The organism is Bartonella sp. B1099, assembly GCF_944801835.1.
Lineage (GTDB): Bacteria > Pseudomonadota > Alphaproteobacteria > Rhizobiales > Rhizobiaceae > Bartonella.
Genome location: NZ_CALYLN010000002.1, coordinates 461,373 through 506,536 on the forward strand (window position 1 = coordinate 461,373; position 45,164 = coordinate 506,536).

At 36.4% G+C, this 45,164-nt stretch carries 37 protein-coding genes, 1 tRNA gene and 3 pseudogenes (1 of these 41 only partly in view); 14 read left to right on the top strand and 27 right to left on the bottom strand.

Annotated elements, in window-relative coordinates:
- The 4 genes in view from NNJ73_RS08440 to NNJ73_RS08455 are tightly spaced (at most 41 nt apart) and all read right to left on the bottom strand, a layout consistent with a single transcriptional unit that may run on beyond the window.
- Positions 1-370: the 5' portion of a biotin transporter BioY gene (locus tag NNJ73_RS08440; RefSeq protein WP_254493658.1), read on the bottom strand. Its footprint begins 185 nt before the window's first position; the window shows 370 of its 555 coding nt (coding positions 1-370); the start codon lies at positions 368-370; the stop codon falls past the left edge of the window.
- Positions 371-386: 16 nt separating this feature from the next.
- A complete protein-coding gene (locus NNJ73_RS08445; protein ID WP_254493659.1) occupies positions 387-1,025 on the bottom strand; it encodes an energy-coupling factor transporter transmembrane protein EcfT in 639 nt (212 codons plus the stop codon).
- Positions 1,022-1,702, bottom strand: a complete 681-nt coding sequence (locus NNJ73_RS08450; protein ID WP_254493660.1) for an energy-coupling factor ABC transporter ATP-binding protein — start codon at positions 1,700-1,702, stop codon at positions 1,022-1,024. Before NNJ73_RS08450 ends, NNJ73_RS08445 begins: the two co-directional genes overlap by 4 nt.
- Before the next feature lie 41 nt (positions 1,703-1,743).
- Positions 1,744-3,171 carry an amino acid permease gene (locus NNJ73_RS08455; RefSeq protein ID WP_254493701.1) on the bottom strand — a complete coding sequence of 476 codons (1,428 nt, stop codon included), beginning with the start codon at positions 3,169-3,171 and terminating at the stop codon, positions 1,744-1,746.
- Positions 3,172-3,352: 181 nt separating this feature from the next.
- Between NNJ73_RS08455 and NNJ73_RS08460 the strand changes: the two genes are divergently transcribed.
- Positions 3,353-3,691, top strand: coding sequence for a hypothetical protein (locus NNJ73_RS08460; protein ID WP_254493661.1), 339 nt, complete (start codon positions 3,353-3,355; stop codon positions 3,689-3,691).
- A gap of 1,078 nt (positions 3,692-4,769) precedes the next feature.
- On the opposite strand, the gene NNJ73_RS08465 is transcribed toward NNJ73_RS08460, so the two are convergent.
- Complete coding sequence (locus NNJ73_RS08465) at positions 4,770-4,904, bottom strand: SlyX protein (RefSeq protein WP_254493662.1); 135 nt, start codon at positions 4,902-4,904, stop codon at positions 4,770-4,772.
- A 452-nt stretch (positions 4,905-5,356) separates the two neighbouring features.
- On the opposite strand from NNJ73_RS08465, the gene NNJ73_RS08470 reads away from it, so the two are divergent.
- A tRNA-Thr gene (locus NNJ73_RS08470) sits at positions 5,357-5,432 on the top strand.
- 99 nt (positions 5,433-5,531) lie between these two features.
- On the opposite strand, the pseudogene NNJ73_RS08475 reads toward NNJ73_RS08470, so the two are convergent.
- Positions 5,532-5,730 (bottom strand): annotated as a pseudogene (locus tag NNJ73_RS08475) (DNA-binding protein).
- A 1,044-nt stretch (positions 5,731-6,774) separates the two neighbouring features.
- Between NNJ73_RS08475 and NNJ73_RS08480 the strand changes: the two are divergent.
- Complete coding sequence (locus NNJ73_RS08480) at positions 6,775-7,437, top strand: lysozyme (protein WP_254493663.1); 663 nt, start codon at positions 6,775-6,777, stop codon at positions 7,435-7,437.
- Positions 7,434-7,661 (top strand): hypothetical protein, encoded by a 228-nt coding sequence (locus NNJ73_RS08485; protein WP_120100521.1) that lies wholly within the window; start codon positions 7,434-7,436, stop codon positions 7,659-7,661. The genes NNJ73_RS08480 and NNJ73_RS08485 overlap by 4 nt, the downstream gene beginning before the upstream one ends.
- Positions 7,662-8,288: 627 nt before the next feature.
- Here NNJ73_RS08485 and NNJ73_RS08495 read toward each other — a convergent pair.
- Positions 8,289-8,508: pseudogene (locus tag NNJ73_RS08495) on the bottom strand (integrase); the annotation flags it as partial.
- A gap of 553 nt (positions 8,509-9,061) precedes the next feature.
- On the opposite strand from NNJ73_RS08495, the gene NNJ73_RS08500 reads away from it, so the two are divergent.
- Positions 9,062-9,244, top strand: coding sequence for a transketolase C-terminal domain-containing protein (locus tag NNJ73_RS08500; protein WP_254493702.1), 183 nt, complete (start codon positions 9,062-9,064; stop codon positions 9,242-9,244).
- An 830-nt stretch (positions 9,245-10,074) separates the two neighbouring features.
- On the opposite strand, the gene lldD is transcribed toward NNJ73_RS08500, so the two are convergent.
- Positions 10,075-11,226: an FMN-dependent L-lactate dehydrogenase LldD gene (gene lldD, locus NNJ73_RS08505; RefSeq protein WP_254493665.1), complete on the bottom strand. Its 1,152-nt coding sequence runs from the start codon at positions 11,224-11,226 to the stop codon at positions 10,075-10,077.
- A gap of 888 nt (positions 11,227-12,114) precedes the next feature.
- Positions 12,115-13,203, bottom strand: coding sequence for a 2'-deoxycytidine 5'-triphosphate deaminase (locus NNJ73_RS08510; RefSeq protein ID WP_254493666.1), 1,089 nt, complete (start codon positions 13,201-13,203; stop codon positions 12,115-12,117).
- 271 nt (positions 13,204-13,474) lie between these two features.
- Between NNJ73_RS08510 and mutL the strand changes: the two genes are divergently transcribed.
- Positions 13,475-15,325: a DNA mismatch repair endonuclease MutL gene (gene mutL / locus NNJ73_RS08515; RefSeq protein ID WP_254493667.1), complete on the top strand. Its 1,851-nt coding sequence runs from the start codon at positions 13,475-13,477 to the stop codon at positions 15,323-15,325.
- 107 nt (positions 15,326-15,432) lie between these two features.
- Positions 15,433-15,669, top strand: coding sequence for a DUF2093 domain-containing protein (locus NNJ73_RS08520; RefSeq protein WP_254493668.1), 237 nt, complete (start codon positions 15,433-15,435; stop codon positions 15,667-15,669).
- 11 nt (positions 15,670-15,680) lie between these two features.
- Here NNJ73_RS08520 and lpxK read toward each other — a convergent pair whose 3' ends face one another.
- The 8 genes from lpxK to NNJ73_RS08560 all read right to left on the bottom strand — a co-directional run bounded on the left by lpxK (position 15,681) and on the right by NNJ73_RS08560 (position 25,704).
- A complete protein-coding gene (gene lpxK / locus NNJ73_RS08525) occupies positions 15,681-16,730 on the bottom strand; it encodes a tetraacyldisaccharide 4'-kinase (RefSeq protein ID WP_254493669.1) in 1,050 nt (349 codons plus the stop codon).
- Positions 16,720-18,042, bottom strand: a complete 1,323-nt coding sequence (gene waaA / locus NNJ73_RS08530) for a lipid IV(A) 3-deoxy-D-manno-octulosonic acid transferase (protein WP_254493670.1) — start codon at positions 18,040-18,042, stop codon at positions 16,720-16,722. Before waaA ends, lpxK begins: the two co-directional genes overlap by 11 nt.
- 1,256 nt (positions 18,043-19,298) lie before the next feature.
- Positions 19,299-19,544, bottom strand: coding sequence for a DUF4170 domain-containing protein (locus NNJ73_RS08535; RefSeq protein WP_254473323.1), 246 nt, complete (start codon positions 19,542-19,544; stop codon positions 19,299-19,301).
- A 46-nt stretch (positions 19,545-19,590) separates the two neighbouring features.
- Positions 19,591-20,394: a 3'(2'),5'-bisphosphate nucleotidase CysQ gene (locus NNJ73_RS08540; RefSeq protein ID WP_254493671.1), complete on the bottom strand. Its 804-nt coding sequence runs from the start codon at positions 20,392-20,394 to the stop codon at positions 19,591-19,593.
- Positions 20,381-21,712 carry a TldD/PmbA family protein gene (locus NNJ73_RS08545; RefSeq protein WP_254493672.1) on the bottom strand — a complete coding sequence of 444 codons (1,332 nt, stop codon included), beginning with the start codon at positions 21,710-21,712 and terminating at the stop codon, positions 20,381-20,383. Before NNJ73_RS08545 ends, NNJ73_RS08540 begins: the two co-directional genes overlap by 14 nt.
- An 807-nt stretch (positions 21,713-22,519) precedes the next feature.
- Positions 22,520-22,966 (bottom strand): hypothetical protein, encoded by a 447-nt coding sequence (locus tag NNJ73_RS08550; protein ID WP_254493673.1) that lies wholly within the window; start codon positions 22,964-22,966, stop codon positions 22,520-22,522.
- A 790-nt stretch (positions 22,967-23,756) separates the two neighbouring features.
- Positions 23,757-24,323, bottom strand: coding sequence for a 16S rRNA (guanine(966)-N(2))-methyltransferase RsmD (gene rsmD / locus NNJ73_RS08555; RefSeq protein ID WP_254493674.1), 567 nt, complete (start codon positions 24,321-24,323; stop codon positions 23,757-23,759).
- Complete coding sequence (locus NNJ73_RS08560; RefSeq protein WP_254493675.1) at positions 24,304-25,704, bottom strand: pseudouridine synthase; 1,401 nt, start codon at positions 25,702-25,704, stop codon at positions 24,304-24,306. The genes rsmD and NNJ73_RS08560 overlap by 20 nt, the downstream gene beginning before the upstream one ends.
- A 267-nt stretch (positions 25,705-25,971) precedes the next feature.
- Here NNJ73_RS08560 and NNJ73_RS08565 point away from each other — a divergent pair, with 267 nt between their 5' ends.
- Positions 25,972-26,418 carry a nucleoside deaminase gene (locus tag NNJ73_RS08565; protein ID WP_254493676.1) on the top strand — a complete coding sequence of 149 codons (447 nt, stop codon included), beginning with the start codon at positions 25,972-25,974 and terminating at the stop codon, positions 26,416-26,418.
- A gap of 591 nt (positions 26,419-27,009) precedes the next feature.
- On the opposite strand, the gene NNJ73_RS08570 is transcribed toward NNJ73_RS08565, so the two are convergent.
- The 5 genes and pseudogenes from NNJ73_RS08570 to NNJ73_RS10155 form a co-directional block, all read right to left on the bottom strand.
- Positions 27,010-27,498 carry a hypothetical protein gene (locus tag NNJ73_RS08570; RefSeq protein WP_254493677.1) on the bottom strand — a complete coding sequence of 163 codons (489 nt, stop codon included), beginning with the start codon at positions 27,496-27,498 and terminating at the stop codon, positions 27,010-27,012.
- Between the two features lie 178 nt (positions 27,499-27,676).
- Complete coding sequence (gene ileS, locus NNJ73_RS08575; RefSeq protein WP_254493678.1) at positions 27,677-30,592, bottom strand: isoleucine--tRNA ligase; 2,916 nt, start codon at positions 30,590-30,592, stop codon at positions 27,677-27,679.
- Positions 30,593-30,840: 248 nt separating this feature from the next.
- On the bottom strand, positions 30,841-32,565 hold the full coding sequence (locus NNJ73_RS08580; RefSeq protein ID WP_254493679.1) for an outer membrane protein: 1,725 nt from the start codon (positions 32,563-32,565) through the stop codon (positions 30,841-30,843).
- A gap of 818 nt (positions 32,566-33,383) precedes the next feature.
- Positions 33,384-33,899: pseudogene (locus tag NNJ73_RS08585) on the bottom strand (ShlB/FhaC/HecB family hemolysin secretion/activation protein); the annotation flags it as partial.
- 6 nt (positions 33,900-33,905) lie between these two features.
- Positions 33,906-34,001 (bottom strand): POTRA domain-containing protein, encoded by a 96-nt coding sequence (locus tag NNJ73_RS10155; protein ID WP_371923269.1) that lies wholly within the window; start codon positions 33,999-34,001, stop codon positions 33,906-33,908.
- 905 nt (positions 34,002-34,906) lie between these two features.
- Here NNJ73_RS10155 and NNJ73_RS08590 point away from each other — a divergent pair.
- Positions 34,907-35,146, top strand: a complete 240-nt coding sequence (locus tag NNJ73_RS08590; RefSeq protein WP_254493680.1) for a hypothetical protein — start codon at positions 34,907-34,909, stop codon at positions 35,144-35,146.
- A gap of 343 nt (positions 35,147-35,489) precedes the next feature.
- On the opposite strand, the gene NNJ73_RS08595 is transcribed toward NNJ73_RS08590, so the two are convergent.
- From NNJ73_RS08595 to NNJ73_RS08610, 4 genes are all read right to left on the bottom strand, one after another.
- Entirely contained in the window at positions 35,490-36,374 is an 885-nt protein-coding gene (locus NNJ73_RS08595; protein ID WP_254493681.1) for an outer membrane protein, read from the bottom strand.
- A 629-nt stretch (positions 36,375-37,003) separates the two neighbouring features.
- The gene (locus NNJ73_RS08600) at positions 37,004-37,846 is read right to left on the bottom strand and encodes an outer membrane protein (RefSeq protein ID WP_254493682.1); all 843 of its coding nucleotides are present in this window, start codon (positions 37,844-37,846) and stop codon (positions 37,004-37,006) included.
- Positions 37,847-38,181: 335 nt separating this feature from the next.
- Complete coding sequence (locus NNJ73_RS08605) at positions 38,182-39,015, bottom strand: outer membrane protein (RefSeq protein WP_254493683.1); 834 nt, start codon at positions 39,013-39,015, stop codon at positions 38,182-38,184.
- Between the two features lie 1,530 nt (positions 39,016-40,545).
- A complete protein-coding gene (locus NNJ73_RS08610) occupies positions 40,546-40,872 on the bottom strand; it encodes a hypothetical protein (RefSeq protein WP_254493684.1) in 327 nt (108 codons plus the stop codon).
- Positions 40,873-41,577: 705 nt separating this feature from the next.
- On the opposite strand from NNJ73_RS08610, the gene NNJ73_RS08615 reads away from it, so the two are divergent.
- The 3 genes from NNJ73_RS08615 to NNJ73_RS10045 all read left to right on the top strand — a co-directional run bounded on the left by NNJ73_RS08615 (position 41,578) and on the right by NNJ73_RS10045 (position 43,376).
- Positions 41,578-42,738 (top strand): site-specific integrase, encoded by a 1,161-nt coding sequence (locus NNJ73_RS08615; protein ID WP_254493685.1) that lies wholly within the window; start codon positions 41,578-41,580, stop codon positions 42,736-42,738.
- A 214-nt stretch (positions 42,739-42,952) separates the two neighbouring features.
- Entirely contained in the window at positions 42,953-43,153 is a 201-nt protein-coding gene (locus NNJ73_RS08620) for an AlpA family transcriptional regulator (protein WP_015856732.1), read from the top strand.
- Positions 43,154-43,253: 100 nt separating this feature from the next.
- Complete coding sequence (locus NNJ73_RS10045; protein WP_256478072.1) at positions 43,254-43,376, top strand: hypothetical protein; 123 nt, start codon at positions 43,254-43,256, stop codon at positions 43,374-43,376.
- Positions 43,377-43,399: 23 nt separating this feature from the next.
- Here NNJ73_RS10045 and NNJ73_RS08625 read toward each other — a convergent pair whose 3' ends face one another.
- Positions 43,400-43,672, bottom strand: a complete 273-nt coding sequence (locus tag NNJ73_RS08625) for a hypothetical protein (protein ID WP_254493453.1) — start codon at positions 43,670-43,672, stop codon at positions 43,400-43,402.
- Between the two features lie 143 nt (positions 43,673-43,815).
- Between NNJ73_RS08625 and NNJ73_RS08630 the strand changes: the two genes are divergently transcribed.
- Together NNJ73_RS08630 and NNJ73_RS08635 are read left to right on the top strand one after the other, a co-directional pair.
- Positions 43,816-44,121: a hypothetical protein gene (locus NNJ73_RS08630; RefSeq protein WP_012231625.1), complete on the top strand. Its 306-nt coding sequence runs from the start codon at positions 43,816-43,818 to the stop codon at positions 44,119-44,121.
- 94 nt (positions 44,122-44,215) lie between these two features.
- The gene (locus NNJ73_RS08635) at positions 44,216-44,638 is read left to right on the top strand and encodes a hypothetical protein (protein ID WP_254493495.1); all 423 of its coding nucleotides are present in this window, start codon (positions 44,216-44,218) and stop codon (positions 44,636-44,638) included.
- Positions 44,639-45,164: the final 526 nt, after the last annotated feature.

A 45,164-nucleotide genomic window follows, 5' to 3' on the forward strand; every position in this document is an offset into this window, starting at 1 on the left:
CACCAACAGTATTAATTAAGAATAAGAGTATAAAATTTAATCGCTTCCAAAATAACTCAACCAATAAACCAATAAAAAATGCAGCAAAGGGAAAACTGATGAGATAACCACTCGTAACTCCTAAAAAAACACTCATTCCACCACGACCACCAGGCAATAAAGGCAATCCAATCGCAACAAGAATAAGGAAAAGAAATGATGCGAGAGCTCCCCTTTTGGCTCCAAGTATAGATCCTGCTAACATCGGTCCCATCGACTGCGCTGTAATAGGGACGCCTAGAAGAAAAGGAAGATAAATAGGAGGGAAAAGTCCCAAAACGGCGTAAATAGCGGCAAATAAAGCTATATAGACTAAATCTTTTGTATTCATTTGATTCTTTCTTTTACTATAAAAAACTTGGATTATTATGAGATGCCGTATCATTAGTATCAGCATCATAAGAGCGCGCTTCCAATGCTTCAGCCACTTCTGAAGCCATTCTTATGGTTCGTATAATTAAAGGTATTGCAAGAGCGACAATATTAGTATTAAGTCCCCGCGCTTGCTGTGCTTCATGGACTTCATTAAACTTTTCACTCAAAAGGGGAATAAACCTGATCGCCATAGAGAGAACCATACTTACTTTTGATGGATTTATACCAAAAAAATGAAAGGGCTGAAGCCCTGCTTCAATTGCATCTACCATATCTGAAACTTTTGTTGTGAATGAAATAAGTGATGATAAAGACAAGAGGATAAAAAGACGTAATATAACCTCAACTCCTGTAAGCCAACTGCTAAAAATAGTTTGAAATAAAAATAGAAGAACTAAAAGCAACCCCATCGATTTAAACTGCTTGATCACACTGCTAAAAGGAACCTTGGCAACTCTATAGAATAAGGCAACAAATAATAAAAAGAGTCCAAGAAGTGGTATAGATGAAACCATTATTATAAAAGTTCCACATACTGTAAGAAATAATAACTTAATTCCTGGACTTAACCTATGAATAAATGTATCCTTTGGAATATATAAACCGATCATGACATTCTTCTTATATATTCCTTGATAGCAACAAAAGGTACATCATCAATTACTATCTCCCCCTTATCAAAAACCAACACTCTATCAAACTTTTTCAAAAGCTCCAAATCATGCGATACAACTATTACCGTTTGTGGTAATTCTTCTATCACTTGCGTAACGCGATGCTTATTTCGTAAATCAAGTAATGTTGTCGGCTCATCAAAAATAATGTAATCTGGTTTCATGGCAACCACACTGGAAATCGCAATGAGTTGTTTTTGCCCACCACTTAATAAATGAACAGCGTGATTTCTGAAATCTTGAAGTTCATAGCGCTGTAAAATTTCATCTACACGCTCCTTAATTTCATCCTTACTAAGCTTCAAATTTTTAAGACCAAAGGATAAATCTTCTTCCACTAAGGGTAAAACAATTTGATTGTCAGGATTTTGAAAAACAAATCCTACTTTACGCTTTACCGCCTTTGCATCACGCTTTGTATCAAGCCCATCAACACTTACAAAACCATGAGAGGGTAATTGAAGCCCATTGATAAGACGAACAAATGTACTTTTTCCAGAACCATTCGCACCAATAATGGCAATGCGTCTTTCGGTAAGTTGTACAGTAATATTCTTTAAAACACACAACTCACCAAAAACTTGTGTTACCTTATCAAATTTTATAATTCCCAAGGTTTATTCCAATCAAGCCCTTTATATTACCCTTTCTATTGTTATCGCTTAAGCTTATAGCCTAAAAGTAAAAATAAGCACCATAGAGGAATAATAATGACTGCCAAACTCATATCAGGCATTTGTACAGGAATATATGTTTCAAGAAAAGGTATTCTTATTCCTACCATATCCAAAAATCTAACCATTAATCCATTTCTCCCCAAACCGCTTATAAACATTATACAAAATAATAAAACAAGAAAGCATAAGCAAAGATAGTTCGCGTAAGGATATAAACCAAACGCATAAATAAAGTTTCCTTTTCTGTTTTTATGCGCCTTTCGGAATTTCAAATGAACAATAACAATAATAGCCCAAGTAATAAGCGCAGCTGCAGTTGCAAGAGCCATAATTCGCATAAAACTATTATCAGGAACGAGAGCATTAATAACAACGATTATTGCCGTACACAACGATGAAAAAAGGATAGCAACATAAGGAACACGAGCAGCATTCAGTTTACCGAAAATATGTGGTGCATTTTTTTGTATCGCTAAACTATAAAGCATACGACCATTAGAATAAATGCCACTGTTGTATACAGAAATAGCCGCCATAATAACCACAAAATTCAAAATATGACCCGCAGCGGGAATTCCTACAGTTTCAAAAATTGTAACAAAAGGACTACCATTTTTTCCAATCATATCCCACGGACTGATTATCATAATAACGCTGATAGAACCAATATAAAAAATTATAATTCTCCACATAACTTGACGAATAGCCGCCGGAATTGTTTTTTGTGGTTTAGATGCCTCTCCAGCAGCAACACCAATAAGCTCGGTTCCTCCAAAAGAAAACATGACTACAGAAGTTGCCAAAACAACCCCTATAATTCCATAAGGAAAAAAACCACCGTGATCCCAAAGATAATGGATACTCGCTTGATTTTCCCCTATTCCAGTGACAATGAGAAAAATCCCAAAAATAATCATACCAAGAACAGCAGCAACTTTGATTAAAGCACAACCAAATTCAAATTCGCCATAAAAACGAACATTCGATAAATTAACGAGTGTGACAAACAAAAGTACAATAAAGGATGACTTCCAATGATCAATCAAAATCCAATGATCTAGATAAAATCCAATCACTGTAAGTTCAGTCATACTGACAAGAATATAAAGAAACCAATAATTCCAACCTGTTATAAAGCCTGCTAAACTCCCCCAATATTTATAAGCAAAAAAACTAAAAGCACCCGATGTTGGTTCTTCTACAGACATTTCGCCAAGCATTCGCATAATGAAATAAATAATAAGTCCTCCGAAAAGATAAGCTAGAATAGCCGAAGGCCCCGCCAATTGAATTGCCTCTGTTGATCCATAAAAAAGCCCCGTCCCTATAACGCCACCCAAAGCAATCATTTGAATGTGGCGATTTTGAAGATTACGCTTCAATCCATTATCCGCATTCTTAAGCATTACTCTCCACTCCCCCTCAATATTGATTGTAATCTTTACACGAAGGGCTGATAATATCTTCGACATATTTTTTTTCAACAGAAATTATAAAAGAGAACATAAATCTATTTTCTTGTCATAATGCAACTCCTTATCTTTCTGTGCATTATGCACATGTTCCATTGAAACTACAGGAAGAAATATGCTTCGCTCTTTATTCAAATTAATGGCTTTCATTTTCGTTACACTAACAATTATAGCGTTGGTTATTGATAATGCACACTCCGTCATCACGTCTCATTGGACAATAACCCCCCTTAATAGAATTCTCGTAACTCTTCTGCAAACAGATATCTATAATCTTAACCAATCTCTATGTAAGATAATGCCCGATTTTTTATCCTCTATTTGCATTACTCTCACTTATTTACCAGCATGGATTATCTTTGCTGCTTTAGCAATCATATTTTGTATCTTAACTTACGAAAAACAAAGGCCTTTTCAAAAAATATCATATACATATAATGGAGAATACATTTAAACTTGAAAAAGATTTATAGAACTCACTGTACTATACACAACCAATGTAGCCTAGAGTTCCCTCACCCTATCAACACAACTAAAAGTCATTTGATCATAAAAACGGATTAAAATACTTTATTATAATAAATATATATATGCCAATCATGATTTTTAATCGATAGCGACCACATCATTTTTTTGCATCAACTCAAAGAAATTAGCGAATAAATTTAATCCCTGCCTATAAGGAAACTCTGTACAGAAAAATTGAAATACATTGAGGTCTCTACATTTTTCTGTGGCTGCTTTTTATACTCTACAAAAACCTTTCTTAAGTTTAGTACTAGAAATCATATATAAAAAGTGTCTTCCAATATCAGCACTCTTTATAAGATTGAAAATTCTTGAAATTAATAAGAAAGTTTTCTAAAGTTGATAAAAACCGTTTTCCATGCTAAAAGATACATTCAATAAAAGCTAGTCTGAAAATAACGCAAAATCGTGATAAAGAACTTTTCACACCTTCCTTCCTTTATGATATTCACTCTATCACATCTAAAAAACCAAGAAGCTATAACTAGAAAATTTTTTAAAAAGTATCTTCATAGAGGCATGCCCCTCACGTAAAATAGAACACCATTAGGTTGCATATTCACACGTTTGTTTTAAAAAAGCATTTCTCAATATGCCCAAGCCTATTTCATGACATCGACCATGAATGATATAACAGTAAACCCATTCAGCACCTCCATCCTTATGCTGGTAGAGTAACAAACTGACACCCTCACATACTTTGCCAGCCCTAAAATGTTGCTACAGATCTTGGTACTTGAGATGATTCATAAGAGGTATTTTTGCCATTTCTTAATAGTTTTATCCCCACAGGCTCCTCCTCCCGCTTGTAACGTGCAAAAGATCATGGTTTTTACTTATTCAACATGAGGGAGATTTAAAATAAGAGAATCTTTCGGTATTCAAGCTTTTAATTTAAGTTGAATAGTGATAAATATTATAAATCAGCATATTGCTTTATTGAGAAAATGGCAAAATAACAGCTTCAGTAAGGCTGTCCTCTTCTGAAGCTGAAAAGCGTCTCGCTAAAACATCAACTTTTTAGATATCTCTTCCACACTTTTCCATTGATCACTGACCACACAAGAAAGCTCCTCAATGAATTTTTCTTGGTAAGTTCCCTTCATTTCTCGCTCTATCAGCCGATTTTTATCCGACATGATTCCGACTCCATCTTAAGTAAAAAACGTGATTAATTTTATTAACTCTCCCCCTTTTTCTTCCTATAAAATTGCAAAATAGCTTCAACTAATTTTGCTCGTCTTATTATATAAGGTTTATGATAAATTTTAGTTTCCTGAGCACTTATTCAACGAATTTCTTTCTTATTTTAGAATCAGAAAATATTTTTATCTTTGCTAAGATATCTTAACACCATTTTCTCTCCTAAAGAGAGAGATTTCCAGCTTCTTAATTTGAACACTATCATAAATCGGTAAGCATTTTATAGCACTACAATCACAAGAATACTGTCTCCATGACTTTTGTGCAGTTCTCTCCTTCAATTATTATCACATCTTATAAATTATTGAAAAAAATGCATACTTGCTTTTATACATACTTTTAGCTATTACCCTCAGATTAGTTTTGTTTCATTGACTTACAAACCTATGCCGCATTAGCTCAGTTGGTAGAGCACATCATTCGTAATGATGGGGTCGCTGGTTCGAATCCGGCATGCGGCACCAATTTGTGTGTTTAGCACATTTAAATATTTAGATTTTTTCTTTATTTTCTATTTTTAGACCACCTTTTAGTCTACCTCTTGTGGCTTAATATAATTTCACTTAGTTTGTTGTTATTTTCTCCGTATTTTTTGAGTAAAAGCTAGCATCTCTCTTTGCTCCATTCACGACTCTCCCTCACTTATATGACTCTGGAGGTAGCGCTTTAAAGCCTCCAAGGATGAATCATTGTTGTGGATACACTAAAAAGCTGTGCACATTTATGGGATGAAACATATCTATCACCATTATCACAAAGCATCTCATTTTTATACTCCATAAATAGGTGAAGATGCTGGAAAGAGAAATTTCCCTTCCTAACTTCAAGCAGCTTTTATCAAAATCTTTTATATCCCTTGTGTTATTACCCCTAAAAAGATTTCAAAAGCCTGATTAATTTGTTGTTCTGAAAACGTAGCTCGTACAACACCAGACAAGATAATACCACTCCAAAGCACCGCACAAAACGCTTCATATGAATAAAAAACATAACCAAGACTGCCGCTCAAATTTCTTACAGTACAATATTCTTTAAAAAATTATTAAATATCATTGATCTATAGATTAAATACGCTCCTCTGATATATTGTTTCAGTTGGAAACAGACTATAAGAGAGAGATAAAATATCTATTATGTTTTCATGTAAATATATTTTATTTATAAAAAAATTTATGTAACAGTTTATTTCAAATCCTTCATGAAGGTATGTTTTTAAGGAAATTAAGCAATTAGAGAAAAAAATAAAGAACAATTAAATTAACTATAGCTTTTTTGATTAAATATGTATAATACGTTATGTATTCGATATGTTGATTCTAAGATAAATTTTATATGGTAATGTTTAATTGTAATATCTCTTTTTGTTTTATAAAATTTTATATAGTGTAAGTTATGTATTATGGAATTATTTGAGAATAAATGCCTATTATTTTGTTCATTATTATATTTCTTACTTTTTCTTGAAAAGATCTTTTCTTCTCTAAAAGTATTGAAATATTTCAAATAGATTTTCTCTAAATCATTCTAGATTAATTGTATTTATAGGTGAAATATCTGATTATAAATTTATAAATTGATTGATCAAGAATTGTTGTATTTAGGCTCAAGAGAACGTTAATTGCTATAAAATGAATATTATTTAATATAACTTTTTCTCTAATAAAAATGATATGGGTTTTAGTAAAGTTCATTAAGGTGGTTTTATATCAATTAAACCCTTTCACTGTTTCGTGCTTTAAAATTGAGTAGATGTAAGTTTTGAATTTATGTCCTGCTTTGTGTAGGTTTTTTATAGGATTAAGAATAATGCGAAAAATATCAACAGAAGGGCTTGCATTGATTAAGCAATGGGAGGGTTTACGTTTAAAGGCCTATGAGGATTCTGGTGGAATATGGACAATTGGTTATGGGCATACAAGTGCAGCTGGCGCCCCAAGCGTCCATAAAGGCATGCAAATTACGGAAAAAGAAGCTGAAAAAATCCTTTGTCAGGACTTGAAAGAGTGTGAAGCTGCTGTTGAAAAGGCTGTCACCGTTCCTTTAAGTGATGAACAATTCGCAGCTTTAGTATCATTTTCCTATAATGTAGGAATAACGGCTTTTTGCAAATCTACACTTTTAAAAAAGCTCAATAACGGTGAATATGAAGCGGTACCAACTGAATTGCAAAAATGGACAAGAGTAGGCGGAAAACGTATCCAAGGTCTTGTCAATCGTCGAGCAGCCGAATCGGGGTTATGGGCGAAAGGAGCTCGTGTTGCGCCTAATTATCATGTTGTAGAATCAGAAGGCGTAACGGGGATTTGCAAAATAGAAGCTCTTGCACCAATTATAGGCTCTTTTTCAGGGCTTGGAGGACTTTTTGCAGGAAATGGTCCTGTCCAATGGGCTTTAGCAGGCATTATGGTTTTAGCTGCTTGTACAGCGATGATATATATTGCTAAACGTTTTCAGGAACACCGTCTATGATCTTATGGATAAAAAAATATCTGACAACAACGTCAGCAATCATAGCAGCTTTTTTTATAGCTTTGGTGAAAGCCTTTTTCCTTGGGAAAAGAGTTGAGAAGCAAAAACAAACAAAGGAAGCTTTTAATACAGCAAAAACACGGCTTGAGGTAGAAAATGAAATTAACAAGAAAAGTGATGCTGATGTGCGCAATAAGCTTTCTAACTGGATGCGCGACGAATGAACGGACTTCTTGTATTGGATGGCTGCCAATTTATTTGAATCGACAAGACATCAATGTCATTAGCCCAAATTTGGCAAGAGAGATTCTCAAACATAACGAACAAGGTGAGCGTGTATGTGGGTGGAAACATACACGAAAAGTGAAGTAATAAAAATACGATTTATCTGAAATAATAACCAATGAAAAAAATTGAAAGAGATGAATCCATTCAAATTAAAAGCAGAAACACTTAAAGGGTTAAAACATTTTGATGGTCTACTTGATTTTATTGGAGCGGCAAGCGAGTGCTTGACTTAAAATCAAAGGATTTAGCTGGGTATATTTCCGTAAAATGATTGGGTGTATTGAGATATTTTAGGGTTGTTCTTGTTATCCTAACCAAACAAGAGAAGAAAGGATTTTGTAGATTGCCCTTTTATTGCCTTTCAAAGATCTGATGATATAAAAAAGGGTTGTCTTCAGCAAAAATTATTTTTAGAGATTTGTCCATATTTAAGAAAATAAATCCACAAAACTATACAGAGATATTAGCTTTTTAGGGGTATTAATGAAGTTGTTTCAGCTTTTTACTGTAATGTTCTTGCAGATAAAGTAAATACTTTCGCATTGTATCTGCTTTTTATGCTAAAGCGGCGCAAGAATATTGCGAATAATATTGGCTGTTAATTTTTCTATAGGTAAGCTCTCTATGTTTGGAATAACATGCAATTTCAGTGGAGAAAACCAACGTCCATTTTTGCCTTCATTTTTTTTACTCTGCTTTTTTGCTTTCAAAAGCCGTCTGCACAATTTCTTTAAAAGTATTGCTTTGCTGTTTTAAAATAGTTTGTTCTCGAAAGACAAATGGCGGCTTCACGAATATCTGAAAAGATTGCTCAATTCGCAAAACTTTATCCGACATGTATTATAGAAGTTGGAAGTACTGAATAAAATTTGGTAGGTATTGCTGCTGGTCTTACTTCATGTGAAAAAAGTTCTTGGTTGTTTTGCGGGCTTATTTTTTGATAACACGTGCCCTTAATAAATAAAGGTAGATGCCTGCTTATTGTGAAAATCCTGTTCTATTAATTGATATTAGTGCAGGTATTCGCTATGGATCCTGGAAATAACCCATCATGCCATTTTCGATTTTGCTTCGTTTCGCACCATTCCTAACATACGTATTATTGCTTCTACAGATAATAAAGAAACAAAAGCCACAATTCTCTCGACATTAAGCAATCCTATGCCCTATACTCCTAGGAAAGCACCCTGTTATAAATATTCATAAGAGTACTCCAAACATCGATATCAGCAAAGCTTCTGTTATCAAAAAGGGAAAAGATATTCTCCTATTTGCCACTGGAAAAATCGTCTAGATTTATCTTAATGCGGCTGAAGCACTTCAAAAATATGAAATTATCCCAACAGTTGTTAGTGTATCCACAATCCAACCTTTAGATGATGCATCTATATTAGAACTCTGTAAATCTCACAAATTTATTGTTGTTTGTGAAAAGCATAACATGAATGGGGGACTTGAAGAAGCAATTGCAAAATTACTTATGAAATATAGCACTGCATGTAAATTTATATCGTTATGAATACCGGATGAGCCAATCTATAATGGAAGCCAATGGGATTGTCTTGGCAAGTTATAAAATAAGTCGAGAAGATATAAAAAAAACTGTATTAGCAATGATATAAGATACAAAAAACATGAAACTGCATCTTAATATGCTCGTCCAGTTTAAAATCCTTATAAATCATTGAGGATGCAAAAAAAGAGACTGATAAGCACATTAAATCGCGTTGTCTTGCTTTCTAATGAAAGCGTTTTTTTTTAATATACTATACTGTATTTTTATTATTTAAAAATATACTCTATAAAAAACAATACCATACCCATATAATATATTATTCATTAAAATTAGCATAAATACTATAGATATTATAGAATATATCTCAATCTTTTATTATAATTTATATATATTAATAATACATATTGATTTTTTAAATAAAATTAGTTATATACTATTATATGTATTAATTGAATATTAAAAACATGATTAATATATTATATTTTTTATAAATAGGAGAGGAAAAATGCTCACAGCATTATTTATATCTATTTTTTCTATGTCAACAGCTGTTATGCCTTTGCTCACAGCGCTTGTTCCTTTTTATCCTTAGAACGCGTTTTAACAAAGTGAATAACAGGTTTATGAAGTGTTATTTGTACTTTTTCTGCTTTGATTGTTAGTAAGATTTTTTTTACTATTATTATAGTTAGTGGGTATTTATTGCCATTTTATAGAAGAGATTTTTAATCTTTTTCTTCAACGTTAACTGTCAACATATCTGTAAAATATACAATGATGCTCTTCTATAAAAAAAAGCTTTCTTTTTCTAAAAGCAGTATAAAAAATAACTTTCATTGCTTAAAAACATCTGTATTCACTAAACTTTTGTGTGTAATCTCTTTGATTGTCTGAGCACCTGTCAATGTCATAGCTACCCGCATTTCATTGGCAAAAAGATCAAGCAGGTGAGTAACACCTTTCTCACCTGCTGCAGCAAGCGCATAAACAAAAGCACGACCAATCATAACAACATCTGCGCCTTGTGCGATCATGCGTACAACATCAAGACCAGAACGCACACCAGAATCCACTAAAATAACTAGATCACTCTTTACAGCATCTGCAATTGCAGGCAACGCCCGCGCCGTTGATAAGACACCATCAAGCTGACGTCCGCCATGATTGGAAATAACAATGCCATCAGCACCAAATTGTACTGCTTCTCGCGCATCTTCTGGATCAAGAATACCTTTCAGAATCATTTTTCCTTTCCAAAAATCGCGAATCCATTGTAAATCATACCAACCAATTGATGGATCAAAATTTGCACCAAGCCAACCAACATAATCATCCAGTGCAATTTTCTTTTTGAGATAGGTAGAAACATTTCCAAGATCATGCGGGCGCCCCATAACACCAACGTTCCAAGCCCAATGTGGATGCATAAAAGCTTGTAAAAAACGGCGTACCCCAGCATAAGGACCAGACATCCCTGAATGCGCATCACGGTAACGTGCCCCTGGAACCGGCATATCAACTGTAAAAATCAACGTGCGTACACCTGCTAACCAAGCGCGCTCTAATGCATCACGCATGAAACCGCGATCTTTGAGAACATAAAGTTGAAACCAAAAAGAATCTCCAACTGCTTCTTGCACTTCTGCAATAGGACAAACTGAAACAGAAGATAGAGTAAAAGGAATCCCTTTTGAAACGGCTGCACGCGCAGCTTGTACTTCACCACGGCGTGCATACATGCCTGTTAGCCCAACAGGGGCAAGAACAATTGGTAAATCAAGTGTCTGATCAAAAAGCTTTATTGAAAGATCAACACCACCAACTTGCCTTAAAATCCTTTGACGCAGTGCAAGTGCTTGAAGATCGCTACAATTACGTCGCAATGTTTCTTCAGCATAAGCCCCACCATCAATATAGTGAAAAAGAAAGGGAGGAAGACGACGCTTTGCTGCCTTACGATAATCAAATGTTGAAGAAATAATCATTGATGGCACCATTGTTTCTAAATGAAAAGAGAAGATATCCTAAAATGCATAAGAGCCCCCTCTGTATCTCCTATTTGATACCCTCCCCAAACGCTCGACTGAATAGATAGAGGGAACAGGAATTGCAACTTTCTAAAAAACTCATTGATAAAAACAACGTCTTTTTTTTCTTTTCCAAATTTAAAACCTCACAGTATGGAGGAGGATCAATAACCTATTATTCATACTTTTATACATCCTTCATCTACAATTGAAGTGCTAAACTTTACTGTAAACAGATGCCTCTTTGAAAGCTATTGCGCCGCCAGCTTGTTCATTGTAATTCAAAGTTATCTCTCCCTTAAAAGTTTATTTACACTATTTTTTATAAGAATAGAGAGTCTCTTATCATGTAGGATAAACTATAATCCCCCCAAAAGATGAAAAAAGTATTTATTGGCTCTGAATGATGAATTTTATAGAGAATAAAATATACTAGGTATTTAAGCTCTAGAACAATGAAATTTATAGCAGCATCTAAGTTTTGCATATTTGTTTTGAAAATCAAATACGTCATTGTTATATCGAGTTTTATTAACTTGTTGATTTATTATCATAATGCATATGCAATGACTTATTGAAATAAGAATTGAATACAGTAAAACTCTTTAGATCTTTTTACGATGAAACAATTGGAACTATTCTTTTGCTCATGATAAACAGAGCTCATATGGATAAAAACGCTTAAAAAAGAAGTAAAAATCCCTCTCATATCCTCTAAAATGCAAGGACAGTCAAAACTTTTAAAACTGACAATAGAATGCAGGGAGTCCATTTTGTGAGAAACAAAATTTTCCTACTTAAGAGATATTTTCTGCATATACTTTATCAAAACTCGTAGTTTTTAGCTCATTTAAAATGCTTGGATAATTTTAAACCCTGTGCTTGATAATGTGACCCGACATCATGCCCATAAAGGGTTGTTGGTCGATTAAGCATATGCTCATAAACCAAACGGCCAATAATTTGGCCATGCTCTAAGATAAAAGGAACTTCATGGCTGCGCACTTCTAAAACCGCTCTTGCCCCTTTACCACACGCTTCCATATGCCCAAATCCTGGATCAAAAAAGCCTGCATAATGCACCCTAAACTCACCTACTAAAGGATCAAAAGGAGTCATTTCTGCGGCATAAAGCGGAGGCACATGAACGCACTCTCGTGAAACTAAAATATAAAACTCATCAGGATCAAGAACCAACTCCCTTTGACCACGATCAAAAAGAGGCTCCCAAAAATCTAAAACGTGGGCAGAAGCACGTTTATCAATATCAATAATACTTGTATGATGTTTACCACGATAACCTATAAGCCCATTTTTATCTCCTTTTAAATTAATGGAAAGCCCAATACCACCAGTGCTAATATTAGGATGATCATCCGATATCAGCGTTTCTTGCCTTTGCAAAGCATGCAGCTCAGTTTCATTTAAATAACTTTGCCCTTTTCTAAATCGAAGCTGTGATAAATGCGAGCCAGTACGCACCAAAATCGGAAATGTTCGTGGGCTAATTTCCAGATAAAGCGGACCATGATAACCAGCACAAATTTTATCAAACTCTTGAGCATTATCTGTAATGACCCGTGTAAAAATATCTAATCGTCCCGTAGAGCTTTTGGGATTGGCAATAGCCGATAAAAATTCTGGTAAGGCCAAATTTTCCAAAAGCGGAACAATATAAACACACCCCGTTTCCAAAACAGCACCATCTCGTAAATCAAACTCATGCAACTTTAACCGCTCAAGCTTATCCAAAACTTTTGTCTCAAGTCCCGGCATAAAGGAAGCACGTATACGATAAGCTTTCTCCCCTAAACGAAGATCAAGGCTTGCTGGTTGTATTTGAGATCTATTAAACGGATACAGAGCTTTCAGAAAGTTATTATCAATCAAAGCTTGTATATCACTATCTGCTAAAATACCGCTTAGACGCGCCATATATGTTGCCTTCCCTTTTTACACTATTTTTTTTTGACCTAGATGATAAATTGGTGCAAGTTATTTTAAGATGATAAAAATTATTTTTTCTATTTTTTCCAAGTAATTTGTTGATATTTCGAACAATGAAAAACATTTAGTATAATATGCTCTCGAAAAAATAAGAAGCGTTTAGAAAAAATACCTCTTATACCTTCTCATTCTTGAATGTTACACAAATGATGTTATCATAATTTTCTATAACCCCCTTAAGAGTCCTGTTAGAATTTATATGATTATACGCCATCTTAGCGAAAATATTATTAACCAAATCGCCGCTGGTGAAGTTATTGAACGGCCGGCAAATGTTGTCAAAGAACTTGTTGAAAATGCTATCGATGCTGGTGCAACACGCATTGAAATTATGACAGCAAATGGTGGAAAAAATTTTATAAAGGTAAGTGATAATGGTTGTGGGATTCCTGCTGATCAGTTAACTTTAGCCGTTTCTCGCCATTGTACCTCAAAGATTACCGATGACGTACACAATATCTGCTTCCTCGGGTTTAGAGGAGAAGCCCTCCCTTCTATTGGTTCTGTTGCTAAACTTAAACTCATTTCACGGACAAAAGAGGCTGAGAGTGCTGCTGAAATTTCCGTTACTGCAGGAAAAATTGTAGGACCCAAACCAGCTGCTGCAAATTTGGGAACAATTGTTGAAGTTCGAGACCTTTTCTTTGTCACGCCAGCACGGTTAAAATTTATGAAAACTGATCGAGCTGAAACAAATGCTATTAGTGATATGATTAAGCGAATTGCTATCGCATTTCCACATATCCGCTTTTCTCTTTCAGGACTAGACAGAACATCTATGGAACTGTCTGCGACAGAAAATAATACTCAAGGACAATTACAACGTATTACCCAAATTATGGGAAAAGAATTTGCCCCTAACAGCATTGCACTGAATGCTGAACGCGAATCCGTGCGCTTAACGGGGTTTGCTTGTTTGCCATCTTTCAACCGAAATAACAGCCTTCATCAATTTGCTTATGTTAATGGACGTCCGGTGCGTGATAAATTTCTATGGGGTGCAATTCGAGGCGCTTATGCTGATGTCATGACACGGGATCGTTATCCTGTCGCTATTCTTTTTATTGATCTTCCTCCTGCTGAGGTCGATGTTAATGTCCATCCAGCCAAAGCTGATGTCCGATTCCGTGATCCAGGATTAATTCGTGGTTTAATCGTTGGAGCAATTCGTGAAGCATTGCAGCAATCTGGTATTCGCCCTACTTCAACCCGTTCTGAAGCAATGCTTGCGGCTTTTCAAACACAAAAACCTTTGGCACAACAACCATTGGGCAATTTAAAAAATGCTCACCAATCCTCTTCTTATAGCTCGCAGTCTCATCATTTTGCCGCCGCTTCAATGGTTCACAAACCATTGGATAGTACCAGCTCTTTTGGTTTAAAAGAAGATGCCACGCCTATTATAGAGGGCTTAAATACACCAAGTGGTGCGACCTACCCAAGCACTATACCTTCATCAGAAGACTTATCTTATCCTCTAGGTGCGGCCAGAGCTCAAATCCATAAAAACTATATTATCGCCCAAACTCAAGATAGTTTGATCATTGTCGATCAACATGCTGCGCACGAACGATTGGTTTATGAAGCACTTAAAAATGCCCTTTATACCAAACCTCTTCCTTCACAATTATTACTGATTCCTGAAATTGTAGAACTCTCTGAAGAGGATGCAACATGCCTCTTAACTCACAAAGATGCTTTGCAAAAATTTGGATTGAGCATAGAACCATTTGGACCTGGAGCAATTCTTGTACGCGAGACACCTTCTATGTTAGGAGAAATCAACGTGCAAGCCCTTATTAAAGATCTCGCCGATGAAGCCGCTGAGCATGATACAACAAACAATTTAAAAGAAATGCTTGATTATGTTGCAGCAACAATGGCTTGTCACGGCTCAATACGGTCAGGGCGCCTTTTACGCCCTGAAGAAATGAACACTCTGTTACGGCAAATGGAGGCAACACCCAATACAAGTACGTGTAATCATGGACGCCCTACTTATATTGAACTTAAATTAGCAGATATAGAACGGCTTTTTGGCAGAAAATAAACGTTTAACTCTTTTGATAAGAAAAATATTTTTAAATTAACTCTCGACTTTATAATATATCTTATGGCACTTTTTTGAATAATACTGTCAAATAAAAAGGAACTAAAATGTTTTCCAATGGTGAACGCGAAGCAAAAGTTCGTTATTCTAATAATGGATATGACATTGTGGAATATGGAACCTATACTATTTGTGCCGTTAGCGGACAAAAAATCCCTATAGATGATTTAAAATATTGGAATCATCATCGCCAAGAAGCATATGCTAGTTGTGAAATTTCCTATCACCGTGAACTTGAATGCAATCCATATCTCAAGCAATTGTTAACAACAAAAGAAAAATAGACTCTCGAAAGCTACAAATTTAACCTTTTCCCTTTCTGACAAGAAAATTCACAGGAACGTTTTCTAAAGCGGGTTATGACCTCTTCAAGGAGCATATGACAGAAATCTTTTTGAAGAAAATTGACTTCTACATCAAAAACAATAAGATTTTTCAAATCTTTTTGCGTATGAATTGTCTGTATACGGATATAATCTTTAGCCGTTGTCGCTAGCCATAAATTGTGCATTTGAGCTTTTTGTATAAGATCTGTTAAATTTTTATCGGTGAAAAAATAGTGATCTGGATAGGTATAAGTTTGCACCACATGACCAGACAATTCTTTAATGGATCGAAAAAATTTATCTGGATTGCCAATCCCTGCAAATGCCAAAAACAATTTTCCCGAAACCTCATCAGAAGCACTTGCCTTAAGATGAGCACGATGTAAAGGCTTTCCAGTACCCGCAACAAGAAAAGCAACATTATCACGTGCATCTGAGTGACCAATCAATAAAACACTATCCATAAAAGAAAATTGCGTTTTTAATGGTACACGTAAAGGTCCTGCTGGAAAAACAGCTCCATTCCCAAAACCACGCATCGCATCCACAACAAGTAACGCATAATCCATATAAAGGCGGCGGCTTTGAAAACCATCATCCATTAAAATAAGATTACATCCTTCTTTTTTCAACCGTTGTGCTGCTGCATAACGATTAGCCGATACAGCAACAAAAGCATGCCGTGCCAATAAAAGAGCCTCATCTCCAACATCGCGTGCAGTATCATATTTCTCATTTACAAGATGCACTCCTTTAACATCTCCACCATAACCACGTGATACAACACCAGGAACAAAACCAAGTTCTTTAGCCACTTTGGCAAAAGCAATGACAACTGGCGTTTTACCCGTACCACCGCATGTAAAATTTCCAATACATAAAACCGGAAGATCAATCACGGGAGGCTGTCTTGCCATAAAACGATGTGCAAAATAACCATATCCCCATGAAACTGGAGCTAATAAAAAACGCAAAAGGCTTCTATTTTTCCACCAAAAACGGGGAGCATTAATACGCATATCCACCCTGACGCTGACGTAAACCTGTTTGTATGACAAGAGGTTGTAAAAATGGATCTAAAATCTTTAATGTGCGCTCAAGTGCACCTGCCATACCCATTGCGACCTCATGAGCCTTATCAACCATTTCTTGTCGCAATGTTTCATTTGTTAAAAGCTTATACACCTGAATCGCAAGCTGTTTTGTATCTTGAACCATGTATGCTGCATCACGCGTTAAAAATTGTTCGAACATCTCTTGAAAATTTGAAACATGAGGTCCCGTTAAAATAGCAGAATCCAGCAAAGCCAATTCCAATGGATTATGACCACCCTTTCCACATAACGACTTACCAACGAAAGAAACTTTCGATAAACGAAGAAAAAGTCCCATTTCTCCAATCGTATCTCCCCATAAAATGTCGGTATTCATATCTGGAATAGCATTTCTGCTTCTCCGCATAAAACGTAAACTCTGATTGTCACATTTTTTGATAAGATCTTCTACACGTTCAGGATGACGAGGTACAATAATTGTCAATAAATCTGGTAAATAATTTTTAACAATCTTATGAACCTCAAAAGCGATCTCTTCTTCCCCTTCATGCGTTGAAATCGCGGCCCAAACTGGACGGTTGCCGATAGCATGACGATAACGTGCAAGCAATGCTTGATCTTCAACCAAAAAAACATCAGCCTTGAGATTACCAGAAAACGTAACAGATTTTACGCCAAGTGTATGGTAATAAACGACATCTCTTTCGTTCTGACTAATCGCCAAATCAATATCCTCAAAAATATGTTTGGCAAGAACGCGCCGTTTTTGCCACGCTTTAAAAGAACGTTCAGACATATGGGCATTAACCAGAATCTGCGGAATACGCATTTTGGCAAGCTCTTTAATACGCAGAGGCCAAATTTCCGATTCACAAACCAAAACGAGATCAGGCTTCCAATGATGAATAAATCGCCGCACGACAAAATCTAGGTCCAAAGGCGCATATTGATGAATCAACCGATTCCCAAAATGTTTTCTCACAAGAGAGGAAGATGTCACCGTCCCCGTTGTCAATAAAACATTTATTTCTAATGATAAAATATGATTAATAAGTGGAACAAGCGCAAGTGTTTCTCCCACACTTGCTGCATGCAACCAAACTAATGAACCTTGAGGACGTAGAAGGGAGCTTTTACCTAAACGCTCTTTTTTGCGACACCACTCTTCTTTTCCACGGATAGCACGAAAAAACAAATAAAAAGGGATAACAGGATATAAGCAAAAGCCAATCATCCGATAGGTTAAAAGAGCCGCATGTGCCTTTAATTCTACCATTTAACATCACCTCAGCCAGCTGTTTTGAGATATCTATAGGCTTATTTTGTTAAAAAATTCATCAACACTCTTTGGTTTACATCCTTAAGACTATCCATATCTTGGATACAAAACATTTCTCCTGTGAGAAAATTGAAGAAGCTAAAGGAAAAAAAATGTAATTTTATCCCCATCTTTTTTAATTTTCCTATAAGAATAGCATATACACAAAATACAATAGAATAAATAAACCATTGACTATACAACGTCTCTTTTCTAACTTTCTTTACTCTTCCATATGCAATAGGCACATTTATAGCCATATTTTTTCTCAGATTTAAAGGCATTTCAAACGTTAATAATACTCACAAATTTTTATATGAACGTAATATGCTGTACATTATTCTATTCCAATCACAATCATGTTACACTTACACTGTTTTATAAATTCCATATTTGTCTTTGCACAATCAAGAAAAAAAATAGAGCAAAAACTTTCTCAATTTGAGAACAAAACAGCTCCAAGGCAATACTACTTGTGTAAAAAAAGTAATAACAAATGAATGATATGCGCCTTTGTGTCTTTGCAATTTTCATCTAAATCTATCTTATAAATAAAGAGATATACCTCATTTCTTTCACAATAAAAACTTGCGCAAACCACCTTGTCATCTGTAAATGCTATATTTTACCAAAGGTACTTTAAAATGTATCGCCTCTTTTTTGAACTCTTTTATTCACTCTGACGGCAAATCCAGAAACTTAACCACACTCTATTCGTATAATCAGGTAATATATTGATGTATAATGATTCACCAATGCGTAACTTATCTTTAAATATCGTAAAATTCTTCTATTTAAAGCCACCTTATGTTGCAGCAATTAAAACTTTTTGCTTACGCACGACAGGTGGAGAGGGGCGTAGATAAAAACATACTGAAAAAGGCATACTAATACCTCTTATGCCCTCTCTCAAGTGCTAAAATTTATTCTCATCGTTTGAGCTCGCAAAGTGTACAATGATGTAAGAGAAGAATTTTTATTAATATTTTTAAGCATAAAAGATGGTGATATAATAACGGATTTTATTCCTTGCGCAAACACCATTATGAAATGGATTTGACACCTTGAGAAAGGTTCCCTTAGGAAATTATATGAGTTTACAACAATAATAGCATTTTATTCCACGGCGTTCTGTTTTTCTTAAAGGGCATGCCTATGAGAGAGCACGATAAACGAGCGTAAGATAGCGGATATAATGACCAAATATTCAAGCTTTACTCTGCATCGTCTGTTTCAGTATCAAGACACTGATGCAAATCCACGATGTAATAACGTTGTAATGCATTATCGACACTGCTTTGTGCTTTTGCCTGCCATGCTTCTTTAGCGGATTGGTAATTTGAGAAAATACCAACCACATCTAAATCATCAGGATTCTTAAATTGATTACTTTTAAGATTTTTTAATTCACCACCAAATACAAGGTGTAAATATTGTTTTTTTTCGTTGGCTTCAGTCATATGTGCCTCCATATCATTCAGATAATTTTAGCGCGCTTTTATGTGATTAAACTAACTTTGCTTGACGAACAACATCTATCATATCTTGACAGCAATTATTTTTACCAGCAATTAAAAGTCCATATTGATAAGGTTCAATTCCATAAGATAGTAAAGGAGCATCAAGCGATAAAAAGCATCCCCCACACTCCTGCAAAATAAGATCAGCCGCGGCAATATCCCATTCATGACAATTCGGACGAACTAACACGATATCGATCTCGTCTTGAGCAACAAGAACAATACGATAAGCAAGAGAGGGAAGATAATGGTAAAGACTGACTCGATTAAGAAAATCATTTGGTAATTTTTGTGCGAGCGATTTATCAAGCGAAATTTTATATTTTCGATGCACCTGAAAGGCTAAACGAGGAAGTTTTATCCCATTTAATGTCGCCCCTCCACCCGTGACAGCTGCATAAACATCTCCTTGAGCCGGACATTGTAGAACACCCACAATAGGACGCCCATTCTCAATAATGGCAACTGAAATACACCAATAAGGATTGCCAGAAAGAAAACCTCGTGTTCCATCAATAGGATCAACCACAAAGGAGCGTTCATAACTTTGTTGTTTTCTATTATCTTTTGTTTCTTCTGAAATCCATCCATAATTTGGACGTGCTCCAAGAAGTTTCTCTTTCAAAAAATGATCAACAGCAAAGTCTGCCTCACTGACCGGTGAATTACCCTCTTTCATCCAAACATCCAACGTGCATCCAAAATACCGCATTGCTAAATCTCCTGCCTCTCGACAAACCTCACGCAAAAGATTTAAATCAGAAGAATGATGCGTGTTATTTTCCTGCAAGTGTCATCCCTTCAATTAACAATGTTGGAGCCGCTGTACTATAACGCCGATCAATATCATTGGCTGGTGTTAAATGTGCTAACATATGAAGCAAATCAGAACCCAGCGTTACTTCACTCACTGGATAAGCAATTTCACCATTTTCAATCCAAAAACCAGAAGCACCCCGACTATACTGACCGGTAACAAAATCAATGCCATGGCCGAATAATTCTGTCACATAAAATCCATTTCCTAAATCTTTTATCATATCGCAAGGTGATACTAAACCCGGTTCAATAGCAAAATTTGTACTTGTCGGCTGCACCAATGACCCCGAACGCATACCGTGTCCATTTGTTTGAAGTCCCAATTCACGTGCTGTGGATGATGAAAGAAGCCAGTTTTTTAAAATACCATTTTCAATAATATTGAGTGTTTGCCCCTCTATCCCTTCTCCATCAAAAGGATGAGAAGCATTTCCCCGTAATCGCAAAGGCTGATCGGTCACATTAATGCCTTGTTTCATTACCGTTTTGCCTAAGAAATTTTGTAAAAGACTTGTTTTGCGTGCTACAGATGCTCCATTGACCATAGAGGCGATATGCCCTGCAATTCCACGCGCTGTACGCGGACTAAAAATAACATCAACGCCTCCTGTTGCTGCACGAACGGCTCCCACACGGCGAACAGCACCAAACCCTGCATTCTTTCCCACAGTTTCTGTATCCTCTAAATCAGAAAAATGTAAGGCTGTTGTGTAATCATAATCCCGCTCCATCTGTGTCCCTTCCCCCGCAAGAGCACTGCAAGAACGTGAAAAGCAACTGGAGCGATAGGCACCACAAAAACCATCGCTGGTCACAAGAATAAACCCACTACGGCCATAAGCTGTTGCAGCGCCGCCAGAATTGCTTACGCCTTTAACATCAAGAGCTGCAGCTTCTGTTTTTAAAGCATCCTCTGTTAAAAAATGACTGCTGGGTACAAAATCATCAAAAAGATCGAGATCTTTAGGATTCTTAACCAAACACTCTTTATCTGCCAAACCCTCAAATAAACTATCGGGAGAAGCTTTAGCCATTGCAACAGCACGTTCTGCAAGCTCTTGCGGATAAGACGCTAAATTAGCAGAAACACTTGCTACTTTTTTTCCAACAAAAACCCTTAGAGTAAAATCATTGCTCTCCGCTGCTTCTGTCGATTCGACTTTCCCAAAACGGACAGATACACTGGTAGAATGCGCATGAACAATAACAGCATCAGCAGCATCCGCCCCAGAACGCCTTGCCGCTTCAATCAACGACGCCGCTTTCTCAATCTGGTTCTTGTCAGTCATTCATAGACTCCCTAAAATATTTTATTATTTACCTTGATACGCACTCTGACAAATTTATACCAATCAGAATATAACTCTTGTGTGTTCATTCATAAAATTACGCACGTCTTATGCATTCTTTTTCTTTTAATGCATTAAATCACTTCCCTGTTAGCTTCTTTATGAAAAGTGGTAATATGTCGTAAAATCTCTTTAGTTTCAAGATTTCTCATGGTCCCTTATCATTTTAAAAGCGAAATCTGCAACTCACAATCAGATCAACAGAAAACCTCGTAAATCAATAGAAGACTTAGCAATAACACTCAGATTTAAGCCAAAATCTTCAAAAATTCAAAAAGCATAAAACAACCTAAAACACACGCCTTTTGTTCTCTGAAGTGTCAAATAACCTCCCTCATCCCTATAGCGTTCTTTAATGTCTGCACAAGAATCAAGAAAATGATTTATCTTTTTGGATATTGCTTTAACTTCTATAAGCTCTCTCGTAATGAAATGACAATCTTGTAACCATAAATAGTGTAAAATACCATGACAATACTGGCTAAAACTTCACAAGAGCAGAAAAGAGTTTCTACAATTTTCTTATTTTCAATGAAAAAATCATCTTATAAGTTTTTATATAAAAAATAAAATTTTATGACTTTTATAAGATCTTTAGGGAAAAATTAATCCCGTAAGATGATTTGACACGCTCTCAATGGCTAATTAAAAAGCTTATTGATTTGTAATATACTCATAACTGATTTCATCCTAACAAGGCTATAATTTCTGTATCTTTTTTAAGATCAACTTCTTTATGAAGACACATCAGATAGCTTTATTTTCAGTAAGAGCGCGTCTGCTCATTTCAATCATTGCACCGCGAAGATGTAACTTAATTTTTGATCCAATAATCATTCCAAAGAAAGGAGAAAGTAAACCAGACATCGTTACAGTATGACGAATTTTGTTATTTGAAGAACCAGATTTGCTTGAACAAATATATTCATGATCAAAACTCATGCGTGTAAGAGGAAGTTTTGCATAATCAGAAAAACAAACATTTTTTATAACTTTATCAAGTGTAAAAGTTACTATTGGTCCTTTTTTAGGTTTCATGCGTCCTACAGCGCCTTCTTTAAAAGCACCAGAAAGTTCTACCCATTCAAGTTCATGATCCCAGCAAGGCCATGTTGCTACGTCCTCCCACATAGACCAAATCTGCTCTGCACTTGCTTGTGTACTAATTTCTTCACTATGCGTCCATTTAAACATAATAATCTCCCCCTTTTTTACAAAATCAGGTATCTTCAGTGACAAAGAGTAATATATCAATTACTCTTAAAATTGTATAACGATAAGATATTTAATCTTCTCAAGTGTCTTTAATAGGTAATGATTAAGTCAACAAGCGATATTAATAAAATAAACACACAAATGTTCAGTATAGATAAACATTATTGTCTCCCTTAAATAAAAATATCTGTTTTTTTAAGTCCATACAATAACAAAAAGAGAATTTACGCACCATTTAAGATATCAATGTCAACGACATGGCTTAAAACTTTCCACTGTTGATAAAACATTGACGATGAAGGTGTAACCGAAAAAGGAGAAAAAAGATGTCACAATTGTTGTCGTGAAATATATCTCCTATTGAAGAAGGAATATTGATCGGTAGTAAAGTTCATAATACACGAAAGCTTTGATAATGCGTTTCGCTTTTAATGTCGCTGAAATTAATAAATCAGCCCATAACTTACAAAAATGAGCAGCAACACATACTGCCAACTCAGGTACAATACTATTTACACCTCAAAGCACTTTTTGTCTCGACAGAAAATTAGAGGACATCTCTTATTATAAAAGGCTCGCCCTTAGAGCTATAAAAAAGCTCCAAAAAATAGAGGGATTAAGATAAAAAGCATAATGAAGTTAAAACGCATCAATTTCTTTAACATTAGAATCTTTTATTGATTTTCTGCTTCACCTTGAAAGAAACCATATAAAATAAAGGAAACTGTAAAGAAGTTTTTTTGTCCTGCCGGAATAAAAAAGAATTTTCTCAAGATGTAAGTAATCGTAATTTATAAAGACGTATTGCTGTCTCACCATAAAAACGTTCATCATCTAGATAAAAGACGTCAGGTAAATGAATGATTGTATCTTTCTTTTCTTCAAGTACGAAGAGTGTATCCGCTTTTGCCCACCCCCCTCGCAAAGCTTCTACAAAAGCCCGTTCACCTAAACAACGACTATAGGGAGGATCAGCAAAGATAACATCAAATGGAAGCATTGTTCCAATCTTGCCAAGTTTTGTTGCATCACGACGCAAAATCCGTCCGATCGACTGTAACTCAAAGGCTTCGATATTTTTTTGAAGCAAACCACGCCCCTCAACCGAATTTTCAACAAAAACAGCAACCTTTGCTCCACGTGAAAGGGCTTCAATGCCTAAAGCACCAGTACCAGCAAAAAGATCAAGGATGCGTTTATTGGTCCAAAACTGTTCTTCACGGCTAGAAAGAATATTAAAAAGGCTTTCTCGCGTACGATCACTCGTTGGACGAATCGACTGATCAACAGGCGAAAACAAAACACGCCCAGCAAATTTACCGCCGATAATCCGCACGTGGTCCTCCAAATCGCTTCGAAGTTTTTGCACCATCTCTATGTGGTTTAGATTTTTTCAGTGCACCACTAAACGATTTTACCTTGTCTTTTCTCTCAAAAGAACGTTCATCAGAACCACCTCTTATCATTTTCTCTTTATCCTTAGAAAAGTGATCTTTCTTACTAAATGCACGCCTCTCATCGTAAGATGTTTTGCCACGTTTTTGAACAAAACTTCCCCCTTTTTCTTTCTGAAAGTGATTGTCTTTTTGTTTTTCCTTGCCTTGATGAAAGGATTTTTTACCAGTCAAATCTCTCTTATGAGCCTGCGATTTCTCCTCATTATAGGAAAGCTTCCTCCTCGCACTCTGCGGACGTGCACCAGGAGCCATCCAAACATTCGCACGACGAGATCGCGGTAGAAAACGCTCTGCTTTTCCTTCCTCACTTTTCCCTTTATTCATATTCTCATGAGACTTTGCATCTAATCGTGCGCGACCATGCTCAACAGAACGATCTCTAGGGTGGCGCCGTATCGCTCTTTCACTTGAAAAGACCCAACCATCATTGGCAACGGAAACATCCTTCTGTCTTTGCTTTTCCGCAGCAACCGCAGAATTTGAAAAGGGTTTCAGAATAGGAGCATCAAAATCGGCATTGGCCTGCATAATCAAACGCTCTCCCAACTGATCTCGTAACATCCGACCTTTTAATTCTTGTACAGCTCCTTCTTCTAAATCAGAGAGATGAAATGGGCCATAAGAGACACGAATTAAACGATTAACGGATAATCCCAATGCCCCTAAAACATTCTTTATTTCACGATTTTTTCCTTCTCGCAAAGAAACAGAAAGCCATATATTAGCCCCTTGTTCCCGTTCAATTGAGGCTTCAATTGAACCATAGAAAATTCCATTAATCGCAATACCATTTTTAAGGTTATCCAGCGCGCTCTGCTTTACTTTTCCATGGGCTCGGACGCGATATTTGCGGACCCACCCCGTCACAGGAAGCTCTAATACGCGCGCTAAGCCACCATCATTGGTTAAGAGCAAAAGCCCCTCCGTGTTAATGTCAAGCCTTCCAACAGAAAGAACGCGCGGCATTCCTTTTGGTAAATGGCTAAATACTGTAGGTCTACCTTCCGGATCACGGTTCGTGGTGACAAGCCCTGCTGGTTTATGGTAGAGCCATAAACGTGTTCGTTCTATAGGAGGTAAAGGTTTGCCATCAACTTTAATAACATCAGAGCGGCTAACATTAAAAGCAGGTGTTGTCACAACTGTACCATTCACAGAAACACGACCTGCAACAATCATCATTTCCGCATCTCGACGCGAGGCAACGCCAGCACGCGCTAACCTTTTAGCAATCCGTTCACTCTCATTATTTTCATTCATTTGCGTTTCAAACCAATTTTTGCCAGTATGTTCAGAAAATTATTCACATGCACCATACCGCTTATCCTGAAAGACGAAGTAGCACAATCATTTATCATTTTCTATCCTTTAACTACAATAACGTATCCATTGACTTGCAAGTTTGTTTTAAACACTTAAAAAATAAAGGTATTCTTTTCATTATAAAAGCGTAATAAATTATTCATGCTATAACATTCTTTATCGAGAAATCTTTAAGTTCTCCACTGCCCTCATAGAAAGAACATTATGACTTTGACACCCATGGAAATAGCCCTTTTGGAAGCGCAGTGGGCTGCAAAAAAAGATGAAGTTCCCGTAGGCGCTGTCATTACACGTGGAAAAGCTATCATCGCACGTGCTGGGAACTTTATAAAATCTGCCTATGACCCTACGGGACACGCAGAAATGCGCGCAATCCGTATGGCTTGCGAAACATTACAAAGCGAAAGGCTTCCTGATTGCGATCTTTATGTCACACTTGAGCCTTGTGCCATGTGCACCGCTGCCATTTCATTTGCACGCATACGACGTCTGTATTATGCAACAAATGATCCTAAAGGAGGAGCTATAGAAAATGGCCCACGTTTTTATCAGCAACCAACCTGTCATCACAAACCTGAAATTTATTCTGGTTTTAAAGAAAAAGAAGCTGCTCAATTACTTAAAGATTTTTTTATCCAAAAGCGATGCTAAAAACAATTCTTTATCCATAACTTTCACTCTTTAGAAACTATCCTATTCCTTAAAAAAGACAATTAATCCTTCTAATATAGCGAAAACTCTTTTGAAGCATTTTCCCTCTAACACTCTATTTAGTACTGCAGATTGCTTCTATTGGATTGATTCATTCATTTATGAGAATAATTCATTGTTTTATCTATAAAAATCTCTTTCTTGCACACCACAAAGTGGATTACCATCTGAATAAAAACAATTTAGAAAAGACTAAAAATGTCTCTTATAAAGATATTCAAACGCAAAAGCTATTCAACATTAAAGGCCAGTAAATACAATGATGATACCAAGTGCTCCTTATAAGTATAAGGATGGTTGTGCACAATAGATTTTACGTTATATCCTCCAAACAAGCGACGCTGTGAAATGGGGCTGAAAACCTTGATAGATGTTTCTTGTAAGGAAAATACAGCACCACTCTCTTGATGCTATTGCCATATTGCTATTTCATGCTCCCCTGCTGCAAAGGGAAAGCTCTGCGCGGACGAGGACTTGGTCTTATAAGTAATAGGAAGAATATTTCACATGCTTTAATATTTTTCCTTTTCCCTAGCGACCAGGAGCGGTCTTTGCCGGTTGGCGATAACTTAATGGTGGTTCCGTGAGATAGCGACGATATTTTGGGCTTCCAGCTTGTGCTCTTTGACGTCGTAAATATTCTTGTCGTTGTTTTGCATTTAACTGTGAAGGATTTTCTGAACTAACGCCATTAACTGAAGATCCTTTATGAGGAAAAGAATGACTTTCTTGATGCTGTCTTGATGCTGCTCCTTTATTGATAGATCTATCCTGTTGTGGCACCGGCAAAAACCGACGTGCGCTAGGACTTGGTATCACAAGTTCTGGGCGAGGCTTTATAACAATCTGACTGCTGTTATTTACTGGTGTTAATGAAGCAATATTAGCAACATCCTCAAAAAACTGTATCGAAACCGGTTTATTTGTCCCATAGGTAGGAGCAGATAAATTACATCCTGTTAAAACACAGCATATACCTAAAATTCCTGCTGGAAATATTTTTACTTCACGTTTTCTCACTGCTTATTCCATTTCCTAAGTATATGGCTGATTCATATTCCCGCTATTTATGAGAGAACGGTCCATACACAAATTTCCCCCCCTGCAGATAAAACAACGGAATCTACTCCCTATCATAAAAAACGATATTCATCAATACGGGAAATCTGCTTTCACTTCTTTCTCTTGATCTAAAATTTTAAATCTTGCCAAGAATTTTTAATTCTCGCAAAGCAGCTGCATCACGAGCAGAGACATCCGGATAAGCTGGATCACTCCCAACATCTTGTGTATAACGCCATGACCTAGCACATTTTTTCCCCAACGCCTTCTGTGAGTATACACCAACACCTTCAACATCATTCAAAGTAAAAGCATCGGAAGGCATTGTATCCTGCACAATTGTGAGAGCACTGGTGATACAGATTTCTGCCATATCCACATTTTCTAATGCCTCTCGTAGAACTGGATTGGAAATAAAAACAATAGGAGCTGCTTCTAACGAGGAACCAATACGCTTATCAGCACGCTCAAGCTCTAAAGCTCCTGTCACAACTTTACGGACCTGTCGAATTTTTTTCCAACGCTCAGCTAAAGATTCGTTTTGCCATTCTTCTGGTACAGAGCGAAATTGTTCCAAATGTACCGATTGGGTTTCTGGATAACGCTCTAACCAAGCTTCCTCCATCGTAAAAGGCAACATTGGAGCAAGCCATGTCACCATTCGTTCAAAAATCTCACGAACAACCTGCAAAGAAGCTTTACGTTTTTGTGATGAAGGTGCATCGCAATAAAGAGAATCTTTGCGGATATCAAAATAAAATGCCGATAACTCAATGATTGAAAAATCTAATAATGCACGCATAATCTTTTTAAAATCAAATTCATCGTAAGCGTGATTAATCAATTGATCAAGTTCAAAAAGCCGATGTAATATAAATTTTTCAAGATCTGGCAGTGCGCTATAAGATATTTCTTCTCCTTCATCGTAGGCTAAAGTTCCAAGCATCCAACGAATTGCATTGCGTAGTTTACGATATGAATCCACATTGGTTTGAAGAATCTTCTTACCTAAACGCTGATCTTCCCAATAATCAGTTGTCATGACCCAGAGACGAAAAATATCAGCTCCAGATGTTTTAATGATCTCTTGCGGAACAACCGTATTGCCTAAAGACTTAGACATTTTCTTACCATTCTCATCCAAAGTAAAACCGTGTGTGATCACTGTCTTATAGGGAGAACAAGCACGCGTACCACAGCTTTCCAATAGAGAAGATTGAAACCATCCACGATGTTGATCTGAACCTTCAAAATAAACATCTGCAGGCCATTTTAAATCAGCCCGATCTTCTAATACAAAGCTATGACTTGCTCCAGAATCAAACCAAACATCCAAAATATCATAAACCTGCACCCAAGGCTCATGCGCACGATCACCTAAAAAACGTTCACGTGCTCCTTCAGCAAACCATGCATCTGCTCCTTCTGCTTCAAAAGCCTGTAAAATACGCTCGTTGACACCTTCATCTTTTAAAACAACACCATCCTCATTGGCAAAAATACAAATAGGAACCCCCCAAGAACGTTGACGAGAAAGAACCCAATCAGGACGATCTTCTATCATAGAAGCAAGGCGGTTTTGTCCAGAAGATGGCACAAAACGCGTTTTTGAAATAGCTTCCAAAGCCCGACTGCGTAAAGTTGAACCATCCCCAAGATCTTTATCCATTGAAATAAACCATTGTGGTGTATTGCGAAAAATAACTGGTTTTTTCGAACGCCAACTATGGGGATAGGAATGCTTTAAACGCCCCCGTGCAAACAAGCGATCTGCTTTAATTAAAGCGTTAATGACCTCTTTATTGGCATCACCCATTTTTCCATTATCATCAATAACACGTGCCGGTCCCCCTTCACGATCCAGCCCCAAACCCGGAACATCTTTCGTATAGAAACCCGCATCATCAACAGGAAACGGTATCGATGTATCAATCCCCGCTTGCTCTAATAAAAATTTATAATTATTCCAAATTTCAAAGTCCTCACGCCCATGGCTTGGTGCTGTATGGACAAAACCTGTCCCCGCACTCTCTGTCACATGGGCCCCCTCAAGCAATGGAATTTTATAATTATACGCTCCAGCCAAACCTTTCAATGGATGAGAAAGAATAAGAACTTTCAATTCATCAGCAGAAACAGTACGTAAACGTTTCAAAACAAGTTTGGCTTTTTCTGCGCAACCCATAGCGAGAGCATCTGCAAAGAGAAGTTTTTCTCCGACTTGAGGACCAAAATCATTTTCAGCACTTTCAACTTCGTAAAGACCATAAGAAATCTGCGAGGAATAACTCACTGCGCGATTGCCTGGAATTGTCCATGGCGTTGTTGTCCAAATGACGACATAAGCACCATATAAATCATCAGAATTTGCTTCAAAAATAGGAAACTTAACCCAAATCACCTCTGATTCATGATCATGATATTCAATCTCTGCCTCTGCCAAAGCTGTACGCTCCACCACAGACCACATCACCGGCTTAGAACCACGATAAATCTGATCTGACATCGCAAATTTTATCAATTCACTCGCAATGCGTGCTTCTGCTTCAAAAGCCATTGTGGTATAAGGCACCTTAAAATCTCCCACAACACCGAGGCGTTTAAATTCTTCACTTTGAACGGTTACCCAATGTTGTGCAAATTCACGACACTCGTGACGAAATTCATTAAGAGGAACTTCATCTTTATTTTTTCCTTGTGCGCGATATTTTTCTTCGATTTTCCATTCAATTGGAAGCCCATGGCAATCCCAACCAGGAACATAATTTGCATTAAACCCCCGCATTTGAAATGAACGAACCACCACATCCTTTAGAACTTTGTTTAAAGCATGCCCAATATGAATATGACCATTTGCATAAGGTGGACCATCATGAAGAATATAAAATGGACGATCTTTTGCTTGTTGGCGCAATTGCGCATAAAGCCCCATATTTTCCCAACGTGCCATTAACTCAAGCTCTTTTTGCGGAAGCCCTGCACGCATAGGAAAATTTGTCTGTGGGAGATAAAGAGTTTTTGAATAATCTATTGTTTCATTTTTCACAGTCATTGTGAAATATTCCTGTCCACTTTTACGATTTCATTTTTGCATAACTTCCCTGAACCCTGCAACTCTGGTTTTTATCTATAGGGAAAGCCGAGCTTATCATTCGTATTAAGCAGCGATCAAGAAAATATATCATCATACTTTATGGGCTTTATCATGAAATTTGCAAAAAAAGAAACCAAAAAATGAGCTTAAAAAAATAAAGGCCCCACTGATAGTGGAGCCTCTTAAAAATTTACTCGTAAAACAGATTAAAATTTATAAGCTACACCAACACGGAAATCATTGGTTTTGTAGTTAACTTCAAGCTTTTCCTTTGCAAATTTCTTTTTACCAAAATCGGAGTAACGATATTCTGCACGCACAATGACATTATCCAGCACCGAGAAATCAACGCCACCACCAAGAGTGTAACCAATCATGGTTTTAGTTTCATCGGTTAAGTTTTTAGAAGCAACAACGCTTCCATCTTCACCCTTAACGGATATTGATACAGTGTCTTGGAACTGCCCATAAGCAATACCACCCGCAAGATAAGGCATAAAGCGATCAGCAGCAAAACCGATACGTACCCGTGTAGCACCACCCCAATTTTGTTTGAAAGTATGATTTACAGTTTCAACTTCATCCTCTTGATCAAGACCAAGTTCAGAAGCCATCTTTTTCATTTGTTCTATACCATATACGCTGGTATTACCCTTATCCGCCGCTTGTTGACTCTGTGCTCCATTAGGACGGGAAGTATGTGGGTTAGCACCAGGGCCATACCCACTTGAGTGAGACGCACCATGCGGATTAGCATTATTTCCACTACCATGGGCACTATGATGAGCTCTGTTTTCCGCTCCACTTGTTCCATTGGAATTATTTGTCTCTGACCCATTGGATGTCCTTGATCTCGCCAGGGCAAGCTCTCTGCTCGGGACTGTTCTTTCTGTTAATGATGTTGGTTGTGCCGATGTAGATACTTTTACTGCTGACTGACTTGTTTTTGATTTTGTTGATGAGACAGGGGAGGCTGACGCTTTTTCAATCGTTGATGCAGGCATACCCCTTACGCCAGAGGAAGTTTGTTTAAATGGCGCTGGCGCTGCTGGCGCTGCTGGCGCTAGCGCTGCTGACGCTGACGCTGCTGACGTTGGCGCTGGCGCTGCTGGCGCTGCTGACGCTGACGCTGGCGCTGGCGCTGCTGGCGCTACTGGCGCTAGCGCTGCTGACGCTGACGCTGCTGACGTTGGCGCTGGCGCTGCTGGCGCTGCTGACGCTGACGCTGGCGCTGCTGGCGCTGGCGCTGCTGGCGCTGCTGACGCTGGCGCTGCTGGCGTTGGCGTTGGCGTTGACGCTGGCGCTGCTGGCGTTGGCGTTGACGTTGACGCTGTTGGCGTTGGCGTTGACGTTGACGCTGTTGGCGTTGGCGTTACTTCTTGCCCTGACTGGCTTTTTCCTGATCTTTGATTGTTTTGCACAGCTCGCTCTTGAGTGGATGAACGCTTTTCTCGTTTAGGGAATGTTAAAGCAGTTTCTTTCTGTTGGACTGGTCTCAATATTGTTGATCTGCGAGATCTTCCCACTGCACTTTCTACTGTAACGTTATCAGCCGTACCTATCGTAATTGTCTTTGTGTGCTTTTTTCCAGACACCATTAAATCCGTATCAATACTAAAAATAAAGCTGTCACCGAGATCAATATTAGAACCTGCATAAAAACCACCAGCAAAACCTGAAAGTTTAGGAGAAAACTCTTTATCCAGTGGATAACTTTTTTCTTGACCTACAATAGCCATATCAGCCTTGCTCGAAAAGCCACCAGCTTGGACACCTAAATAAAGCCCCGTCCATGAAAAAGCGGGGGCAACAATAGTAGAAGAAGGAGTCGATGGCGTTGTCTGATGAGGAATCAGTACATCAGCAGCTAGCGCTGTGGACGCTGAAATTAAAGAAAAAATAGACGCTGTTATTAAACGTTTTGTATTCATAAAATATCTCCAAATATCCAAAATGGAATGTATATAGAGCATCTTTTTTGAAATATCTGTAGCAAAAATGACACACTCACAAAAAAATAAAGAAATTGTGAAAATAAGGCTTCTTAACTATTTAATTTTTCATCCAATGAAAATTTATCAACTAAACCATACTGAAATTATGTGTCTTAAAGTTGGATTCATTTTCATTCAATTTTCGCACAACTGTTAATGGTAATACTTTTTATAAATTTCTTTTACCTAAATCTCAATAACGGTATTCTGCACACAATAGGATATTGCTTATCATTGAGAAATCAGTGCCAGCGCAAATAATAAAACCCAATCATTGGCTTTTCTACCCAAGTACCATCAAAGTTTCATCTATTTACTAACATGGTCTATCTTTGATATTTTATTTGTATCTTAAATTACGAAAAACAAAAACGCAAAAAAACGTGTCTGACTTTTTATGCTTGAGGACGCTCCAGAAAATACTGGAATAACTGGCATCAAGAGAAACTATTCCCCCTGCAAGCTTGACACCTGCTGTCCAACCAGCAAACTTCTCATTCATGGCAATGCATTGATCTATAATGACAATTTACTGTTTTGTATGTTGAATGAGAATCCCCAATAACGTAAGATTCTCTCATTTCAAAGGTGTTTATCTTAAATCAATAAAACCATTTACTTGCACATCAAAAGCGGAGCTGGCGTATGGATAAAACTGTATAAGAAAAGACTAAAAATGGCTCTTATGAACCGTCTTAATGCAAAGGCTGGCAACATAGGGGCTGGCAAATATAACGATAGTGTCGGCTTATAAAACCATACAAAGGTTGTGCAAAAACCCGACCATAGTCCAAACTAACAAAGGGGCGAAGTTCTCCAAAAGTCTTTTTAAAAATTTCATTGTTGCACCACGGAAGGTTCTCAGCATCAAGTCATTACGGATAAAAACATTATTACCAAAAATCAAACTCTCTCATATCCCATGAACATTGGAAGCACCCCCAATGAAATCTGCTCTGCAGCCAATAAATTATGCGGTGAATATTGTCCACTTAAAAGATTGCTTAATACAAAATTCCACCCACTCACTTGAAAGGGCGTCATGACACTGATCGTACCGGTAAATTTGGCAAATTAAGACTCCGCATCCCTCGCTCCTGGATCAGGTTTTAACCGAATGAAAAAGGAGAAATCCTTGCCAATAAATGACATCAAAAATTTAGGTTTCCCCTAACATTTGACGAGAATATAAAATCGCAAAATTGATGCCACTATATTGACGGAGTCCCCCCCCCAATCTTATTGCCAAGAAGGTAATTATTGGTTCTTTTTATACCCTAGTCTGGGATATAAAAACGCGCTGTGACATAGCCTTTATCTAAATAGACTTTAGTTAACTGTTTGATTAAAAGCTGGATATTAGAAAGAGTTATACATCTTCCAACATAAGGATCTGTTACCCGCCGCTATAGAACGCTTTTTGATATGATAGTAAGCCCCATCAACAATAATATCATGAATTTGAAAGCCGTATTCACTCCCCCAAAGTGCTCCCTTTTCCTTTAGAAGGCGTTGTAATGCCTTGAAGCGTCAAGGAGTCGCGAATAACGAACATTTCTAATCTTATAAAAAGCAAAAATTAGAAAAAATATCAAAAAAGCCCATAAATTAATTGACAATAAAAAAGCATAGTGACGGACTATATGCCGTGTTTTCTAGCACCCAGTCCCCTTATAGAAGGTTAATAGAAAATTTAAATAACGACAAGGATTGAGCTATAATAACTATATCAAAAAAAACACTACAATTTCTTCTAACATTGTAAATAAAAGTGTGTCTGTTAATAAACAAGAGTCTGCAAAAAATACGTTACTATTCTGAAATATGTGGTCAAGTCTATGGTAATTCTGGGGTCTATGAGCAAAGTCTTCATCTCTCAATATGCAAAGATTTATGATAATGCTTATGTCTATGGGCAAAGTTAAAATTTCTAGAAGTCCCAAGATTTATGGATTAACCTATATTTACGGAAACATGAAAACCCCTCTTTCTCACAACAAAAACAATTCTTTGAGAACAAAAGCGTGATTTACGCCATAGGGAAATTGCGCATGAAATAAAGAAACAATAATGATAAATTCATAATTAGCTACTATAGCAAAGAATATGTTTTTTCTTATAACGAACTTCAAAAAATTATGATGAAAACTTGTATTGGTAATAAAAATGCTGAAACTCTCTCTTGAAGAGATTTGCTATTTTTCTTTTTATTGCCAATACGTACGACTTCAATCTTCTAACGAAAGAAATCTATAAGCTCTCCCCCAAAAGCGGTGGCATGATCCCTTTCGTCTCTATCGACAGATGGGGTAAGATCATTAAGTCTAAACCTGAACTTGATAGTATAACCTTTCTAAATTTACCAAAAAGACAGAGTGAACTCATTCTGATGTACAATAGCAATGTTCCATACCAAGCAATTGATAAGAAATATATTATGGTTGGTATTGAGCGTCGTAAAGAAACACCAGAAATAGCTAGAAACTTTCTGAAAGATCTTAATGGATTTTTTAATTAGGCATGATTTATGAGCGCAATATTATAAGTTTAAATGAAGAAACTCTGTCGTAAAAAATAATATAATTATAAAAAATAAAGAATAATCCAAAATAAAATCGCTGCATAATTTCACTTCATATAAGAAATTACAGGTTATCAACACCGATAAAATGTTGAACTTACAGCGTAATTATTATCTATCATTTATGAAATTTTTTAAGAAAATCTGAAGAATATCTTTTTATATCCGCAAGTAAAATATAGAGTGTGTGATAATATAGTAATAGAAAAAAGTAGAGGCTCTATCTTTAATAGAGCCTCTAAGAGGTTTATTTTGTATTTCTAATTTCATTTTTATGAAATTAGAATTTGTATGCAACGCCAACACGGAAGTCATTGGTTTTGTAATTGAATTCACGTGTATCGTTTGCGAATTTCTTTTTACCAAAATCAGAATAACGGTATTCTGCACGCAACAGAACGTTGTCTGTCATTGCGAAGTCAACACCACCACCAATAGTGAAACCAACCATTGTCTTCGTGTCATCAGCCCAAGTACCACCCATCAAATCTACAGTTTGCTTATTCTCTTCTGGCAACTTTTCATCCCCATCAGCTTTCTGCTCAACTTTAGCTCTCTCTCCTTTTCCAGCAACGGATTGGATACCCTGCACTTGCGCATAGGCAATACCCCCAGCAACATAAGGCATAATGCGGTCAACAGCAGCAAAACCGATACGAACGCGGGTAGCACCAGACCATTTTTCTTTGTAACTGTGCGTTTCCGTTACTTGGTCATCTTTTATAAATTTTTGCTGTCCTGTTAGTTCAACCTTAGCTTTTGTAAGGGCATCATTAAAAAATGTTGCATCTTTTTCAGTAAGAGTCGATTCACGAGCTGTTTTTGATTCTCCACGGTCTGCCCAAACAGCATCGGTTTCAACACCAAGAATAAGGCCACTTCCAAGGTCTACGTTAGATCCTGCATAAATACCCCCCATGAAACCAGAAGGACTTGGTGTGTTATCTTTTTTGAAAAGCTCTCTGTCTTCTCCTGGAATAGTTATTTTGGTTTTACTCGAAAAATTGCCGATTTGACCACCCAGATAAAAACCTGTCCAAGAGAATGATGGGGCTGTAACCACTGCTGGTGCAACTTCATGAGGAATTATAACATCAGCTGCATTTGCTGCAGAAACTGAAATCAACGTGACAACAGAAGTTGCCATTAAAAATTTTATATTCATAATTTTGCTCCTAAATTCACTATAAATGATTTTACAAGGTTACAGAGCAAAAATCTGTAGTAAAAACATCACAATTACAAATAAAAAGCCCAGAAAACAGCGGTTTTATCAAAGATAAAAATTTCTTGGAAATTTAATTTTTTATTAATACTTTGTATTCATAATTGCCATTTTGATGAAATTAGAACTTGTAAGAGCTCCAACACGAAAGTCATTGATTTTGTAGCCTAGTCTAAGATAGTCCTTTGCAAATTGCTTCTTACAAAAATCTGAGTGACAGTTTGTGTATGCATCAAAACATTGTCTGTCATTGCAAAGTTAATGCCACCACCTACAATGTTGTAACAAACTATCGTCATCGTTTCAGTGATTCATATTCTTCTTTAAAGACAGTGTAGACTAATCCGGTCTAAAAATATTCCTGTGATTCATGTGAAAATGTCTCCTATGTCGAGGTGACTCTAGAGGCAAGCTCTACTCAAGAATATTCATCTCACATAAACACCTCATGTGGGAAGTTTTATATGCACCTATCGCTCTTAATGCTAGAGTTTTTACAATATAATAAGATAAAGGCCTCGTTAAACGAGACCTTTATATTTTTTGTATTAATTACGTTATTTACGAAATTAGAACTTGTATGCAACACCTACGCGGAAATCGTTGGTTTTGTATTGAAGTTCCTCAGTGTCGTTAAAGTATTTCTTTTTACCGTAGTCTGAGTAACGGTATTCAGCACGTAACAGAACATTGTCTGTCATTGCAAAGTCAACACCAGCACCAAGGGTGAAACCAACGAGGGTCTTTGTTTCATCATATACGTTACCAGAAGCAACAACCTTACCAGGATTTTTATCTGCAGGCAACAATCTATCTTTTTTCACTTCAAGTGCTGAGATGCCTTGCATCTGCGTATAGGCAACACCCCCAGCGATATAAGGCATGATACGATCAGCAGCAAAACCAATGCGAACGCGGGTAGCACCAGACCACTTTTCTTTCATAGTAATACTTTCGACGTATTCATCCCCATTTTCAACTGCTAGACCATCGTTCCTTTTGATCTTAGCATCATCGAGGAGTTTATTAATCGTGTCAAGATTTTTATTAAGTACACCTCCAACATACTTTGTAAGGGAGTTAATTGTGTCTTTTTTACCAATAAAAGAGACATCTGTATCCAAGCCGAAGATTACACCATTGCCGAGATCAACATTGTAACCTGTGTATAGGCCGCCGAGCATACCGGAAAGCTTAAGATCGTGATAACCTAAAGTGCTAGAACCATTGTCAGTTTTCATTGAACGACCACCAATCTGAGCACCAAGATAAAAACCTGTCCAAGAATAGGCAGGGGCTGCTGTGATAACTGCTGGGGCTGTTTCACGAGGGACAATAACATCAGCAGCTTGTGCCGCAGAAGCTGTAGCTATAGCGATAACAGAAGTTGTTACTAAAGATTTTATATTCATAAACTTTGCTCCTAATTTATTATGAGCACAGTGCTACAAGATAACACGCAGAAAAGCTGTAGTAAAAATGACACAGTCACAGGAAATGGAGAGTTTGCCGAAGATAAAATTACTTCATAATTTCGTTTTGTACGAGAAACCACAAACTGCGTATGCAAATAACTCATTGATTTTAAATGTGATTTTTGTTTGTTGTTTATAAAATTTTTTTAATAAAATCTTAATAATGCTTTTCCACATCTACTATAAAATATATAATGTGTGATAATATAGCAACAGAAAATAATAGGGCTCTATCAGAGATAGAGCCTCTTTGTTATTTAATTTACCATCTGTTAGAATTTGTAAGCAACACCAACACGGAAATCATTGGTTTTGTAAGAAGTTTCATATTTATCATTTGAGAATTTCTTTTTACCAAAATCGGAGTAACGATATTCCGCACGGACGATAATATTATTGGTCATGGCCAAATCAACACCCGCACCAAGGGTGTAGCCAACAAGGGTCTTTGTTTCATCAGACAGAGTACCAGAAGCTATGATTTTGTCTGAATTTTTGTCTGTTATTGAAATCGATGCAGTATCTTGGAGCTGTGTATAGGCAATACCACCAGCAACATAAGGCATAATGCGTTCAGCAGCAAAACCAATACGCACACGCGTCGCACCAGCCCACTTTTCTTTAAAAGTGAAACTGTGTGTTCGTTTAAAACCCTTTTCGAGTGCATTTTCACCAATATTAATTGCAGCGTTTTTTAACATCTTGTTAATATAATTGATGTGACCTTGGTCAATAACATATGTTTTTCCTGTCTTTGTGTCATCTTTATTAGACCACATGATATCTGTATCGACACCTAAAATAAGGCCGTTGCCGAGATCAATATTGGAACCCGCGTAAAGACCACCCATAAAACCAGATAGCTTAGGTAAATAATCATCACTTACTGGAATCTTTTGTCCTTTAGCAAGAATATCCATCTTCGTTTTACCCGAAAAACCACCAATCTGCCCACCAAAGTAAAAGCCTGTCCAAGAAAAAGTTGGGGCAACAATAACGGGAGCAACCGGTGTTGGACTCGGGGGAACAATAACATCTGCTGCTTGCGCCGCTGAAACTGAAACAAAAGCGAAAGCAGAAGCTGTTATTAACCATTTCATATTCATATTTTCTCTCCATAGCTGAATATTTATTTGAACACGTCATGTCATATAGAGCCCAAACTTCAGATATCTGTAGCAAAAATGATACACTCATAAAAAAAATAAAAATCCAATCAAAGTGCCCTTAATTGCTTGATCTGTAGTCAATGAGAATGAAACGATGCCCATGCACAAATGAGTATCTTTCGTCACATTTTTCTTCTTTATGAATTTTTCAAAAAAACTATGGCATCCCCCATGTAGGACATCTTTTATTAGCTATGGAAAGATAGCCTATTGATTATAATGAAAAAATTATCTTTTCCTCTGTAATATTGAAGATACTCTCATCTTAAATCATTTTATTTAAAGTAGCCCAAATCATCCACCTCCACGTACAAGCGAACACGTGTGGATAAAATCATTTCAGCAAAAACTAAAAATGGCTTCTTATGAGAGCTTTTAATATCAAGGACAGCGAGAAAACTATTACGATCTTGAGAACAAGCCAAATGCAACTGTGCCATTTAAATTCATACAAATAAATTTATACAAACAATGTGTTTAGTTCATTATTTGTAAGACCAAATGCGCATAGCTCTTTGATTGTTTTTTACTGTAAAAATGTGTATCGCACATAAACAAAGTTTCGAATACTTCATGGATTGCAACAAGATCACATTCAATTTACCTGCTCTTTGTTTTTACTTTAAGCATTTATTGTTTTTGAAAGATTGACCATTTTTTATCTCAACCTTATAGAAATTCTTTTTTCAAAGCTTCAGCCTTCTTTGTCGGTGCTCAATTTCATACTCTTTATAAACTAAATTGAAAAAAACAATTCATAAACATTGAAACTTATATAAAAGCTCTCCCTCAAGCTGAAAAAATGAGAAATCGTTCTTAAAGTTTTCAAACAAAACCTTGCTTTAAAAATCATGAATTTGGCAGAAAAGCTCTTTGATATTTTAAATCACAGATAAATAAAGAATATTTTATCTCTAGTCGAAACCTGCCAACAAAAATTAAAAGTTTAATATTAATAAAGCTTTTTTACACTTCACGACAGCTCTCCTCCTCGACTTTGAGAAAGAGTCTTCATCAGATCCTGTATGCAAACAGCTAAGATTCTTGTCAAACGGGTTTTTCTTAGTTTCCTACTCATGTGATTGACTTAACTCAAGGATTTATGGACCAAGTCCTACTCTTGATCTACCTAGTCTCCTAAAAACACTTAAATAAAAGAGATCTCTCTGTCTTATTATAACCAAACCTCAAATGAGAGGATTTGCGACATAGACATAATAAAGTAATCTAAATCCACACGTTATATAATTTCATAAAATTTTTGACGAAAAAACACCACAATACAACATATTCTTTCACCGAAGTCTCCCTACCCCTATCTTTTGCGAACAGTACCATTCATGAACCATGTGGATAATCATAATACCCTTCGCAAAAAAATAGCTCCCTGTTTTTAAATGATAAAAAATACCTCCCTTCTTCAACACCCGAGCATAGTTACGACTCTTAATGTTATTGTTTTATTTTTTAATAACTCATTGGACCTCGTGACAATCTTGGACGTCCTTTTTTATTTGGTTTTTTTTGAGGACTATGACCTCTTTTTTTACCAAAATGAGATACAGGTACTAACTTAGCAGCCGTTATGCATTCACTGCTATTTGTGCAAGAAAGTTCCATCTGAACAACTTCAGATAAGATCTTATTCAACTGCTCTCTAGAAAAAAGATCTTTAGGAGGAACAACAGCAGATATGCCCTCTATTAACTTGTGAGAAGACAAAAAGCCCGCCCCTTGAGCAAAAGAGATTGAAGAAAAAGTAGCAAAAGCTGTAATAAAATATTTTATGTTCATAAATTTAACCTCGTAGAAATATTCATAATGGATTTTACATAGTGCCTTCATTGCCAATTTCCAGAAAAAATAGCATGTTTATAGATAAAAAGTGAAAATCCTCAAAAAACAAAGCTTTAGAGCATTTTAATTTTAAAATAAATGCAAATTACCCTGTACGGCCAACATAGAAATCACTTGTCTTACAATGAATAAAAGCACGAAGTATCGTCTGGGAACGATAGACAACACTAGCTTCATATTAACATATTGATTTATAAGTATAATTTATCATTCCCGCTATTGAATAAGTCCTCTTAGTATCACAAGCTTATCCCATTTCAAATTTGTTCATGGTACAATTAAGCTAAGTTATTCGCCCCATACCATAAATGAAGTTGATATATGGATAAAACTCTTGAAAAAGGTGTTTTTTCTTATGAATCCCTTTAAACGCAAAAGTAATTATAACATTTTGACTTGAACAAAAGCATGCTTTTGCTAACTTGTTTCTAGATATCATTCTTTGTATTGTTCAGTATAATCGTGGTCAATTTTTATACCTTACGCTTATCAACATGTTGATTTATAATGATAATATAGCGTTATTTATATTAAATTAGCCCCCCGAAACCATAAAACTCTCTCATGTTTTTAACCAAAACCATTTATTATTTGCACATTACAAGTAGGCATGCTTACATGGAGTGAAACTGTACAATAAAAATGGCTCTTATGAACCGTCTTAATGCAAGATCTGTCGCAACATTGGGAGCTGGCAAATATAATGATGGTGCCGGCTTGTTACTCCATAAGCGTAAAGATGGAGGTGCTCAATGGCTTTATCGTTATACTATTCACGGACGCCGTCGTGAAATGGGCTTGGGTGCGTTGCGAAATGTTTCTTTAAAAAAAGCGCGTGAATTGGCAACGGGGTGGCGTTCTATTCTTCGTGAGGGTCGTGCCCCCATTAAGGAACGTGAAAAACAAAAGCGTGAGGCAATAAGTAATCTCCATTATTTAAAAGATATCGCGTTGGATGCTTTTGAAAGTCGTAAAGCTGAATTAAAGGATGATGGAAAAGATGGAAACTGGTTTTCACCTTTAAAACTTCATATTCTCCCTAAATTAGGCTGTTTACCCGTTTCAGAAATTACGCAAACAGAGATACGCAATGTTCTTGCTCCCATATGGCATACAAAAACTGGAGTTGCTTATAGAGCTCTTATTCGTCTTAATATGTGTCTTAAACATGCGGCTGCATTAGGATTGGATGTTGATTTACAAGCAACAGAAAAAGCGCGTGCTCTTTTAGGTAAACAACGTCATAAAACCACTAATAGACCAGCCATGGATTGGAAAGAGGTTCCGGTTTTTTATAAAACACTTTGTCAAAAAACAACAATGACACAACTGGCTTTGCGTTTGCTTATTCTGACAGGGGTTCGTACTTTTCCTTTATGTCATATTCATAAAGATCAAGTTGAGGGGGATATATGGACTATCCCTGCTGAAAATATGAAAGGAAGGCGGGATGCTACAACAGAATTTCGCGTCCCTTTATCTTCTGAAGCATTAGAAATTCTTAAACAAGCGCGCCTGCTTTCTCGCAATGATTTCTTTTTTTCTGCTAGAGGTCGTGGTCCCCTTGCTGATAAGTGTATGTCAAAATATATGAAAAAAATTGGACTTGAAGCTTGCCCGCATGGATTTCGCTCTAGTTTACGCAATTGGCTCGCTGAAACAACCGATGCCCCCTATGAGGTCGCTGAAACCATTCTAAGTCATACGGTTGGGGGTAAAGTAGAGCGTGCCTATCGTCGTACTGATTATTTAGAACAGCGCCGTGTCTATATGGATACATGGGCGGCATATGTTGCGGGTTAATCTTAAGATATGAGGTGCAACCCCATAATCTGTGGATAACTTTATCTCTCCCTTCTCTCATTCTTTCTCAATAAGATTCATAAATTATAACATTAGAAATTATATAATAAAATACTGTTTTCTATAAACTAAATACCTTTCAAATGATGCAAAAATATAGTTAATAAATACTTATGATTTGTTCTCATTTTTTAATATTTGAAAGGATTTTACTGTGATAGAAAATGATATTCTTTTAACAGACCGTGAAAGTGCAAAACTGCTTCATATGAGTGTCTCAACTTTCCGCCGTCATGTGACCAATGGCTCTTTACCAAAACCTTTAAAATTTGGTTTTTTATCCCGTTGGTTACAATCGGATCTTTTGAATGTTATCGAACAAGCAAAACAGCAACGTCAAAGTGATGCGGCATAAAAAAACCTTGTCACATAAGGATGGACAAGGCTTTTCATTTTCACACGATGATTATGGATAGCAGAGTCCGTCCTATGATGCAATCATTATAGGATCAAAAATGTCTTCTTATATAAATGCTTGGGGCATCACAAATGCCTTGCATGGGGTTTGGTATGGGCGTTATGGACTTGCCCGTTGTCCAGCCCATGATGATCAATTGCCTAGCTTATTCATTGAATAAATTAGCGTATCTTATAAACTATGCTAATTAGCAGCTTTAAAGTTTTCTAAAATATTAAAAGAAAAATCCGCTATGTGAGAAAACTTAGGTGTCAATAACAATTCCCCTGCTCTGTTCTTTCGATTAAAGTACCAAGCTTTATATTTGCACCACTCTTTTCTTCTATTGATAGTTTCTCTTTCAATATGGAGTGGAACAAAACCATTTTTGTTAGCATATTCTAACAATCCCAAGTTTTTGATTGTCTGTATCTTGTTATCATAAGAAACACGTAAACGAACGTAAAATTTTGTCATGTTCAATAAAAAATGATTAAAGATAAAAGCAGATATCTTATTTTCATTTCAAACAACAAATTGAAAAATTCATAGGAAATTTGATTGATCAGATTTAACCATTAGATTAATATTTCAAGACAAATTACAGAAAGGAATTTCCTATGCAAAAGAAATTACCCAAAAGTTATATGACAGATGCTGAACGTGAAGAATTACGAGCAGGAGGTCTCCCTCAAAACAGTATCTATATGGTTGAAGCAGAAGCAGCTTCCAAGGCGAATGATAGCAAAACAACGTGGGAGTGGTTAGCAATGGCTGAATATCCAGCACATGCACTTCTACATCTTAGACATCAACGTGGAGCACAGTTTATTCGTGATATGGGGTTTTCTACAAAGAATGCTGATGAGGAATATGGTCCAGACTGGTTAGATAAAGGGGTTGTAATAGGAGGTCATCATTTCTGATAAATTAGAAAAACTTTTTTTACAACAAAGTGTACTAGTACAAGATCTTGAAAAGACATTAGTATCTCAAAAATTACATAATGTACGAAGTGATTTGTGTGATTATATTCGTAATGTTGATAAAAATAGTGATTTACTATTGCTTATTGATACGGAAAGTGACTTTATAAAGGATGATTTGCTTCGGTATGCTAATAGTAAAGCTATGGTCAGTAGTCTTGAAACAGCATTAATTGAAATAGGTGTTGTTAAGGATCACATAAAACTAGTTTCCAATCCTGAGAAATATGATGCGATAAATAGGGGGCATAGTCTATCAAAACACCGAAAAGGCGGATTACCTTATGATGAAGCTCGGAAAGCAATGGCATCTCATTATGCAAGGCTTGGAAATCTGGACAAAGCACGTTTAACAGACATTGAAAAATCGATTATTGATGTGCGAAGAGAAAATATCAAGGCAATGCAAAAACTCTACGAAAAGATGCAAGCCAAAGCGATTGGTATAGATTTCTAACTCAATAGCCTACTCATAACAAAGCTTTTTACATTAATTTATTCACACATCTTTAAAAGTAATAGCTAAATGAAAATATCCCTGCTGGATGTTAATCATCCTAATTTCTTTCTCTATCCAATCAAAAAACTTCATTTCTCATTTTCTTAGTTCTATTTGTATTCTTCATAGCAATATTTAGCTAGGTCTAAAGTCATCTTTGTATATGTCAAATTCGTATTCAAAATATAATTGTGGATCTCTTAAATTAATTGAAAATATATTCATTATTGTTTGAAATACATTTTCATCACTAACAGAAAAACTAAAAAGTTTTCTTCATTATGAAAATCTGAAATGGTTAATGTTATTTCTTTTTTGTTTTTTCCTTTAATAGAAAGCTATAAAGAGAGATACTCACTCAAAAAGCTTACAATCGCATGTTTTAAAAATGCCTAAGACTATAGCAAGCCTTGCGTTGATTTTTGAACTTCTTGATAGTGGTCGTTTTGAAATTGGACTCTATGCCATCACAACAGCATTGTGT

Excerpts from the sequence above, each read along its gene's own strand:
- NNJ73_RS08445 (WP_254493659.1), bottom strand. The coding sequence starts at position 1,025 with ATGATCGGTTTATATATTCCAAAGGATACATTTATTCATAGGTTAAGT.
- NNJ73_RS08455 (WP_254493701.1), bottom strand. The coding sequence starts at position 3,171 with ATGCTTAAGAATGCGGATAATGGATTGAAGCGTAATCTTCAAAATCGC.
- NNJ73_RS08460 (WP_254493661.1), top strand. The coding sequence starts at position 3,353 with ATGCTTCGCTCTTTATTCAAATTAATGGCTTTCATTTTCGTTACACTA.
- NNJ73_RS08465 (WP_254493662.1), bottom strand. The coding sequence starts at position 4,904 with ATGTCGGATAAAAATCGGCTGATAGAGCGAGAAATGAAGGGAACTTAC.
- NNJ73_RS08480 (WP_254493663.1), top strand. The coding sequence starts at position 6,775 with ATGCGAAAAATATCAACAGAAGGGCTTGCATTGATTAAGCAATGGGAG.
- NNJ73_RS08485 (WP_120100521.1), top strand. The coding sequence starts at position 7,434 with ATGATCTTATGGATAAAAAAATATCTGACAACAACGTCAGCAATCATA.
- lldD (WP_254493665.1), bottom strand. The coding sequence starts at position 11,226 with ATGATTATTTCTTCAACATTTGATTATCGTAAGGCAGCAAAGCGTCGT.
- NNJ73_RS08510 (WP_254493666.1), bottom strand. The coding sequence starts at position 13,203 with ATGGCGCGTCTAAGCGGTATTTTAGCAGATAGTGATATACAAGCTTTG.
- mutL (WP_254493667.1), top strand. The coding sequence starts at position 13,475 with ATGATTATACGCCATCTTAGCGAAAATATTATTAACCAAATCGCCGCT.
- NNJ73_RS08520 (WP_254493668.1), top strand. The coding sequence starts at position 15,433 with ATGTTTTCCAATGGTGAACGCGAAGCAAAAGTTCGTTATTCTAATAAT.
- lpxK (WP_254493669.1), bottom strand. The coding sequence starts at position 16,730 with ATGCGTATTAATGCTCCCCGTTTTTGGTGGAAAAATAGAAGCCTTTTG.
- waaA (WP_254493670.1), bottom strand. The coding sequence starts at position 18,042 with ATGGTAGAATTAAAGGCACATGCGGCTCTTTTAACCTATCGGATGATT.
- NNJ73_RS08535 (WP_254473323.1), bottom strand. The coding sequence starts at position 19,544 with ATGACTGAAGCCAACGAAAAAAAACAATATTTACACCTTGTATTTGGT.
- NNJ73_RS08545 (WP_254493672.1), bottom strand. The coding sequence starts at position 21,712 with ATGACTGACAAGAACCAGATTGAGAAAGCGGCGTCGTTGATTGAAGCG.
- NNJ73_RS08550 (WP_254493673.1), bottom strand. The coding sequence starts at position 22,966 with ATGTTTAAATGGACGCATAGTGAAGAAATTAGTACACAAGCAAGTGCA.
- NNJ73_RS08560 (WP_254493675.1), bottom strand. The coding sequence starts at position 25,704 with ATGAATGAAAATAATGAGAGTGAACGGATTGCTAAAAGGTTAGCGCGT.
- NNJ73_RS08565 (WP_254493676.1), top strand. The coding sequence starts at position 25,972 with ATGACTTTGACACCCATGGAAATAGCCCTTTTGGAAGCGCAGTGGGCT.
- ileS (WP_254493678.1), bottom strand. The coding sequence starts at position 30,592 with ATGACTGTGAAAAATGAAACAATAGATTATTCAAAAACTCTTTATCTC.
- NNJ73_RS08580 (WP_254493679.1), bottom strand. The coding sequence starts at position 32,565 with ATGAATACAAAACGTTTAATAACAGCGTCTATTTTTTCTTTAATTTCA.
- NNJ73_RS08590 (WP_254493680.1), top strand. The coding sequence starts at position 34,907 with ATGATCCCTTTCGTCTCTATCGACAGATGGGGTAAGATCATTAAGTCT.
- NNJ73_RS08595 (WP_254493681.1), bottom strand. The coding sequence starts at position 36,374 with ATGAATATAAAATTTTTAATGGCAACTTCTGTTGTCACGTTGATTTCA.
- NNJ73_RS08600 (WP_254493682.1), bottom strand. The coding sequence starts at position 37,846 with ATGAATATAAAATCTTTAGTAACAACTTCTGTTATCGCTATAGCTACA.
- NNJ73_RS08605 (WP_254493683.1), bottom strand. The coding sequence starts at position 39,015 with ATGAATATGAAATGGTTAATAACAGCTTCTGCTTTCGCTTTTGTTTCA.
- NNJ73_RS08610 (WP_254493684.1), bottom strand. The coding sequence starts at position 40,872 with ATGAACATAAAATATTTTATTACAGCTTTTGCTACTTTTTCTTCAATC.
- NNJ73_RS08615 (WP_254493685.1), top strand. The coding sequence starts at position 41,578 with ATGGCTCTTATGAACCGTCTTAATGCAAGATCTGTCGCAACATTGGGA.
- NNJ73_RS10045 (WP_256478072.1), top strand. The coding sequence starts at position 43,254 with ATGTCTTCTTATATAAATGCTTGGGGCATCACAAATGCCTTGCATGGG.
- NNJ73_RS08625 (WP_254493453.1), bottom strand. The coding sequence starts at position 43,672 with ATGACAAAATTTTACGTTCGTTTACGTGTTTCTTATGATAACAAGATA.
- NNJ73_RS08630 (WP_012231625.1), top strand. The coding sequence starts at position 43,816 with ATGCAAAAGAAATTACCCAAAAGTTATATGACAGATGCTGAACGTGAA.